Genomic DNA, 57,671 nt, shown 5'->3' on the forward strand with positions numbered 1-57,671 from the left:
GAGAAAGGCGGCGACGCCGAGAAAGACGTATTGCAGTGTGGCTGCACCGAGGCGCGGGGCGTTCATGAACGGTCCCTCGCGGCATAGAACTGCAGGAAGGAGAAGAGCGCCACCATGACGACGATGACGTAGGAGATCGTCGCCGCGTAGCCGAAGCTCGGCATGAAGCGGAAGGTGAGATTGTAGATGTAGAGCGAGAGCGTCAGCGTCGCGTTTGCGGGACTGCCGCGGCCTTCGGTCAGGTTGTAGACCTCGTCGAAGAGCTGGATCGTACCGATCGTCGAGATGATCGTCGTGAAGAGGATCACCGGTTTCAGCATCGGCACGGTGATGTAGACGAAGCGCGCCCAGGCCGGTACACCGTCGATCCGTGCGGCCTCGTAGATCGACCTGTCGATGTTCTGGAGGGCCGCGAGATAGAAGATCATGTTGTAGCCGGTCCAGCGCCAGGTGATGGCGAGGATCACGAGCACCTTTGCCCAGAAGGGCTCGGTGAGCCAGCCGATCGGTGCATCTGTCAGGTGAAGCGCCATCAGCGCCTGGTTCACCACCCCGTCGACGGAAAACATGCTCTTGAACAGCACGGAATAGGCAACCAGCGAGGCGACGCAGGGCAGGAAGATCGCGGTGCGGAAGAAGCCGATGAACTTCAGCCGGTCATTGTTGAGCACGGCGGCGAGCAGCAACGCCAGCACGATCATGATCGGCACCTGCACCGCGAAGAAGGTGATCGTGTTGGTGAGCGCCTGGAGGAAGACGGGGTCGTTCGAAAGGCGTACCACGTTTCCGAAGCCGGCAAACTTCATCATCATGCCCTTGCCGGAGAAGAAGGACAGGTAAAGCGAGCGCAGGATCGGATAGACGAGGAAAATCGAGATGAGCAGGATCGACGGTGCGATGAACAGCCAGCCGTTCAGATCGTGATAGCGCTTCAATCCGCCTGCTTTTCCGGCAGCCATGGGAAAACCTTCATCGCCAAAGACAAGGGCCGGAACATCCCTTCATGAGGAAAGGACGTTCCGGAAGGTGGGGCGGAGTCCGCCGCCCACCGGGGGAGGGACTACTGGATCTGGCCCTCGGCCTGGCTCTGGATGGCCTTCAGGACCTCGTCCACGTCAGCGCCCTTGGCAAGGTCGGGAAGGTGGGCGGTGACCGCCGTGTCCACTTCATTGGTGAAGATGCCATAGTTGACGGAGGGAACCTTCGCCAGCCAGTCGGAGAAGTTCTGCCAGACCTTCTCTCCGCCGAAGAAGGCATCGGCCTCGCCGTAAGCCGGGCCCGTGCGGGCGGCAAGCAGCGAACCGACGGCGCCGCGTTCGGTCAGGATCTTCTGGTAGAAGTCGACGTCCTTGGCGTAGATCTCGTTGAGGAAGTCGATCGCTTCGTCCTTCTCGGCCGAACTGTCGATGACATACCAGCTGGAACCGCCGAGGTTGGAGGCGTTCGATGCGCCCTCGACGGTGAGTTTCGGAATGGGGGCAACGCCCCACTTGCCGGCCTGATCGGCCTGCGCCTTGACCGTGCCGGTGATCCAGACGCCGGTGGTGACCGTCGCGGCATCGCCGGAGGTGAAGGTGGAAACCCATTCCGTCCAGCCGGCGGCAGGCTTGTAGATATTGGCCTGCAGAATCTTCTGCTCGGTTTCGAGCGCAGCCTTCAGCGCGGCATTGCCTTCGATTGAGAGATTTCCGTCCTTGTCGAAATACCAGCTACCGGCCGACTGCATCAGGATGCGCACGAACCCGGCGTCATTGACGTCGAGGCCGAGCATCTTCTTGCCGGTCTTTGCCTCCACCGCCTTGCCGATCTCGATGAAGCGGTCCCAGGTGAGGTCCTGCATGTCCTCCGGCTTGAAGCCGGCCTGTTCGAGATAATCCTTGCGATAGTAAAGCCCGGTGACGCCGGAATCGAAGGGGACCCCGTAGACCGCGCCGTCGAGCGTCATCAGCTCGACCTTGTAGGGGGCAAAGCCGGAGTGGTCGATCTTGCCGGAAAGGGCGGCGAAGGCGCCGGGGAAGGACTGCAGGTATTTCTGTGCGCCGTAATCCTCGATCAGGACGATATCCGGTAGCGCGTCGGTGGTGCCGGAGGAGAGCGCCGTCTGGAGCTTCTGCTCCACGTCCGCCTTGGCGAAGTCGACCACGTTGAAGGTGGTCTCCGGGTGCTTTGCGGTGTAACGCGCGCCGGCTTCCTTCATGATCGCGACGTTGAAGTTCGGGTCCCAGCACCAGATGGTGATTTCGCCGGCGAAGGCTGCGGTGGATGCGAGAAGGCTCGCACCGGCGAGCGCGCCGGCCGCAAAGCGAGACAGAATCGTCCTGTTGTCCATTGTTTCCTCCCAAGAAACGCTAGCGGCAGGTTCCCTCTCTGCCGTCAGCGCAAGATTTACCGAAATCGGAGGACTGCGCAAGGAAAATTTAGTAAATATTTATCGCGATCGCGAATGACGCAAATCGCCCGGATTTACCGGGGCTTGCGGCAGCTGTCGCGCCAGATCAGTTCCGTCGCGATGCGCACCTGCTTCCCGTAACTGCGTCCGGAAAGGCGTTCGAGCAGCAGGTCGACGGCCGTCTCGCCGATATGCTCGCTGTGGATGCGAACGGTGGTGAGCGGCGGGGTGAGGAACTGGGCGACGGGAATGTCGTTGAACGAGACGACGGCGATGTCTTTCGGAATGGAAAGACCGGCTTCCTGGAATGCCCGGTAGGCGCCGATCGCCATGTTGTCGTTCGAGGTCACGATGACGTCCGGCCGCTGCGCCAGCGCCAGCAATTCGTGGGCAAGACGATAGCCCGTTTCGAGCCGCAGGCTCTGTCCTGTGGAACAGTCGGCGAGGGCGAGCAGGTCCGGCTCGAAAGTGCCGTTCTTTCTCTGCCAGTCGATATAGGCCGCACAACGCTTTTCGGCGAAGCGCTGTACGCTGTCGTTCAGTCTCTCATGACTGCCGATGAAGCCGATTCGGCTATAGCCGCCGGCCTTTAGGGCGTCGAGGATCTTCATCGTCGCGAGTTCCACGTCGGAGAAGACGCTGTCGAGTGCGTCGTCGTTCGGATCGAAATCGGCAAAGACGAGGTGTCGCGCGTGCTGCTTCAGCCAGGCAATCTCATGATCGGAATGCTTGCCGATGACGATGACGCCGGAAGCGCCCGCGAGCAATCCGGCCTCGGGAAGGGCGTCGGAGTGGAAGACCTTGACGATCTCGGTCCGGAGATCACGGCAGCGCGTCTCGATGCCGAGGCGCACGCCGATGTAGTAGGGGTCGGCAATTTCGTCGGACGGCTCAAGGAAGTGCACGATGACGAGCTTGGTGAGCAGGCTCGGTGCGGTCTGGCCGCTCGCCCTGTTGCGGTTGCGCGGCGTCTCGTAGTTCAGCGCCTCCGCCGTTTCGATGATCGCCTGCCGCTTGGCGGGGGAGATCGACAGGGCAGGGTCGTAATTCAGCACCCGCGACACGGTCGCGGAGGATACGCCCACGGCCTTGGCGATTTCCTTGATCGTTACCATTCCGTCATTCCGTCTTTTCAGGTGTCTTGATCAACCGTCGTCATGAGGAAGACTTCAAGATTGTTTAGTAAATATTTATCTCCCCGAAAGCAACGATGCGTTCGTCTGGCAGCGATGATGATGGGATTACAGCGTGTTACCCCAGCAGCCAAGAGATAAATTTCTCACAAGGTGGGGCTGGAAGGCGCTCGGGTCTTTGCCCGCGGCAGCCAGCGAACGGTATAGGGCCCGAAGACAGGGCGGTCGCGTCCCGGTGCCCGCACCGGAGACAGGAGGTTTGTGAAGCCGTCAGATAGCGTCCTGGAGGCGTAGCCCCGCTTCGCTGAAGAGATGGATCGGGGCGCTTGCGAAAGAGAGGTCGATCGTTGCCCCCGGTGCGAGGTCGTGCTGGCCGGGGGCGACGATGAGGATCTTTTGGCCCGCGAGGTTGGCATGGAACACCGTCTCGGCGCCGAGTGCCTCGACGAGCGTGAGCTTTGCAGAGAGGCTGCTCTCGCTGCGACCGAGCGTGATGTGTTGCGGTCGCACGCCGACTGTCACACCAGCCCCTGGCGTCCCCACGGGGCCGGCCGAGGGCAGTTCCAGCCGCTGACCACCGGCGAGGGAAATGACGGTCCGTCCGGGACCGGCTGCTTCGACGGTTCCGTCGAGGAAGTTCATGTGCGGTGAGCCGATGAAGCCGGCGACGAAGCGGTTTGCGGGGCGATTGTAGAGCTCGAGCGGCGTGCCGACCTGCTCGATGCGGCCGGCACGCAGCACGACGATACGGTCCGCGAGCGTCATCGCTTCGACCTGATCGTGCGTCACGTAGATCATCGTCGCCGAAAGCCGTGCGTGGAGCGCGGCAAGCTCGGCGCGAGTGGAACCGCGCAGCTCGGCGTCGAGGTTCGACAGCGGTTCGTCGAGCAGGAAGGCGACGGGGCGCCGGACGATGGCGCGGCCGATAGCGACACGCTGGCGCTGGCCGCCGGAAAGCTGGCCCGGGCGGCGATCGAGGTAGGCCTCGATTTCCAGCATGCGCGCGGCTTCGGTGATGCGCTCGGCGATCTCGGCTTTCGGCATGCGGGTATTTTCCAGCCCGAAGGCAAGGTTTTGCCGCACGCTCATGTGCGGATAGAGCGCATAGGACTGGAAGACCATGGCAAGGCCCCGATCGGCGGCGGACACGCTGTTGACGACCTTGCCGTCGATTGCGAGTTCTCCGCTCGACGGCCGGTCGAGACCGGCGATCATCCGCAGGAGGGTCGACTTGCCGCAGCCCGACGGGCCGACGAAGACGACGAACTCGCCGTCCGCGATCTCCAGGTTGATGTCGTGGATCACGTCGACGGCGCCGAACGACTTCTTCACGTTGGTGAGCCTGATATGTCCCATGATGCTCCCCTATTTCAGTCCGGTGCCGGCGATGCCGGTTGTGATGAAGCGCTGCAGAAAGATGAAGACCAGTACGACCGGGATCATGGTCACGACGGTCATGGCGAGGATGAAGTGCCATTGCACGTTCAGCTCGCCCGAATAGATGCTGAGGCCCACTTGAAGGGTGTAGAGTTCCTTGCGCGAGAGCACGATCAGCGGCCACAGGAAGTCGTTCCAGCGCCAGACGACGGAGAAGATCGCAAGCACCGCGAGTGCCGGCGCCGTCAGCGGCAGGATGATGCGCCAGTAGATCTGCCATTCCGACGCCTTGTCCATCCGCGCCGCGTCGACCAGTTCGTCCGGAATGGTCAGCATGTACTGGCGCAGGATGAAGACGCCTGTCGGGGTGGCGACCGTCGGCAGGATCACGCCCCAGAGACTGTTGAAGAGGCCGAGCGCAGAAACGATCGAATAGAGCGGCACCATGATGACCGAGAGCGGAACCATCAGCGTCGCCAGGATCAGCAGCATCGCAAGCGCCCGCCCGCGAAACTCGTATTTGCTGAGCGCGAAGGCGGCCATGGAATTAACGACGAGCGTGATGAGCGTCGCCGTGACCGTCACGAAGACGGAGTTCCAGAGATAGTGCACGAAGTCGAAATGGGTGAAGGGCTCGGTGTAGTTCGTCGTGGCGAACGACATTTCCCGCACCGGCCGCCGCTTGGCGATGTTGACCTTGATGATCTCGCCGGGCTTTGCCGGGTCGACCATCTGGCTGACGACGCCGATGCGGCGCACTTCCGCGAGTACCGCCGTGCTGCCATCTTCGAGTGTCGCCTCGTAGAGATCGAGGGGCTTGTCATAGCCCTCGACCGTCACCTTCTGGGTGACGTAGGGCAGGATGGTCGGCGGGAATTCGGCGAGTGCCGCCGGTGACTTGAAGGACGAGCCGACCAGCCAGACGGCCGGGCCGAACATGATGAAGAGCCCGCCGATCAGCCAGACCCAGGTGACCACGTCGGTCCAGTGCCAGCCCTTGCCGCCTCTCCGGCGCGTGAGGAAACGGATGATCCCGCTCATTTGCGGCCTCCCTTCTTCTCTCCGGAGCGGCCGAGGCCGAGCTGGACGAGCGTGAGGACCACGAGCACGGCGCCCATCAGGATCGAGGCGGCGGCGGCAAGGCCGGGATTGCGCAGCTGGGCGGCAAAGCCGGTCTCGTAGATGTATTGGGTGAGATAAAGCGTGCTCGTCCCGGGCCCTCCGCCGGTCAAGACATAGATCTCATCGAAGATCTGCACCGCGCGGATCAGCACGAGCACCACGACGACGAGAAGGTTCGGCATGAGGAGCGGCAGCGTGATGCGCCAGAAGGCACGCGCCGGTCGGGTGCCGTCCATTTCGGCGGCTTCGTAGAGGTCTTTCGGGATTGCCTGCAGGCCTGCGAGCAGGATCAGGGTGTAGAAGCCCATATGCGCCCAGATCGACACGCCGATGGTGGCGGCGAAGGCCCAGTTGCGGTCGTTGAGCCAGACATAGGGATCGAAACCGAGGCCGTAGAGACCGAAATTGAGAAGGCCCTGTCGCTGGAGGATCCACTTCCAGATGAGGCCTACGACGACCGGCGACAAGAGGACGGGGAAGAAGAAGACTGCCCGCCAGAAGCTGCGCGCGGCAAGGTCGCGATTGAGGATCAGCGCCGTGACGAGCGAGACCAAGATCATCAGCGTGACCTGAAGCACGACGAACGTGGCTGTGTTCCAGACCGCTGTCCAGAAGGTGTCCTCGACGCAACTGCCCGGATCGAGATAGCTCCCGCAGTCGAAGAGGCGCGAATACTGGTCTGTGCCGACGAAGGTGCGGTCGGGCAGGAAGAGCGCCGTGCCGCCGGTCATCGAATAGGCGAAGTTGATGAAGAAGGGCAGCAGCACGAAGATGCCGAAGATCAGCATGTTCGGCATCAGGAAGAAGGCCGCCATCCCGCCAGTTCCGGCAACACGTTGCAGCCAGCGCAGCGGCGTGTCGAGAATGCCCATGACGACGTGGACCGGCGCCGTGACGATCGCGCCCAGGCCGGCTCTACCGGTATCGTGCGTTCTCATGCCTCTCCTCCCAAGCCGGCCGTAGATACCCGTCCGGCGCGGACGAATGTCCCCTGCGGCGCGCAGCGGGGCAAGCCCCCGCCGCGACCGGCATCGTTTGGCCGTGGCAAGTTTGCCGACGGCGCTACGGTCTTACAGGCCGGAATCCTTCACCTTGGCTGCGATATCCGCATCAATGCGGGTGAAGGCCTCGTCGACGGACATCTCACCGGCGGCTGCCTGGCTGACGCGCGTGACGAGCGCACCGTAGAAGGTGTCGGACCAGAACCAGCCCGGCAGCTTCTGGGCAAGCTCGGAGAGCGAACCCGTCGCCGAGACGAAGGTATTGAGGGCTTCCTTCGCCTGTGCGTCGTCGGTCTTGAAGTCCAGGCCCTTGGCGAGCAGTCCCTTATGGGCTGGCAGGAACAGCGTGCGTTCGGAGAACTCCTTCACGATGTCCTCGCGGGCGAGATAGTCCATGACCTTCGCCACTTCCTTCGGGTTCTTCGTGTACTTGATCGCCACGAGGCCGGCACCACCGGGCATGCCTGTGCAATTGGCCGGGCCGCAGGGACTGCCGGTCGCGACCCAGTCGAAGTTCGAACCGATCTTGGTGGAGAAATTCGGCACCTGCCAGGAGCCGGAATAGTAATAGACGAGTTGCCCGTTGATGAAGTCGTCGGCGGCCGCACGGTAGGTGGAGCCGGCTGCCGAGACCCAGACGTCCTTGCCCATCGTGCCGTCCTCGACCCAGCCGACGAACTTCGTCAAGAAGTCCTTGGCGCCCTGGTCGAGGGCAGCCGGCTTGCCGTCAGCGCCGACATAATTGCCGCCATAGGAGAGGATGGGACCGGTCAGGCGATGGCCGGAACGGTCGAGCGCCATGGCGAAGGGCACCTGCTGGCTTTCGGCCACCTGCTTGGCGGCCTTCGCCCAGTCGTCCCAGGTCGCGTCCTTGCCGGGGATGGCGACGCCCGCCTGATCGAACAGCGTCTTGTTGGCAAAGCCACCGGTGAGCGTGATCTGCGTCATGAAGCCGGAGATCTGGTTGGAACCGTCCGGCCGCATCCAGTCGGCCTGCGCGCCGAAATTCTCGTCCCAGTAGGCTGGATCAGCAACGAGCGGGCGGAGATCGAGCCAGTGCTGGCTCTGTGCCTTCAGGTTCGTCACGCGGGCGATGTCCGGACCCGAGCCCGCTTCGAGCTGGACGGGAAGCTGTTCGCGCACGACACTGTAGGCGACATTGTCGAGGACGACGTTGATCCCCGGGTTCTCCTTCATGAAGCGGTCGAGCAGATCCTTCAGAACCTCGCCTTCGACGCCGTCCGAATACCACATGATGCGCACGTCGCCGGCGAGCGCCGACGTGGATGTCAGAAGCCCGACGGCGAGTGCCGCCAGAACGGTTCTTGTCTTCTTCATGGTCGTTCCTCCTCTCCACTCAGCGGGTCTCCCGCCCGCCATGTTCGAAACCCGCCAGCCTCATGCGGGCGGGGCATTCCGGCTAGCAAGCCGGGAGCATCGTCGCCGCACCGGCGACGGTGAATGTCTCGGGCACGATGGTGCGGCCCTCCGCTTCCGCGGAGCCGTCGGACCGGAAGCGCACGACGCCATATTCCGGGTCGTCGATGGTGAACGTGCCGTCCGCCTCTTCCCGGACCGCGAGGCCGGCGAAGCGCGCCTCGACGCTGGCGAGATCGGAGGCTTCGCTGACGCGGACGATCCATCGCGTATTGCGGCCGCGCTGACGCAGTTCCGCATCGGCTGACGGTCCCTCGACGACGCGCTCGAACGGCACACTACCGCGCAGGAGCACGGCGCCCTTGCCACTGCGGGCGACTGCGAGATTTCCCTCAACACGGCTCTCGTCGAACTCTGCGACGGGGAACCACGCATGCGTGAAGTCCACCTGTTCATCGACCGTTTGGAAATCGAGGACCGCAAGCCCGCGATACTGGTGGGTGCGCGGGACCGCGCCGCAGCCGCCCCAGTAGGACGGACGACCGTAGCCGAACTGGATTGTCTCGCCGGGATGATTGATCCAGATCGCCGCCTCCGGCCGCTCGCCGAGTCTCAGATGCAGCACGGTTTCCTGATAGCCCCAGTCGTGCCAGCGATAATGGGCAACCGAGCCCATGGCAAAGGCGCGGCTCTTGTAGTGATAGAGCGCGGCGAAGCGGTTCTCGCCCTGGGCGAAGCACCATTCCTGGTGCTCCTTGGAGTGATGGTTCGCAATGTCGGCGAGAGCCTCCGGCACGACGAGACCGTGGTCGCGCAGACAGACGGCGAGTTGCGGCAGGGCATGGACGCGCCGACCGTACCAGCCACGGCCCCAGAGCAGGCGCGCGACGCCGGAGAGTTCGAGCGACCGGCCGGCGCAAAGCGTATGCTCGTAGGATCGGCCCTGCGCGGCGGTCAGCATGCCGTGATGGGCCGAACGCGCGACGATCTCGCAGAGGCGGACGATGCCTTTCCGGGCGCGCGTCGCAATGTCCGCGTCGGGTGCGAGGGCGGCGAGTGCCGTCAGGCCCTTGAGGTCGATCGGGAAATAGGGGGCGGAGTTGAATTCCGCCATCTCCCAGGCCTCGAAATGATCGAGCCAGGCGCGCACCCGGGCAGCACCTACGGCGCGCTGGTCCACTCCCTTGCGTCCGGACCGGACGAAGACATTCTCAGGAAAGAGAGTGCCGGCGAGATAGGCCGAGGTGTGGAAGAGAAGCGCATGGTTCTCGGAAAAGTACCACTGCACGTCATTGCCCGGTTCGTCCATCCAGTAGCGGAAACCGAGGATGGCGCGGTCGATGCGCGCGCGGGTCGCTGTGCCGATATCCCCACCCCAGACGGTGCGCGACCAGATGAGCGGCACAAGAGAGAAATCGGCGCAGTCGTGGCAGTCCTCGATCGAGGGCAAAATCTCCTCGATCATCGCATCCGTGTCGGCACCGCCGCGGCCGCTTGCGAGCCGCGCGAAGGCGCGCACGGTGTCGCGCTCGGAATATTCGGAGATCTCGTCGAGTGTTTCCTCTATGCGGGCGGAGAGCGTTTCCGGCGCTTTGCCGTGCCGGGCGGCATGGCAAATCTCGACGCCGATCGACCGGGCGGCCACGAAACCGCTTGCGTTGAGCGTCACGCGGAAATGGCGGAAGTCGGCGGGCATTGCGCTCGACGGGCCGACGACGAGGCGGGTCTCGCCGGCCCTGAGCCGGAAATCGTAGTCGAAACGTTCGGTCGACATGAAGTCGCCTTCGACCGCGACTGCGACCTCGACGTCCATCGGCAAGGGTGAGCCGAAAATCAGCGTCATGTCGCCTTCGAAATAGGCCGGGCGATCGAAGTGCATTCCGTCGAGGGCGGTTTCCACCGCATCGGCCGCGGACGGCGCGCAGGGGACGGGCAGTGCGACCGCGGCCTTCGGACCCGACAAATAATCGAGCTGGATGAAATAGCGGGCATCGCGTTCGGCAAGGTCGTCGAAGAACAGGATGATCTCGTTGAGGCCTTCCTGAAGCGGAAGATCGAATTCCGCCTTGGCTTCGAGATTGCGGCTATAGGGCGCCATCCAGCCTGCTTCATCGCCGTTCAGCCAGAGCACGGCGCCGCCGCACGTGCCGAGACGAACCCTCGCCGTTCCCGCCGCTTCTGCCTCGATAAAGGTGCGTGCCCAGGTGGCAAGACGCGTCGGTCGGAACCAGAAGCCCGAAAGATCGAGCCGCGGCGAACCGAAGGGCAGCCACCAGCGGGTGGCCTCGAAGGCGCCGCGCACATCGGGACGGCTGCCGCGATAACGCTCGGCGAAGAGAGTGCGGCAGGGATACTCGTGCGGAATGAAGTTCTTGTGCTTGGTCAGGAAGAAGAAGGGGTCCATCTCGCCCTTCATCGGCTGGTCCGGTACGTCGAAACGCTCTTCGGCGACGGCACCGAGCTGCCAGTAGCGAATGGCCGCTCCGGCCGGCAGGTCTTTCTTCATATGGAAGGTCGTTTTCGTCATTTGAGATCAGCCACGGCTACGGGAGCGACGTCGTTGTATTCCTGGTTTTCGCCGGTCATGCCCCAGACGAAGGCGTAAGGTCCCGTACCGGCGCCCATGTGGATCGACCAGGCGGGGGAGAGGACCGCCTCGCCGTTCGCGACGATCAGGTGGCGGGTTTCCTCCGGCCGTCCCATCACGTGGATGACCCGGTCCTCCGGCGAGAGGTCGAAGTAGCAGTAGGCCTCCATCCGCCGTTCGTGCAGGTGCGGCGGCATGGTGTTCCAGGCGCTGCCCTCGGCAAGGTCGGTGATGCCCATGAGCAGCAGGCAGGACGGGGCGACCTCCGGATGGATGTACATCGCGAGCCGGCGCCTGTTCGAGCGGCGCACATCGCCGAGGTCGAGGGGCTTTGCTTCTCTGCGGGTGATCAGCCGGTGCGGGAAGTCGGCACCGGCGGGCACCGAATTCATGTAGAAACGGGCGGGTCTTTCGGCCGACAGGCTGGAGGCGGTCATCTGCCGGGCGCCGCGGCCGACATAAAGCACGTCGCGGTTTTCGAGCACGAAGCGTTGACCATCCACCTCGATTACGCCGGTACCGCCGAGATTGGCGATCCCCATTTCCCGGGCGGAGAGCAGATAGGGCGTGCCGATCTCCGCGCCGGAGCCGAAGCCAAGGCTCGTCGTCACCGGCACGGCACCGCCGAGGATGAGGCGATCGACATGGGTATATGTGAAATTGACCTGATCGTCCGCGAAAAGGTCGCTCAGCAGGAAGGCGTCACGCAGGCGCTGCGTGTCATACCCTTTCACGTCCTGCGGCCCGGCGCCGTAGAGTACCTTCATCATCATGCCGCCTGTCCCTCTGCTCCGACATGGTTGAGCGCCTCCGAAAGGCACAGGATCGCCAGCGCCTGGCCGTAGCCAGTCGGCTGGATCGGGATGTCCTTGTAGAACTGCAGGTCGTGACCCATGCGGGTACCGTAGGAAACGTTGAGGACGGTGCCGCTTTCGTCGATGTTGTGCATCACCGCCTCGAGCGCCCGAAGCCCGGCGCTTCGCCAGGCCGGTGTGCCGAGGCCGAGCCGATAGCCCTTCAGGAGTCCGTAGCCGATGCCGGCGGTCGCGGAAATCTCCTCGTAGGAGGTCGGGTCGTCGAGCAGTGTGCGCCAGGCGCCGGACGGCGCCTGAAGTCTGAGCAAGGTGTCGACTTGCGCTACCAGAACGCCTTCGAGGAAGCGTCGCACCGGCCGGCCGAGTTCGGCGAGGTCGAAAAGGTCGAGAATGCCGGCGGTGATCCAGGCATTGCCACGCGCCCAGCGGGCACGCGCGAAATTGTGCCGTCCCTCGAAGGTCCAGCCGTGGAACCAGAGGCCGGTCTGGGGATCGGCGAGGTAGCGTGTATGGACGAGAAACTGGAGCGACGCCTCGTCGACGAGTTCGCGCCGGCCGCTTGCCTGACCGTAGGAGGCGAGGAAGAGCGCCACCATGTAGAGCGTGTCGTCCCAGAGCTCGTTGTCGTTGATCCTGTCGGAGACGTGGTGCTCGAAGCCGCCTTCCGGTGTGCGGCCCATTTCGGAGAGCACGCGGTTCGCCCAAGTGTCGAGCACGGGCTGCCACCGCGGGTCGCGGGTTTTCGCCCAGAGAACCGAAAGGCCGAGCATCGGCGCGGTGGTGTTGACGTTGAGGCCCGGCAGGCCGCCGGCAATCTGGGAGGCGTACCAGTCCTCGACAAGTTTACGCAGATCGTCGCGGCCGGTCAGCAGCCACAGGCGCACGAGACCATAGAGGCCGACACCCTGCGGCCATTCCCAGCTGTCGAAGCTGATGTAGTCGCCGGCGGTACCGTCGAGGTTCGGCTCGTGAAAACGACCGCTGTGCTTGAGGCCGGTCATGCCGGCGACAAGGCGATCGAGTCCAGTGCGAATGTCATGGCCGGTCAGGCCCATGGTGCTCCTCCCTGCGGTCACCGATGGACGGATTTGACTCGATAATGCATGGTGATTTTTCTTGCGCAATCTGAAAATTTTTCTCATGTTGGCGCGGAGAGAGGTGAAACGTGACCGCAAAACCGCTCCCCGGCAAGCGGGGGAAGAAGAGCAGGAAGGTGCGACTGGAGGACATCGCCGAGCGCTGCGGTGTCTCGCTCAGCACGGTTTCGCGTGCGCTTGCAGGCGAGAAAGGCGTTCGGCCGGAGATCCGTCAGCAGATACTGGAGGCGGCGAAAACGGCGAACTACGTCGTGCCAACCGCCGTCGCGGGGCGGAAGGTCATTCTTGCGGCATCCAGCGCGGCGATGATCGACTATGTGCGCAACCAGTTCACGCTCTACGTGCTGGACGGATTGAAGGAGCGGGCGCAGGCGCTCGGGCTCGAGATCATCACGCGCCCCATCGCCGACAAGGCGGAGGAACTGACGCTTCTCGAAGAAGCGAGGGACGATCCGGAGATCCTCGGCCTCCTGTTCCTGACCGTTGACGACGAGGCGTTGCTTGCCGCCACGCGCGGCTTTCAGAAGCCGGTGATACTGTTGAACGGCGATGATCCGTTCATGCGCCTTTCGAGCGTCACGCCCTGCAACCGGTCGAGCGCGCGACTGGCCGCCGATCACTTGATCGGGCTTGGCCACCGCCGCATCCTCTTCCTCATGCGGCCGGGGCGCCGCACTATCGAGCGGCGTTACGAAGGCTGGCGCGACGCGCTGCTCCACCACGGTCTTGCCGCTGACCCGGACCTCGTCGTGCCGGTCGACGATTGGCTGCCGGAACTGGCCACCCAGGCGATCGTCTCACGCATCCGGGAGCGCGGGCTGGATTTCACCGCCGTTCTGGCGGCCGGCGACAGCCTCGCCGTCGGCGCAATGCTGGGTGTGCAGCAGATGGGCTATGCTGTGCCGCGCGATGTGTCGGTGATGGGGATGGACGACCTGCCGCAGGCAGCCTTCCTCAACCCGCCGCTGACGACCATGCACATTCCGATGCGGGAAATCGGTTCGGCCGCGCTCGACCTCTTGCGTGACAGCCTGTCCGGCATGCCGTTCCCGCCGCGCCGTCTGGAACTCGCCTGCCATCTTGTGGAACGGTCGTCGACGGCCAAGAGGGCGGCCGACTGAAGGGTCGTGAAGCAATCTCTACCTGGGTGCCCCCTCATGCCAGCAGCAGTTCGGCACCTGCCGCGGAAAGCGCTTCGGCGATGTCCGGCGGCGGCGCCTTGTCGGTCGCAAGCTCCGTGATCGCATCGAAGCCGCTCACCCTCACCAGCCCATCTCGCCCGAACTTGCTGTGGTCGGTCACCACCAGGGCGCGCTTGCCGCGCGTCAGAACCATGCGGGCGAACTCGGCTTCTTCCAGGTCGAAATCCATCATGCCGTCGGCGTTCACCGCCCCGGTTGAGATCACCGCGTGGGTGACGGCGAAGCGGCTGACGAATTCGATCGCGGTCGTGCCGAAGGCGGCGCCGTTGTCGCTACGCAGTTCTCCGCCCGCCATATAGACCTTGTTGTCGTTGACGGTCGCGAGCGTGCGGGCGATGTCCGAAGAGTTCGTGACGACCGTCAGGCGGCGATGGCCGAGCAGTTCACGTGCGAGAAAACTCGTCGTCGTGCCGGTATCCATCATGATGGAGTCACCGTCGCGAATGGTTGCGGCGACAGCCGCGGCGATCGCGCGTTTCGCGCCGCTGTTTTCGCGCATGCGCTTCTCGAACGGAGCCTCGCCGACGACCGAGGGAAGGCTGACCGCGCCGTGCAGCTTGATCACACTCCCGTTGCCGGCGAGCGGTTTGATGTCCCGGCGGATCGTCTCCAGCGAAACGTTGAGCTTTCGTGCAAGCTCGGCGACAGCGACCGTGCCGTCGCGTTCGAGCAGCCGAAGAATGTCCCTGTGCCTTTTCGAAGGAGCCATGATCCCAACCAGTCGTGCCGTACCGTCGTCATAGCGCAGCCGAGCCAACGCGGCAATCATCGGCCACAGAAACGGGCATAAAAACACAAAAAGCCACAAATTGGCGTTGACAAGCGATCTTGTCTGACATGAGATTGCTGCCATGCACTCCCGTCTCAAGATACGAAAAGTACGGGGAACGACGGTCGGGTGCCTTGCCAGTTCATCACTCTTTCAACGGGCTCTACCGGGAGAACTCGAATGCTTGATCTTGCGCGCCTGCCGCGGTTGTCCGCGGCCGTTCTTCTCTTGTCGGGCGTGGTCTTGGCCACGCCATCGATGGCACAGGAATCCACAGATCCGATCAAGTTGACCCTGCACGACTGGACCGGTCAGCTGATCACCACCAACATCATGGGCGAAGTGCTGAAGAAGGCCGGATATTCCGTGGAATATGTCCAGGCCGACTATCTCGCGCAGTTCGCCGGGCTGGAGACGGGAGACCTTCACGTCGCCATGGAAATCTGGGCGACCACCGGACAGGAGGCGCTCGATAACGCCGTTGCGACCGGCAAGGTCGAAAATCTCGGTGAGACCGGGATGCAGGCGAAGGAGGAGTGGTGGTTCCCGGAATACATGAAGGAAAAATGCCCCGGTCTGCCCAATTGGGAAGCTTTGAAGGAACCGGCCTGCGCAGAAGCCTTTTCCACGGCTGAGACTGCGCCGAAGGGCCGCTATCTCGGCGGCCCTGTTACCTGGGGTGGCTTCGACGACGAACGCGTCGAGGCTCTCGACCTGCCCTTCGAAGTCGTCCATGCCGGCACGGACGCCGCCCTCTTCGCGGAGCTCGAGAGCGCCTATCAGCGCCAGGCGCCGATCATGCTGTGGATCTACGCGCCGCATTGGGCGCCTGCCAAGTACAAGGGCGAGTGGGTCGAGTTCCCGGCCTACACGCCCGAATGTTACAACGACGCGAGCTGGGGTTCCAATCCCGACATGGCCTACGACTGCGGCAAGCCCTTCGGTCCGATCTGGAAGGCCGGCTGGGTGGGCGTGAAGGACAAGTGGCCAGGCGCGTACAAGGCGATCAAGGCCTTCAACGTCAACAACGACGAAATGGGTGCGATGATCACCGACGTCGATGTCAACGGCAAGAAGCTCGAAGACGTTGTGGCGGCCTGGATGGCCGCCAACGAGGCGCGTTGGTCCGAGTGGGTCAAGAAATAGGTCTCTCCGTTTCCGGCCACCCATGACCACCTTTGAACCTGGGTGGCCGGATCTTCGTCGCGACCGTCGAACGGCGCCAGTCGTCCATGCGAGCCAGCGGAACCCTCATGTCCCCTGAAGCCAAACTCGTCTGCCGTAATGTCTGGAAGATCTTCGGTGCAGGTGCGCGGGATGCCCTGCGCGCCGCTGGCGGAAAGCCGAGCATCGAAGACCTTGCAGAGGCAGGACTTGTCGGAGCCGTCCGCGACGTCAATCTCGAGGTGAAGAGCGGCGAGATTTTCGTCATCATGGGGCTCTCCGGCTCGGGAAAATCGACGCTTGTGCGGTGTCTGTCGCGACTGATCGAGCCGACCTCCGGCGAAATCCTGTTCAACGGCGAGAACCTGCTTGCGGCGAGCGATACCCGCATGATCGAGATCCGACGCCACCAGATGGGCATGGTCTTTCAGCACTTCGCGCTGCTGCCGCACCTGAGCGTTCTCGCCAATGTGGCCTTTCCTCTCGAAGTCCAGGGCGTCGAACGGTCGAAGCGCGAGGAGCGTGCCCGCAGGATGATCGAGCTTGTCGGGCTCGCCGGCAAGGAAAACGTCTTCCCCCGCCAGCTCTCCGGTGGCCAACAACAGCGGGTGGGAATTGCCCGTTCGCTCGCCGTCGAGCCGGAGCTCTGGTTCCTCGACGAGCCGTTTTCCGCGCTCGATCCGCTCATCCGCCGCGAGATGCAGGACGAGTTCATGCGCCTGCAGTCGGTCCTGAAGAAGACGATTGTCTTCATCACACATGATTTCGACGAGGCGATCAGGCTCGCCGACCGCATCGCCATCATGAAAGACGGTGAAGTGGTGCAATCCGGCACGCCGGAGGAACTGGTGCTCAATCCGGCGACCCCATACGTGGCCGAGTTCACCCGCAACGTCGCGCGCGCCAAGGTCGTCAAGGTTGGTTCGGTCATGCGACCCGAGTCAGATGCATCTGCCTCGGCAACCGTCGACGCGCGCACGACCATTGCCGAGGTGGCGCCCATGTTTGCCGGTGCCGGCAATTCGATCAGCGTCACGGGCCTGGACGGCGGGGTGATTGGCACCATCCACCGCGCCGACGTCGTCGAACTGATGATGCAGGGTTGACCCGATGTCCGCGCCGCTCTCATCGACAGAACCCCTGGCGCCCGGCCACGACCGGGCGGGTAGCCGAACGGGGGGTCGCCTTCCCGATCTGCTCCTCGCGCTCACCGCGATCGCCTCATTGATCGCCTGGTGGCTTGGGCCGGCTGTCGCCAAGTGGGCGTTCGACTATCCGAGGGCGTGGCAGATCCCCGCAGCGCGCTATATCGGGCGATGGACCAAGTGGCTGGTGGACGAGGCGAGCTTCGGGCTTTTTTCATTTACCGATCTCACCCGTTTCGTCGCGACGGTCATCGACATTCCCTACACGCTGGCGCTCAGCCTGCTGTCGACCGGATTTCTGTCCGGCCGGGGGTCGGCCGCGGTTCAGCTCGTGCCGCCGGTTTCCTTTCTCGGGGTCATCGTGCTCGTCGGCCTGATGGGCTATTACGCCGGTGGCCGAAAGCTCGCTGCGCTGGTCGTCTTCTGTTTCGCGTTTCTTGCCGTCTTCGGGCAGTGGAGCAGCGCCATGGTGACGCTTGCCTCGATCGTCGTGGCGGTGCCGATCGGCGTCGTGCTCGGCCTGCTGCTCGGCCTTGCCGGCTATCGCTGGCCACTGTTCGAGCGGGCTCTGACGCCGCTGCTCGACCTGATGCAGACGATCCCGATTTTCGCCTATCTCGTGCCGATCCTCTATTTCTTCGGCTTCGGCCCGACGGCGGCGATCGTCGGCACCCTGATCTATGCGATGCCGCCAATGGTGCGGATCACCATTCACGGGCTGAGGGCCGTGCCGTCGGAAATTCGCGATCTCGGGCACATGGTCGGCTGCTCCCGGCGACAGATGACATGGAAAGTCATGGTGCCTTCCGCCTCCGACGCGCTCATGGTCGGCGTCAACCAGGTCATCATGCTCTCGCTCAATATGGTGATCATTGCCTCGATGATCGGCGCCGGCGGTCTCGGCTTCGACGTCCTTGCGGCACTCCGCCGGCTCGACATCGGCGCGGGTCTGGAGGCGGGCTTTGCCATTGTCGCACTTGCCGTCGCACTCGACCGGTTGAGCCAGGCCTATGCGACAAAGGCAGGGGCGCCGTCGCCGGCCGTCACGGGCGGAAATGTCGTCGAGCGTCATCCTTATGTGGCGGCTGCGGTCGGCATTCTCGCGACAAGTCTCGTCGCCAGCGTCGTGGCGCCGGCTCTCGAGGCCTATCCCGAAGGCCTGGTGCTCTCGACTGGCGGCTTCTGGAACGACGTCGTGAAATGGATCAACCTCAACTTCTTCGATGCACTGGAGGCTCTCCGCACGACGTTGCTCCTCGGCCTTCTCGTTCCGGTGAAGCGCTTCCTCGGTGAATTGCCCTGGGTCGGCGTCGTGGCCCTGCTTGCGCTTGCCGGTTACCGGCTGGGCGGCCTTCGTCTGGCGTTGACGGCCGGCGTGCTCTCTTTCCTGATTGCCGCCACCGGCCAGTGGGAGAAGGCGATGGTCACCGTCTATCTCTGCGGCATCTCGGTCGTCATCGCGAGTCTGATCGGCATTCCCGTCGGCATTCTTGCGGCCGAGCGCGACCGGCTCTGGCGCTGGTTGCAGGTGGTGATCGACACGCTGCAGACGCTGCCCTCTTTCGTCTACCTGATGCCGGCCGTCATGCTGTTCCGCGTCGGCGACTTTACGGCGCTGATCGCCATCGTCGCCTACGCCGTCGCGCCGGCGATCCGCTACACGGTCCTCGGCCTCCAGCGCGTCGATCCGCGAGTGATCGAGGCGGGCAGGGCGATGGGCTGCACCCCCTCGCAGATCCTCGCCAAGATCAAGCTGAAGCTCGCGCTCCCCGAAATCATGCTCGGCCTCAACCAGACGATCATGTTTGCCCTCTCGATGCTCGTCATCACCGCGCTCGTGGGCACCCGTGATCTCGGTCAGGAGGTCTATATCGCCCTCACCAAGGCGGATACGGGGCGCGGCCTCGTCGCGGGGCTTGCGGTCGCCTTCATCGCCATCATCGCCGATCGCCTGATTTCGGCCGGCGCGGCACGGGTGAGGGAGCGGATCGCATGAGTGTACCGACGATGCCGCGTATGTCTGAGGACCGGATTGCCGATCTGCCATGCTGGAAAGGGGCGATCGAGATCGAGCCGCTGAAGGGTGGCCTGAGCAATGAGAGCTTCGTGGTGAAGGACGCCTCGGGCAGCCATGTCGTCCGCTTCGGTACCGACTATCCCTTCCACCATGTCTATCGTGACCGGGAACTGATGACGACGAGAGCGGCCCATGCGGCAGGGTTCGCGCCGCAGATTGAATATGCCGAGCCCGGTGTCACGGTGTCAGCGTTCCTCGACGCGAAGACCTTCTCCGCCGCTGATGTCGCCGCCGAACGGGAGCGCGTCGCGCGGCTGCTGCGCCGGTTCCACGAGGAGATGCCGCGCCACGTGTCGGGCGCCGGCTTCATGTTCTGGCCCTTTCACGTCATCCGCGATTATGCCCGCACGCTCGAGGCGGGCGGCAGCCGGATGATCCCGGAACTGGCACGCTATCTCTCGCTTGCCGAAGAACTGGAGGCCGTGCAGGCGCCACTGCCGATCGTCTTCGGCCACAACGACCTCCTGCCGTCGAACATCCTCGACGACGGCGAAAAGCTGTGGCTGATCGACTACGAATATGCCGGCTTCTCGACTGCCATGTTCGATCTCGCCGGCGCGACCTCGAACGCCGGGTTGACTGCGGAACAGTCGGGCGAGTTCCTCCGGACCTATTTCGGTGGCGAGCCTTCGCCGGACATCCGCCGTTCGCTCGCGGCCATGCAATGCGCCTCGCTGCTGCGCGAAGCGATGTGGAGCATGGTTTCCGAACTCTACCTCGAAGCGCCGGGCGCCGACTACGTCGGTTACACGGCCGAAAACCTCACGCGCCTTCAAGAAGCGCTCGATCATTATCAATCAGTCTACGGGAAACACTCGTCATGACCCTGCCATCCCATGCACAGATCGTCGTCATCGGCGGCGGCATCATCGGCTGCTCGACCGCCTACCACCTGGCCAAGGATCACAAGGCCGACGTGCTGTTGCTGGAGCAGGGGACGCTCACCTCCGGTTCGACCTGGCACGCCGCGGGCCTCGTCGGGCAGCTTCGATCCTCGGCCTCGATCACACGCGTGTTGAAATACTCGGTGGAGCTCTACAAGGGGCTGGAAGCGGAAACCGGACTTGCGACCGGCTGGAAGATGACGGGTTGCCTGCGCCTTGCCACCAACCAGGACCGCTGGACGGAGTTCAAGCGCCTCGCCACCACCGCCGGCAGCTTCGGCATGGACATGCATCTCATCTCACCGGAAGAGGTGAAGCGGATGTGGCCGCTGATGAATGTCGACGATCTCGTCGGCGCAAGCTGGCTGCCGACGGACGGGCAGGCGAGCCCCTCCGACATCACGCAGTCGCTTGCCAAGGGTGCGCGTATGCACGGCGCGAAAATCGCCGAAAACGTGCGTGTGACTGGCTTCGAGATGAAGGATGGCCGCATCGTCGCGGTGAAGACGACCGAGGGAGACGTCGCCTGCGAGAAAGTCGTCAACTGCGCCGGCCAGTGGGCGCGGCAGGTGGGCGACATGGCCGGCATCAACGTGCCTCTGCAGGCGGTGAAGCACCAGTACATCATCACCGAGAAGATCGAAGGCCTGTCGACCGATGCGCCGACGATCCGTGACCCGGATCGCCGCACCTATTTCAAGGAGGAAGTCGGCGGCCTCGTCATGGGCGGATATGAGCCCAATCCCCAGCCGTGGCTCACCGGCGACCTGCCGAACGACTGGGCCTTCCGTCTGTTCGACGACGACTTCGACCATTTCGAGCAGCACATGATGCAGGCCATGGAACGCGTTCCGGCGCTGGAGAATGTCGGCGTCAAGCAGATGATCAACGGTCCGGAGAGCTTTACCCCCGACGGCAACTTCGTCCTCGGCGTCGCACCCGAGTGCAAGAACATGTTCGTCGGCGCGGGCTTCAACGCCTTCGGCATCGCGTCGGGCGGCGGCGCCGGCTGGGTTCTGGCGCAATGGGTGATCGACGGCGAGGCGCCGCTCGATCTCTGGGTGGTCGACATCCGCCGCTTCGCCGGCATGCACCGCGATCGCCAGTGGGTGTGCGACCGAACGCTGGAAGCCTATGGAAAGCACTACACGATCGCTTATCCCCACGAAGAATACGAAAGCGGCCGCCCGCTTCTCGTCTCGCCGCTCTATGAGCGCCTGAAGAAACACGGCGCCGTGTTCGGCTCCAAGCTCGGCTGGGAGCGTCCCAACTGGTTCGCCCCGGCCGGTACGGAGCCGAATGACGTCTATTCGATGGGTCGCCAGAACTGGTTCGAACCGGTCGGCGACGAACACCGGCATGTGCGCGAGGCGGTCGGCGTGTTCGACCAGTCCTCCTTCTCGAAATACGAGCTTTCCGGTCCCGATGCCCTCAAGGCTCTCGACTGGATCTGCGCCAACGATGTCGCAAAACCGGTCGGCCGCCTGACCTATACGCAGCTTCTCAACACCCGCGGCGGCATCGAGGCGGACCTGACCGTTGCCCGCATCGCCGACGAGAAATTCTACATCGTCACCGGCACCGGCTTCCGCACCCATGACTTCGGCTGGATTGCGGACCATATTCCGGCCGGCCTCGACTGCGCGCTTGCCGATATCACCGAGGAATGGGGCACGCTCTCGCTGATGGGGCCGAAGGCGCGCGACGTACTCGCCGCCGTCACGTCTGCCGATGTCTCGAACGCGGCCTTCCCCTTCGGCCATGTCCGAGAGATTCCGATCGCCGGCGCGACCGTTCGGGCGCTGCGCGTCACCTATGTCGGCGAACTGGGGTGGGAGCTGCACATCCCGATCAGTGTGCTCGGCGAGGTCTACGACGCTCTGATGGTGGCAGGCAGCGACCACGGAATCCGCCCGATCGGCTACCGGGCATTGGAATCGCTGCGGCTCGAAAAGGGCTACCGCGCATGGAGCTCCGACATCACGCCGAACGACACGCCCTTCGAGGCCGGCCTCGGCTGGGCGGTGAAGCTGCGCAAGAACACCGATTTCCTCGGCCGACGCGCGCTCGAAGGTCTTGCCGGCAAACCGCCGAAGAAGCGGCTGATGGGCTTTACCGTCGATGATCAGAGCGTCGTTCTGGCCGGTCGCGAGACGATCTTGAGAAACGGCGAGCCGGTCGGTTACCTCACCAGCGGCGGCTACGGCTACACGATCGGGAAGAACATCGGCTACGGCTATGTCCGCAACGCCGACGGCGTCAGCGACGAGTACCTCAAGAGCGGCACTTACGAGCTCGTCGTCGCGGCCGAAAGAACGCCCGCGACCCTTCACTTCGGGCCGCTTTACGACCCGTCCATGGACAAGATCAAGGCTTGAGGTTTCCGAAATGTCATTCCGTGCGGATCGTCACGTCCACATTCTCATCATCGGCGGGGGTGCGATCGGCACCTCCGTCGCCTACCACCTTGCTCGCGATGGGGCGAAGGACGTCCTGCTGGTCGAAAAGGCCATGCTCACCCATGGCTGCACCTGGCATGCCGCCGGGTTGGTCGGCCAGCTGCGGGGAAAACGCAACCTCACGCGGCTGATGCAGAACTCGGTGGCCGTCTTCGACCGTCTCGAAGAGGAGACGGGCCAGCACATCGCCTGGAAAAAGGTCGGCTCATTGCGGCTCGCCGGCAGCCCCGAACGCTGGAGCGAAATCCGACGTTCGATGACCCAGGCCAAGAGCTTCGGCGTCGAATGCTATTCGCTCTCGCCCGACGAAGCGGCAGGCCGCTTCCCCTATATCGTCAAGGACGGCATCGAGGGCGCGGCCTTCATTCCGGGCGACGGCTACATAGACCCGTATTCATTGACCATGGCCTATGCCAGGGGCGCGCGCATGAACGGGGCGAAGATCGAGGAAGGCGTCACCGTCGAGGAGATCGTCATCGAGAACCGCCGTGCGGTCGGCGTCGTCACCAATGGCGGGACGATTTCCTGCGATATCCTCGTCAACTGCGCCGGGCTCTGGGCCAAGCGCGTCGGCGAGATGGCCGGCGTGCCGCTCGCGGCCGGCGTGGTCGAGCACCAGTATTTTCTCACCGAGAAGAAGCTGACGCTGCCGCCCGACCTGACGACGCTGCGGGACCCCGACAACAATTTCTACCTGAAGCCGGACACGGGTTCCTTCGCCATCGGAGGCTGGGAAGACGGCACCAAGGGCTGCTGGCGCGGCAAGCCGCCCATTGATTTCGGCCGCGAACTCTTCGAGCCCAACTGGGAGCGGCTGGAACTCTTCGCTCTTCCGACTGCAACCCGCATTCCAACCTTGAACGAGATCGGCATCCAGACGGTTATCAACGGCCCGATTCCGGTTTCTTTCGACGGCGAGCCGATCATGGGCCTCGCCCCTGAACTCGACAATTTCTATGTCGCCTGCGGCTTCACCGCCGGGATCGCGGCTTCGGGCGGCGCCGGCTTGGCGCTCTCGAACCTCATTCTCCATGGCGATGCCGGCATGGACCTCTGGCCCTTCGACGTGCGCCGCTTCGGCGCCGTCCACGCCCAGGGGCGCTATCTCGAGGAGAGGGCGATCGAGGCCTACGGCGCCTATTACAAGGTTCACTGGCCGGGCGAGGAGGCCCAGGCGGTCCGCGGGCTGCGGCGCTCGCCGCTGCACGAAACGCTTGCGAAGAACGGTGCCGTCTTCGGTTCCAAGTTCGGCTGGGAGCGTCCCAACTGGTTCGCACCGAAAGGCTCGGAGGGCGAGGACGTTCCCTCCTTCGAAGGAAAGCCGAACTGGTTCGATGCCGTCGGCGAGGAGGTGAAGGCGATCCGCGAGCGGGCCGCGCTGATCGACCAGTCCTCCTTCTCCAAGTTCGAAATCAGTGGTGCCGGCGCATTGGAGGCCATGCAGAGGATCGCCGCCAATGATCTCTCCGGTCCTCCTGGCAAGGCCGTCTACACCCAGCTTTGCAACGAGCGGGGCGGGATCGAGGCGGATGTCACCATCGTCCATGTGTCCGACGACCTGCTCTACCTGATCACCGGCTCAGGTTTCGGCGTGCGCGACGGCAACTGGGTCTCGCGACATCTTCCGGATGGTATCAGTCTGCGCGATGTCACAAACAGGTTTGCGACCCTCAACATCTGCGGCCCCCATGCCCGCGACATCCTGCAGAGCGTGTCTGACGACGACCTCTCAAACGCGGCCTTGCCCTTCCTCTCGGCGAAACGGATTGAGGTGGGTGCCGCAGCTGCGCTTGCCGTGCGCATCGGCTATGTCGGCGAACTCGGCTATGAGCTCTACATCGACCAGGAATACGCCGCGCATGTCTACGACACGCTGAAGACAGCCGGCGGACCGTTCGGCATCGCCGATGCCGGCTACCGCGCAATCGACGCGGCCCGGATGGAGAAGGGCTATCTCTACTGGTCGGGCGACATCACGCCCGATTACGACCCTTACGAGGCGGGGCTCGGGTTCTGCGTAGCCCTGAACAAGGGTGATTTCATCGGTCACGAGGCACTGGCGGCGATCAAGGCCGAGGGGGTGAAGCGCAAGCTCGTCTCCTACACCGTCGAAGGCTTCGCGCCCTTCCACGGCGGCGAGGCGGTCCTGCTCGACGGCAAGGTCGTCGGCTCCACCGCCAGCACCGGCTACGGTTACACGCTCGGCAAGACCATCGCCTTCGGTTACCTTCCGGCGGAGATCTCCACAAAGGAAGACTTCGAGATCGAGGCGTTCGGCAAGACCTATCAGGCGCGCCGGGGCGCTCGGACCCTCTATGATCCCAAGATGGAGAGGCTGAAGGCATGAGCGAAGACGCCGACATCGCGCTTGCCCGCGAGACGCTGAAGACGATCCCGCTCCTCAAGGCCTATGAAGGCCCGATCGAGCGGTTGGGCGGGCTCACCAATCTCGTCTTTCGGATCGGTGACTATTGCCTGCGCATTCCCGGCAGGGGTACCGAAGAATACATCGACCGCGTAAACGAGATGATGGCGACCGAAGCGGTCGCCCGCGCCGGCGTCGGCCCGGAAATCCTGTTCGCCGACGCGTCGAGCGGGGTCTTCGTTTCCCGCTTCGTCGGAGGCGCGGTTACCATGACACCCGAAGGGTTTCGCTCCATACCGGGCGCGCCCGCCCGCGCTGGAAAGGCCTTCCGCAGCCTGCATGACAGCGGCGCAGTCTTTCCGGCCCGTTTCGAGCTGTTTTCGATGATCGACAGCTACCTCGGCGTGCTGTCGACGAAAGACGTCGCGTTGCCGGAAGGTTACCACGACGTGCTGGAGGAAGCAGAAAGCGTTCGTGCCGCCCTTTCCGCCCATCCGCTCCCTAACGTTGCCTGCCATTGCGACCCGCTCTGCGAGAACTTCCTCGATACCGGCGAGCGCATGTGGATCGTCGACTGGGAATATTCGGGCATGAACGATCCGATGTGGGATCTCGGCGATCTCTGTATCGAGGGCGGGTTTGGACCCGAGAAGGAAGAGGAGATGATCCGCGCCTATTTCGGCGGTGAACCCACGCCCGCCGAGCGCGGCCGCATCGTCATCTACAAGGCGATGTGCGACCTCCTCTGGACGCTCTGGGGTCTCATCCAGCTCGCCAACGGCAATCCTGCGGACGACTTCCGCGCCTATGCGGACGGTCGTTTCGCCCGATGTCGCGCACTGATGCAGACGGACGCATTCGCAGACGCGGTTAAAGCCGTCGCAAAGGGGTGATGACACGCAGTCGCTGTCACCGTTACGGTCTGCGTCTCACCGCCGCAGATCAACGAGGCAGATGTGCCCGGAAAGATTTGAGGGTATGATCGCACGCAGTTCGTAAGCAGCGGCAGGGATACTCGAGGGGCGCTGAATGGATCTGACATCGCTGCTCGACCAGTTCGACGAGTCGCAGCTGGCTGCCCTTTTCGGCCTCGTCACAGGCGGCATTTTCGGCTTTTCGGCGCAGAAATCCGCCTTCTGTCTCAGGGCCGCAACGGTCGAATTCTCGCGCGGTCACCTCGGCCGCAGACTTGCCGTCTGGCTGCTCACCTTTTCCACTGCGTTGATCTGGGTCTGGCTGGCCGAGCAATCCGGCCTGTTTCGCCCGGCCGATGCACGGGTGATGGCGATTACCGGCTCCTGGTCGGGCGCCGTCATCGGTGGTCTGATGTTCGGGGCAGGCATGGTGATGGCGCGGGGCTGTTCCGGGCGCCTCCTGGTGCTCGCAGCGACCGGGAACCTGCGCTCGGTCGTCGCCGGGCTCGTCTTCGCCGTCAGTGCGCAGATGTCGCTTCGCGGCTGGCTGGCTCCACTTCGACAATGGCTGGCGGGGCTCTGGGCGACTCCGGCAGGCCAGAACGTCAATCTGCTTGTGCTTCTTCATCTGCCGGCCTGGTTCGGTCCCCTGTTGGGCTTCGCGACCGCGGCGCTGGCGCTCTATCTTTCGATCAGGGAAAGGATCGGCTGGAAGATCCTCTTCTTTGCCTCCGGCGTGGGATTTTCGGTCGCCGTCGGCTGGGTGCTGACCTGGTCCTTGTCGACTGCGGCCTTCGATCCAGTCAATGTGAGTTCCATTACGTTCTCCGGTCCCTCCGCCTCGACCCTGATGTTCTTCCTGACCAGCGATCCGGTGCTCGATTTCGACATCGGTCTGGTTCCGGGCGCGTTCGGGGGCGCTTTCCTCGCCGCGGCGATTTCGCGCGAGTTGAAGTTCCAGGGCTTCGATGGGGAGAGCCAGATGCGTCGTTCGCTGAGCGGTGCGATGCTGATGGGTTTCGGCGCGATGCTCGCCGGCGGTTGTGCGATCGGCGCCGGTGTCACCGGCACATCGATCTTCGCCGCGACCGCCTGGCTTGCCCTGTTTTCCATGTGGGCCGGTGCCGTCGCGACCGACTGGCTGGTCGACCGGCCGCGTCCGGCGGTCTCGCCGACCTGAGACCGCGTGCCTTACATCGACACGAAGCGGTAGGCGTTGCCTTTCCGCTCGACATGACCGATCCCGCTGCCGGGCAGGTGGTAGCCGATCAGGGGAATGGCGGAAGAGGCAATCTCGTCCATCAGTCTGGTGCGGGTACGCGCTGCGAGTTCCGGATCCTGATCGGAACCCGTGGCCCAATCCGGCTTCTCGAACGCCACATGGTGGTTGCCGATCGCGTCGCCGACCACTAGGACGCTTGTCGAGCCGGAGCGGATTTCGAAGGAAAGGTGTCCCGGCGTATGGCCGGGAGTGAGCCGTGCGGCAACGCCTGGGAGAACCTCTTCGCCGTCGTTTACGCGCCGCACCGTCTCGGCGATGACGCCGAGCCGACGGGCGGCGCCGGCCGCGAAGGTCTTGCGGGCATCGCCGATCGCGTCGACGGTGCCCGGATCCATCCAGTAGTCGAACTCGGACGCACCGATCATGTGCTCGGCGTTGGCGAAGACCGGCTCGTCGAATTCGTCGAGCAGCCCCCAGAGATGATCGGGATGACCATGGGTGAAGACCACATGTGTCACGTCGTCGGGGCTCACGCCGAGCGCTTCCATGGCCGCGGACAGCTTGCCTGCCGTCGGCTGGAAGTCGGGACCGGCGCCGAGATCGAAAAGGACGGTGTTGGTGCCGTCGCGCAGAAGCGTGACGTTGCAGGGCGGCGTCATCTGATTGCCCGTGACGCCGTAGGACGCGAGAATCGTGCTCGTCTCCGGTTGCGGCATGCCGGCCGTGATGAAGTCGGCGGGCAGCACGAGATTTCCGTCGGACAGCGTGTCGATCTGGAGGTCGCCGAGCGTCAACGTCGTGGCGGCGAAGAGCGGTCGCGGAAAGAACATGGTGCTCGCGGCCAGAGCGGCGGTCGAGGCAATGAAACGGCGGCGGGTTTGCATGTTGAAGGTCCTTCCCCGATTGGCTCGGATCAGCCGAAGATCTGAGCCGTGATGGTGTGATACCAGTCCAGGCTTTCCTGATAGGTTGCTGCGCGTGTGGCCGCGTCCTCGTCGGCCTGCGAGACGTATTTCTCGATGCTGGCGATCTTTCCGTCGGCAGGCTTGTAGGTGCCGCCGTCCTTCACCGAATCCCCCGGCGCAAGCGCCGACCAGCAGGCGTTGGAATAGACCGGTTCCGGTATTTCCCGGCCGGTCAGGTCGCCGATAACCGTAGCTGCGGCGACCTCGGCCTGTGAGCGGGCGGAGGTTGCCGATTTCGGCATGTCGCCCTGCTGCGCGCTGTCTCCGAGGACGAAGATGCGGTCGTCGAGGCGCGAGCGCATCGAGAACGGGTCGACGGGAGCCCAGCCGCTCTGGTTCGTCAGATGCGCGAGGTCGGCGATCTTGCCGGCCCTCTGCGCCGGGATGACATTGCAGCAATCGACCTTCATCACCTCCCCATCGACGGAAATCTCCATCGCGTCGGGCGAAACTGAAAGGTTGCGACTGCCGAAGTCAGGCCCGATCCATTCGATCATGCCGTCGTAGTATTTGAGCCACGCGTCCTCGAAGAGCTTCTGCAGCGTGAACTCTTCCTTCGGATCGATGATGATGATCTTGGCGGTGGGGTTCTTCCCCTTCAGGTAATGGGCAATCATGCTGACCCGCTCATAGGGGCCGGGAGGACAGCGGTAGGGCTCGGGCGGCGCGACCATGGCGAACACGCCTCCCTGCGGCAAAGACTCGATCATCTTTGCCAAGAGAAGCGTCTGCGGCCCGGCCTTGTAGGCGTGCGGCATGCGATCGGCCGCCTCCAGACTCCAGCCCGGGACGGAGCCGTCGACGAAATCGATGCCCGGCGCCACCACCAGGCGATCATAGGGGAGGTGTCCGCCGCCCGCGAGCACGACACGGCGCTTCTCCCGGTCGATGGCGGCGGCGAAATCCGGGACCACATCGACGCCGGCACGCGTCAGTCCGTCATAGCCATGCTGGAGGCTCTCGAAACTGCGCAAGCCGCCGAGATAGAGGTTCGAGAAGTAGCAGGTCGTGTGTCGCGCATTCGGTTCGACGAGCGTGACGTCGATCTGACCGGCAGCGTCGATCGCGATCTTGCGAGCGACGCTGGCACCGCCGGCGCCGCCACCGACAACGACGACCTTTGCCCGCGCCCGGCCGTGAACAGCCGGTGCCGCAAGCGCAGCGCCTGCGCAGGCGACGGAAATCATGAAGTGGCGGCGGGCAAGTCCCATGGCTCTTCCGAATTCAGATCGTCATCGATCTTCGCCGCCGCATTGCCACGCGGCGGTGATGCGAAGCACCGGGAGGGACGGCGCTTCGCTGGCCGGTCATTTGCCGGCGCTCTTCAAGTAGGCGATCAATGCCGACCGTTCGTCTTCCTTCTTGAGCCCGGCAAAGGTCATTTTCGTCCCGGCGGCGAAGGTCTTCGGATTTTCAAGGAAAGCGGCGAGGCGCGCATCATCCCAGACCTCGCCCGTGGCCTGCATCTTGGAAAACGCCTTGGAATACTTGTAGCCCTCGACGGTGCCGGGCACGCGCCCGACAACTCCGTTGAGATGCGGCCCGGTGGCATTTTTGGCGCCGTCGCCGATCTTGTGGCAGGCCTGGCATTTCTTGAAGACGGTCTTCCCCTCCTCGACGAGTTCGTGATCCATGCCCTCGGCGGATGCGGTCTCGACCGGTGCCGTGGCTTCGGACGGAGCCTCGGCAGGCGTTTTGGCGGATGCCGTGTCGGTCTCTGCCGCCGGTTCGGCAGCTTCGGATTTCTGCTGCACCGGCGCCTGACCCGTGATGTCTGGTAAGGTTCCGGCCGGCTTCCCGTCAGGATCCGTCGGCGTCACCTTCAGTTCCACGGCCCGCTTGGTGACCTTGACCGGTCCCCGGCAGTCCTTCATGCAGGGTTCCTTGCTGAACAACGGGTATTCCGCCTCCGAGCGGTCATCCGCGTAGAAGCCCTGGTTGTTCGGTAGCTGAACCTCGCCGAAATTCTCCTTCGAAAGTACGAAGTCCTCGTCGACCAGTCCGTTCGAATAGAGAAGGAAGGCGGTGATCGCGTAGGTCTCGTCGACGGAAACGGTCTGCGCACTTCCGAACGGCATGGAACGATGCACGTAATCCCAGACCGTCGAGAGATGCGGCCAGTAGCTGCCGATCGTCTTGACCGGGCGTCGATCCTTCAATGAACCCTGTCCGCCGGCGAGAACCGGCCAGGCGTCCAGTCCCTCGGCGAACTCGCCGTGGCAGGCCGCGCATTTCTCGCCGAAGACGGCTTCGCCCGTGGTGACATCGCCGGATCCCGGACGAAGTCCCTTGCCGTCCGGAAGCACCGTGACGTCCCAGGCGTCGACTTCTTCCGGCAGCGCAGGGCGACCGAGGCCCAGTTTTTCCGCAAGGACTGGAGTTGCACCGAGGGATACGGCGAAAAGGGCGGAAAGGACAAGTTTACGCGATTTCGACATTTTCGACCTCTCCGTCCGCTCTCAGCCACCAGGTCTGGATGGAATTGTTGTGATAGACGTTGTTGAGCCCGCGGATCGCGCGCAACTCGTCCTTCGTCGGCTGGACATAGCCGGTCTCGTCCGTTGCGCGGGACTGCAGGAACATCTCCGAGCCGTCCCAGTCGATGTCGAGGTGGAAGCGGGTGAGTGCCTTCGACCTGACATCGCCGGTGAGCCGCGCCTCCTGCCAGTTCCGGCCGCCGTCGAGCGAAACGTCGACACGGGTGACCTTGCCGTGGCCGGACCAGGCGAGCCCGGTGATGACGAGCGGACCCTTGCCGTGCCGGACCGGAGCCTGGGGCGAAGGTGACGTAATGACCGACTTCGCATCCATGACCCAGGTCCATTTGCGGGCGCGTCCGTCCGGCATCAGGTCGGTGTATTTCGAAGTTTCCTCACGGCTCTCGACGGCCTGATCGTAGACGCCGATGCGCCGGACCCACTTGATCCACATGTTGCCTTCCCAGCCGGGAACGACGAGACGGACGGGATAGCCGTGCTCCTTGCGCAGCGCCTCGCCGTTCGCGATGAAGGCGACCAGCACGTCGTCCATGGCCTTGTCGAGCGGCATCGAACGCCCGTTGGACGAGGCGTCATGGCCTTCCGCATAGATCCACTTGCCTTCGGGTTTCACACCCGCCTCTTCGAGAAGGAGCCGCAGCGGCACGCCGACATATTCCATGTTGTGGATCATGCCCTGGGTGAACTGGCAGCCTTCGAGCTGGGCGCCGCCCCATTCCATCCCGCCGTTCGCGGCACATTCCAGGAAGGCCGTTGCGGTTGCGCGTGGAAAACGGGTCAGGTCCTCGAAGGTGAAGACGAGCGGTGTGTCGACGAGGCCGTCGATCATCAGACGGTAATCGGTCTTCGACATTTCGATCGCCCCGGAATGGTGACGTTCGAACGCGCAGCCCTGCGGCGTGATTGTGCCCTCGAGAGCGTGGATCGGCGTGAAGTTGATCGAGGAGACGGGGCTTTCCGTCAGCCACGAGACGTTGCGGCGTACCACATGGCTCTCGAACTGGATCGGCATCCCATAGGGTGTCGCGTCCACCGGGTCGCCGAAGGCGGAGGCCCAGGGCTGGACCTCGGTGATCAACGGGTCCGGCTCGGCTGCGCGGGCGGTTCCCACCCCTGTGACCAGCCCGGCGGCGGTCAGGGCGGTATTTCGCAGGAAGCCGCGTCGTGATGTACCGTTTGCGGGTTCGTCGGACATGGCAAACGCTCCTTATTCTCTTAGATTCCAGCAATTTTGACGGAGGAGTCGGGTGTGACCTTCACGGTCCCGAGTTTTCGGACATGGCTCTCGATCACGTCCCAGATCTGCGGACCTTCGGTGCCCTGGTTGACAGACGCCCAGCCGGCAACGGTGTAGCTCTTGCCTGCCTCGACGGCCTTTCCGCTGTCGGAGAGCACCATGTCGGAGATGCGGTTGCCGATCGGCTGGCCGATGTCGATGGTGAAGCCGATGCCGCCGACGCGAACCATGTCGCCGCCCTGCTGGTAATAGGGGTCGGTGTTGAACAGGTTGTCGGCGACGTCTTCCAGAATGGTCTTCAGCGTCTCGCCGGTCATTTCCGTGCGGTAGCAGGCGCCGTAGGTCATCGAGGTGACGTTGTGGATGTCCTCACGTGTGATCGCGTCGCCCGGCATCAGGGTCGTTCCCCAGCGAACGCCCGGCGACATCGCGATCTCCGCGTCCCGCTCGGACCGGATCGCATCGCAGATCAGATTGTCCCAGGTTCCGTTGAAATTGCCACGGCGGTAGAGCAGGCTCTCGGTTGTTCCGATCTTCTCCTCGAGCTTTTCCTTGTGTGGCGCGCGTTCGTTGTCGACCAGCGCCGCCATCTCCGGATCGGGCGCGATCACGTCGGAGAAGATCGGAATGAGCTTGTGGCGATAGCCCATCATGCGTCCGTCGCGCACGTCGAGATCGACGCGGCTGACGAATTTTCCGTTCGAGCCGGAAGCGATGAGGATCGTTTCGCCGATGACCACCGGCTCGGGCACAGCGTCATGCGTGTGGCCCGTGAGGATCACGTCGATCCCCTTGACGCGGCTCGCCATCTTGCGGTCGACGTCGAAGCCGTTGTGCGAGAGGCAGACGACCAGATCGGCGCCCTTGGATTTGACCTCGTCCACCATTTCCTGCATCCGCTCTTCGCGGATGCCGAAGGAGTATTCCGGGAACATCCAGCCCGGATTTGCAATCGGCATGTAGGGGAACGCCTGGCCGATGACCGCGATCTTGGCGCCGCCGCGCTCGAAGAACGTGTAGGGTTCGAAGGCCGGCTCGTTCCACTCGGCGTCGTAGATATTGGCACCGAGGAAAGGGAAAGGCAGGGCGTCGACAATCTCCTTCACCCGTTCGGTGCCGTAGGTCCATTCCCAGTGGCTGGTCATGGCGTCGACCTTCAGGGCGTTCATGATGTTCACCATGTCCTGGCCCTTGGTCAGCAGCGAGGTCATCGAGCCGTGCCAGGTATCACCACCGTCGAGCAGGATGGCTTCCGGACGCGCGGCGCGGATCGCCTTGACGACCGTCGCCACGCGGTCCATGCCGCCCATCTTGCCGTAGGTCTTGCCGAGCGCCTCGAAATCCTCGCAGGTCAGCGCGTAGGCTTCCGCGGACGCCGGCTTGATCTTGAAGGTTTCCAGGAAATCCCTGCCGGTCAGGTGCGGCGGGCGGCCTTTCGCCTCGCCGACACCGAGGTTGATTTCGGGTTCGCGGAACCAGATCGGCTTGGTCTGCGCATGAATGTCGGTGATATGGATCAGCGTGACGTTACCGAAATCCTCGAAGGCGAGCAGGTCGTCCTGGGTCATCACCTGCTGAGCTGCGAGCTTCGACCAGTTTCCGAAGCCTGAAAGGCCATATATGGCGGAGACCGCCACTGATGCCTGCAGAAATTCGCGCCGGTTGATCATGTCCGTTCCTTGAAAAATGCGCAGCAAAACCCGCCCGGAAACCAACGCACCGGAGCCTTGCCGTGTTGAATACGAATGTTTGTGCGGGACCGCCGCCCTCAGGCGCGGCGGTCCACGCCGTCAGGGCCTGACGCCGACGCCTTCGATTGAGAGACCGTTGCCACGGGAGGCAACATAGAGTTCGAGCGCCTTGAACTCTTCGGAGCCCGCCTTGAAGGTTTCTGCTCGCGTGTCGCGGACGCAACCGACGAAACGTTGTTGCGCCGTAACGAGCCCGGCATCCTTCAGACGATAGACCGGAAAGCCGGAAATCTGCCCCTGGCTCAGATGGTCAGCCCGGATGAACTTTCCGTAATTGGCTTCGTGGCAGCTCGCACACGACATCTCGAGCTGACCATAGCGCGTGTAGTACATCTCCTTGCCCTTGTGCCAGTAAGAGGCAGCCGGACCGTCGATCGCCACATTCTGGATGATGCCGCGCGACTGCAACGAAATCAGTGCCAGCATGTCCTTCATCTTGCTCGACGTCGGTCCCCACTTCTCGAGGCCCATGCGTTCCGTCACGCACTGGTCGACGTAGTCTTCCATGATCATCAACTTGCCGGACTTTTCGTCGACGCGCGGAAGAACGGCGCGCAGACCCTTCATGCTCTCCGGCCCGTTGTGACAGCTGGCGCAGGACTCGCCTTTCGTCCCCATCGACTGGTTCCACAAGTCCCGTCCGCGGTCGACGAAGACCATGCCGGGGTTGTCGAAGTCGTCCTTCTCCATCGCGCGGGTATCGTCCTCGCGGAAGTGCCAGCCCGACCAGATCGTATCTAAGGCGCCTTCGAGATGGGCGGGCGCCGGCGCGCTGGTCACCAGGGTGATCGGGCCGTCGTCCGTCTGGATCTCCAGCGTGTCTTCGACCGGGTCCGCACCGGCCGGGCCGGCAAGACAAAGACCGAGGACGGTGGCGAGTATCGCTTTGCTGAAACGTGGCATGTCTGTCTCCTCCCTAGATCAACATGCGGCTCAGGCAATCCCGATCGGCTTCTTGTCTTCGTAAACGGAACCGTCGTCGTCGTACCAGGTGAACTTGAATTCGCCTGCAGCATCGACCTTGGCGGCAAACTCGAAGTACGGGTTGGTCGAAACCGCGGGATCGATGGCGACGTCGACGACATTGTTGCCGTTGAAGTCGCAGGTGAAGCGATTGATGATCGAACGGGGAATGATCTTGCCGTCGGCGTCCTTGCGCTGACCGGATTCCATCTTGTGGCTGATCAGCGCCTTGATGGTCACGATTTCGCCAGCCTTGGCCGATTTCGGCACTTTCACACGCGGTTTTGCATCCGATGCCATGTTGTCTCTCCTCCTTTATCGATCAGCCGCCGCAGCCGCCGATGGTGACCTTCACGGTCGATTGCGCCTTCTTGATCGAGCCGTCCGCCATCTTGGCATAGGCAATGACGTTCTGCGTCTTGGCGAGGCGGATGCGGGTTGCGACCGACTGGCTGCCGGCTGCCGGGCCGAACTTGAACGTCGCAACGGCCGGTTCCGGGTTGCCTTCGGCGAGCAGCAGGATCGCCACCGCGCCGGGCGCGTCGACCGATACGGGTACGGTGTTCCCGTTTTCGGCGATCTCCGGAGCCGTCAGGGTGATGCCGTCGCTGCCGGCTGTGGCGCCGCCGGTGAACTCGTTCGTCAGTGCCTCGATGGCGGCCGCTGCGACCGGCAGTGGCAGGGCCAGTGCCGTAATCCCGCCGATCCCGGCCAAAAGAACGTTTCGTCTGGTAAAGTTCATGTCACACTCCTCTCGAACGTATCCCTGCATCACTCTTTGAGCGTGAGCAGGTACGCCACCACGTCTTCAATCTGTTGCGCATTCAGGATTGGCGGCAGGGGCCCATCGGGTGCCTTGCCCGTATAGCCGTTGCCGGGGCGGACATAGCCGTCGGCCTTGTAGAAGGCCGGCATGAAACTGCCCTGGAAGGTCATCTTCGCGTTGGCCACGATCCCTCGCAGCTGTGCCTCCGAGTAACGGTCGGCGACCCCGTCGAGCGGCGGCGCTATGTTGCCCTGGAAGGACACCTCCGGAAGCTTGCTGATCTGATGGCAGGCCACGCAATTGCCGAGGGCATTGGTGGTCATCACCTTCACGCCGGCTGCCGGATCTCCCGGCTTTCCGGACAGCGACATCTCGATGGCACCTTCGTGAAAAACGGCCGCGGACGGCGCGGTCTCACTAAGCGCCGGCGTGGCAGCGGATACCAAAACCGCTGATGCCAGGCAGAACTGCCATTTCATCCTCTCCTCCCTCTTTTCTCCTCGAACAGGTTAGCTTGACCGGAAATCCATAACAATAGCCCTATATATATATTTTTGAATAACCTTATAGCGCATTGATATTTATCAGGTTTTTTTGACGCTACGGATTCACTTGCCGGGCGAGAAATTTCTGAAAGTGCTCTCCGGAAGCGTAGCCGTGATCCCGGACCCAGGTGAGCAGGGCGCTTGTGGTTCCTTTTCCGAAGGCGCCCGGCATCGTGGCGACCGAGGCCTCCGCCGCGGTCTGATTCGGCTTCACGTCTTCCGGCAGGAAGATGAGCGTGGGTGTGAACATGACGCCCCAGCGCACGGCCATCTCCTTCTCCGGCAGGACCGTTCCGTCGAAGTCCGTCACCTCGACGTCGCCGAAGAGATTGAGCTGCACGACGAAGTAGCTGTCGCGGATCAGCTGATCGATCTTCGGGTCCGGAAACACCTCCTCGTGCATCCTGGTGCAGTAGATGCAGCCGCGCTGTTCGACGATGAGGAGGAGCCGCTTGCCCTCGCGGTTGGCCTCGGCGAGGTCTTCTCGCATGTCCTTGAAGGTTTCGCGCAACCACGTCGGCTTGTGCAGCCCGTCGTCCCCCAACTCCACGGCCGCGGCCGATGTGGAGAGCAGGCCGCCGATGGCCAGCAATGCCCAGGCGAAAAGCAGTCGTACCGGGTGCATGTGTGTATCTCCTCTCTGTTACTTCAGCGTCGCCGACCAGTCGAAGTTCCGGATCAGGGCGTCTGCAATCAGGTTGACGGAATTGGTCGCGATCAGAATGCCGAAGATGATCAGCATCAGGCCCATGAGCTTCTCGACATGTCCCATGAGCGCACGGTGGCGGCCGACGAAAGCCAGAAAAGGACGCGCAAACAGGGCGGCCACGACGAACGGTAATGTCATCCCGATGCCGTAGGTGAAGAGCAGCAGGCCACCGCGCCAAAGGTCTCCCATGCCGCTCGCAACCATCAGGATCGCCGCCAGCGCCGGACCGACGCAGGGCGTCCAGCCGAAGCCGAAAGCGAGCCCCATGAGATAGGCGCCGGCGAGCGTCGTCGGGTTGGCCGTCGATTGCACCCGTGCTTCGCGGTAGAGAAAACCGATGCGGAAGATGCCGAGGAAGTGCAGTCCGAAGACGATCAGCACGGCCGCGGCGACCCAGGAAAGTGTCTCCTTCCATTGCAGGAAGAGATGGCCGAGTGCCGTGGCACCAAGCCCGAGCAGCACGAAGATCGTGGTGACGCCGAGCGCGAATGCGACGGCCTGAATGAGAAGCCTGCGCTGCGCGCCGGCCGCAATCCGCTCCCCCTCCCGCAATTCCTGCATCGAGAGCCCCGCCATATAGGACAGGTAGAAGGGCACCATGGGCAGGATGCACGGCGACAGGAAGGACAAGAGCCCCGCCGCGACGGCTCCGCCGTAACTGATCTCCAGCATGGCTTCCTCCCCAGCGCCGCCCAGACCTATCGAGACTCCGCGATCGCAAGCTTGCTTTCGCATGAGTTTGAAATTAGAATATCTCTATATTTATATATGGTCTGTCAATATGCTCCAGCGGCGCCTCGCCTTCGTGATTGCTCTTTTCATGTTGCCGGCTCTGCCGGCTGACGCCGCGATGGAGTTGCTGATGTTCGAGCAGGCTGGCTGCATCTATTGCGCCCGCTGGAACGAGGAGGTGTCGCCGGAATATGCGAAGACTTCCGAGGGCCGCCTTGCGCCGCTGCGCCGCCTCGATCTCCACGGCGAGTTGCCGTCGGAACTGACGATCGCCAGATCTCCGGCCTTTACGCCGACCTTCGTTCTGGTCGTCGACGGTGTGGAGACGGGACGAATTGAAGGTTATCCCGGAGAGGATTTCTTCTGGGTCTTGCTGGACGACCTGATCGGTAAGGCCGGCGGAACGGTGGCAAAGTGAAAAATGCCCTGTCCGGATCGGGCGCGAGGCAGTATACGAGGCTGAGGCACAGTATCCACGCGCCCGAAGACAGCCCGTCGCGGCAATCTGATGCGTCCGTTCGGGCAACGCGGAAGCGGGGAACGGCATTCGGGGCCTGGAGAACCGCATCGGTTTGATGCGCGTTCGCCCGAAGGGATGTGAAGGACGTGAACAAGGTGGCCATGCCAGCGCCAGGGGAGGGCGCCTTGGAGAAGCTGATCGATCGCGCCGAGAGGGTGTCGAAGTTCCTGAAGGCGCTGGGGCACGATGGTCGTCTGACCATCCTGTGCCACCTGGTCGACGGTCCAAAAAGCGTAACGGAACTCGAGAACCTGCTTTCCGCTCGTCAGGCGGTCGTCAGTCAACAGCTGGCGCGTCTCAGGCTGGAAGGGCTCGTCGCGGCCCGCCGCGACGGCAACGCGATCTTCTATTCGATCCGTGATACCAAGGCCCGGGAAGCCATCATCTTCCTGGCGAATCTTTTCAGGGACGCGGCAGACATCTGAACTCTTCGGGGAGGAAGAGCAATGGAGACACTACCGGTCGGTTTTCTGGCGGCACTCGTCGGCCTCGGCGGCGGCCTCGTCCTGGGGCTGGGCTGGCGCCTTGGCGGTCTGTGCACGCTCGCGGCGCTGGAAACCGCCGTTTACGGCGGCGACCAGAAGCGTTTGCGCTTGTGGGGGATCGTCATCGGCGTCGCAATCCTCGGCACGCAGTTCGGGGCCTGGGCGGGGCTGATCAACCTCGAGGGAACGCTCTACCACGCCTTCGTATGGAATCCTTTTGCCTCGATCATCGGGGGGCTGCTCTTCGGCTATGGCATGGCTCTTGCGGGCAATTGCGGTTTCGGTGCACTGGCCCGCTTCGGCGGCGGGGATGTGCGTTCGCTCGTTCTCGTCGTCGTGATGGGGATCGTCGGCTTCGTCGCCTTGTCGGGCCCGCTCGCGCCGCTGCGAACGCTGCTGTTTCCGCAGCCCGAGGCGACCGGTCCGCAGGGCATTGTCCACGATCTCCAGGCGCACCTCGGCATACCGGCGTTGGTGACCATCGTGGCAGCCGCGCTGGCGTGTCTGGTCTGGGCACTTTCCTACGATCGCCTCCGGAAGGACTGGCGCATGCTCGCTTGGGGCGTTGCGGCCGGGATCGCCGTGACCTGGTGCTTTGCTGGCACCTCTTATCTCGAAGAAATCAGCCTCGGGGCGATTGCGCCGGAAGGGCCGTCCTTCACGGCGCCGATCGGCAGGACGCTCATCTACCTGATGACTTCGACCGCCGGCGGGATCACCTTCTCTGTCGGTTCCGTGGCCGGCGTCATTCTCGGCGCCTTCATCGGATCCAGCATCAAGGGCACCTTCGTCTGGGAGGCCTGCGAAGATCCGCGGGAACTGGGCCGTCAGGTCGGGGGTGCGGCACTCATGGGCGTCGGCGGCGTCATCGCCATGGGGTGCTCGATCGGTCAGGGCGTCTCGGGCGTGGCCGCGCTCGCGTGGTCGGGTCCCGTCACCCTTGCCTGCATCGTTCTCGGCGCCTTGTTCGGATTGCGCCAGTTGATCGGCGGGTTCCAGAGGATCTGACGCCGGATCGTGGCGAGGTCTGGCACGTGCTTCCAGATCAGGGGGAGGCTGCGAGCTCGGCATGGCGTAGTGCCAGCATGACGGCACCGACCATGCCCGCGCGAGGTCCGAAGCAGCTCGGCTCCAACGGACAAGGGAAAGGAAGAAGCGGCTGGAGATGCCGCTTCAGGCTCTCGAAGAACAGTGGATGACTGCCGATGCCGCCACCGATCACGGCGACGGCCGGATCGAAGAGGCTGAAAACCGCGGCGACGCCGACCGAGGCGTCACGGGCGATCGTGTCGACGGCAGCGAGGGCTTCCCTTTCGCCGGACATCGCTTTCTCGAACAGTTCGGCGACAGTCATCTCCCCGAGCTGGAAGCGCTTGCGGATGCCCGGTGTTCCCACCTCGTCCTCGAACAGCCCGTTTTCGGCCATTGGCGCGCGTGCGTGCACGTCGGCGCCGAAGGGCAGCAAGGCGATCTCGCCGGCGCGTCCGTGCTCTCCGCGGACAATCTCGCCGCCGACGACAAGTCCCATGCCGACACCGGTTCCGAAGGAAATGAAGGCGAGCGATCCTTTGTCCTTGCCTGCACCCCGGCTCGCCTCCGCGAATGCGGCGAGGTTGACGTCGTTCTCGACGGTCACCGGTAAAGGGAGGCTGGAGGAGATCAGCGACGCCGGCGGCTGGTCTTCCGGAAGCGCCAGATTCGGGGAAAGCGAGGCGATGCCGGTCGTCGGCGAGACGGCGCTGGGCACGCCGACCTGGACATGGGCGATGCGGTCGAGCGGAATGCCGACGTCCACGGCGAGCCGGTGAACGATGTCGGCCAGCTGCGCCAGCACGGGCGCTCCGGGGCCGTGGCGGGTCGGCTCGTTAATGGCGGCGAGTATCGTTCCTTGATGATCGGCGATGCCGGCGAGAATTTTCGTCCCGCCGAGGTCTATGCCCACGACGTGGGTCGGCCGGTCTTCGCGTCCATGCAACCTTCCGTCGAATTTTGCGGCTTCCCGCCCGGCGCTCGCCTGTCTCTTCACCATGCTCGGACCCTCAAGCCGTCGATCTGAGTATGCTCCTCCATCGCAGGCCAACAAAAATATTTCAACTGTAATTTGGCAACAGCGCTCCCGGAAAAGCGTCCTTCCGTCTCCGTCGCCTCTTGATGATCTGCAGGAAACAGAGATAGGTTGTGCCGCTCCCGCGAGCGAAGATGGAGCGGTGAGGAGGGGCTATCTGTGGCAGAGTATAAAAAAATATTCATGCCAATGTCTGGCGACTGCACGACCGCGCTGCAAGATGCGATCGACGCCGTCGCCGCCGCGGGCGTGCCGCTGGAACTCGGGGCCGGCGAACATCGCTCCGGCGCCTTGCGCCTGCCGTCAGGGCTTGACCTGCGGCTCGGCGAGGGCGCGGTGTTGCGTTTCATGCCCGAATACGAAACCTACCATGCCAATCAGGTCGAGGTGACGGCGGAGGATTCGAACACCGCCATGATGCTCGCGACCAATGCGGGCGGCATTCGTATCCACGGTTCGGGGCGTATCGAGGCGCCCGGTCCCAGTTTCATCACCGGCCGTCTCGACGACATGGGCACGCATATCCCGGCGAAGCAGAGGCCGCGCGTCCTGGTGATGCAGAGCTGCACGGACGTCGTGCTGGAAGGCTTCTCCATCCATGCCGCGCCGATGTGGACCATCCATCTCGTCGACTGCCGGCGCGTGCGGGTCGAGAGCGTTTCGGTCGACAACGATCGCGAGATGCCGAATACCGACGGCATCGTCATCGATACCTGCGAGGACGTGCTGGTGCGCGGCTGTAAGATCGCCACGGCCGATGACGGCGTCGTGCTCAAGACCAGTCAGCGGGCCGATGGCCGCGCGCTTGGGCGCTGCCGCAACATCATTGTCGAGAAATCCAGCATCGAAAGCCGCAGTTGCGCCCTGAAGATCGGGACGGAAACCCACGGCGATATCGAAAATATCCGCTTCGTCGATTGCGAGGTGGAGCGTTCCAACCGGGCGATCGGCATCTTCTCGCGCGATGGCGGGCACATCCGCAACGTGGTTTTCAGGCGAATACGCTTGGAGGCTCGTGAAACCCCTGACGGCTTCTGGGGTTCGGGTGAGGCGATTACGGTAAACGTCGTCGACCGTCGGCGCGCCGAACGGCCCGCCGGGCGCGTCGAGGCGATCGTGTTCGAGGACATAGAGGGCTCCATGGAAGGGGCCGTCAATCTCGTGGCGGATGGACGGGCGGGCATTGGGAACGTGCGCCTGACGCGTGTCTGGATCCATCAGGTCGACGGACCGCTGCGCGGCCACCGCTATGACATGCGCCCGACCCACTTCGATCTCACCCCTTCTGCAGATGCGGCCGGGCGCGCGAATGCCTGGGTGAAGGACGCAGAAGGGAAGGTGATCGGCCTGGTCGCGTATCCGGGCGGAATGCCGTCGCTCTTCTCCTCCAATGTCGAGAACCTCGTGCTGGAAGACGTGCGCTTCGACCGGCCGTCGCCGCTTCCCGCCGGATGGAATGCCGACGCCATCGTCATTCGCGAGAGCGAGCCGAGTGTCTGGTCCTGATGCGATGCTCGTGATGGTCCGGAAGGAGGGACCGCGTTCATGAAGGCAATCCGAAAGCTCGACAACCTGCTCGCCCATCTCGCGGAGCGGATTTTCCTGCCGCTCGGCGTCGAGGTGCCGCTCGCCTTTGCCCCGGCGAGCGCGGCGGACCGCGCGGCGATGATCGCCTCCGACAGAAAGGACTGGGTGGCTGTCGACCGCAATCTCGTCTGGGGCGAACCGGACGGCTATTACTGGTTCGGCGGAACAGCCGTGCTGCCGGCCGTTGCCGAGGGCAGGCGCGTCGTCTGCCGGGTGGAGGCAGCCTTCGGCAACGTCATGGGGCGCAGCGACCCGCAATGCCTCGTCCGTGTCGACGGACGCATCCGACAGGGCGTCGACGGCAACCACCGCGAATTCCTTCTGACGGAAAGCGGGCGCGCCGGAGAACAGTTCGACATCCTGATCGAGGCCGGCACGATCGAGGACCGCCGCCAGCTCGGTTTCGCCTGCGCGCTCTTTGCGCACGACCGTGTGGTCGAGGATCTCTATTACGACCTCAAGGTGCCCCTCGACGTGGCGCGCTTGCTCGCCGAGGACGATCCGCGGCGGCATTTCATTCTGAACGCCATCGGCGCGGCCATCGACTTGGTCGACCTCAGGCCGGGGAACCCCGCCCGCTTCAGGGCCTCCATTGCTGCTGCCAAGGCGGCCGCGGCGCAGATCTACGCGGCCGGCGACTTCGAGGCGAAACCGACGATCGTGGCGACGGGGCACACCCATATCGACGTCGCCTGGCTCTGGCGCGTGCGCGAGACGCGCCAGAAGATGGCCCGCTCGATGGCCACCGCGCTGGCGCTCATGGAAGAGTTTCCCGACTACCGTTTCATGTACAACCAGTGCGTCCTGCTCGACTATCTCCATCAGGACTATCCGGAACTCTTCGATCGTATTGACGGCGAGGTTCGCTCCGGCCGCTTCGAGATCGAGGGAGCATTGTGGCTGGAACCCGATGTCAACATCGCCGGAGGAGAGGCGCTGGTCCGGCAGATTCTCCACGGCGTCCGCTATCACGAGAAGACGTTCGGCGTGCGGCCGCGCATGATCTGGTTGCCGGACACGTTCGGCTACTCCGCCTCGTTACCGCAACTCATGGCGAAGTCCGGTCTCGACACCTTCGTCACTCACAAGCTCTCCTGGAACGACACCAACCGCATGCCGGAGGAGACGCTGTTCTGGCAGGGCATCGACGGCTCCGCGGTCACGGCCTACTTCCTGACGACGCAGCCTTACGACTCGAAGAGCATCGGCACGACCTACTGCCCGAACCTGAAGCCGACGCATGTGATGGGCACCTGGCGCCGGCACGGCCAACAGGACCTCAGCAAGGAACTCTTCCTGGTCTACGGCCATGGGGACGGCGGCGGCGGCCCGACCCGCGAGATGCTTCACAACATCCGCCGCATGGAGCGCGGCATACCCGGCTGCCCGAAGGTCGTCCACGCGCCGATGCGGCCCTTCTTCGAACGTCTGCTCACGCGGATGAAGGCGGAGCCGGAGCGCTATCCGACCTGGGTGGGTGAACTTTACGCCGAATTCCATCGCGGCACGCTGACCTCGGTTGCCAAGAACAAGCGCAACAACCGGCTCGCCGAAACGGCACTCCGTGAGATCGAGACCCTGGCCGTACTTGCCGCGCATAACTGCGGAGAAGTCTATCCTGCCGAAGAACTCCGGGCGCTCTGGGATATCGTGCTGCTCAACCAGTTCCACGACATCCTGCCGGGCTCGTCCATCGGCGCCGTCTATGAGGACAGCGACGCCGGTTACGCCGAGTTTTTCGCCCGGGCGAATGCACTGTCGGCGCGGCTTGCGGGCAGGCTCGCGCCTGCGGGCAGCAAGGCGCTTTTCAACGTGGCAGGACGTCCCCGCGGCGGTCTGGTCGTCTCTCCGGAGTCATTCGGTCGTCCGCAAGAGCAGAAGCTTGTTCTCGCCGATGGTGGAGAGGTCTACGGCCTGTTGGTGCCGGCCGTTCCGGCACTTGCCGTGGTCGATCTCGCCGGACATGGCGTGCATGCGCCGGCTGGTGCCCTTTCCGTCTCGGAGCGGCATATCGAGAACGAACATCTGTCCGTGCGCTTCGACGATGCCGGCCGGATTGCGTCAATCCTCGACAGGAAGGCCGGACGCGAGGTCTTGAAGCCCGGCCGCGTCGGCAACCGGCTGCAGGCTTTCCGCGACATGCCCGCCCAGTTCGACGCCTGGGACATCGATTCCGACTTCGAGGACCAGGTCTTCGAGATCGATGTGCTCGTTGGTGCCGAGGTGGTGGAGCGCGGGCCGTTGCGGGCGGCCGTTCGCTTCGAATGGCGCTACGAATCCTCGCGGATCGTGCAGGTCGTCTCGCTTGCGGCTGGAGCGCGGCAGGTGGAGATTGACTGTTTCATCGACTGGCGCGAGCACAACACGCTGGTGAAAACGGCCTTCCCGCTTGATCTCAATACGGCCGCCGTGGATGCGGAGATCCAGTTCGGCCATGTACGACGCGCGAGCCACCGGAATACCTCCTGGGACCGCGCCCGGTTCGAATGCTCGATGCAGCGCTGGATCGATATCGGCGAACCGGACTTCGGAGTTGCCCTGCTCAACGACTGCAAATACGGCTACGACGCGAAGGGCACGGATATCCGCCTGACGCTGCTCCGTTCTCCGACCTATCCCTGGCCGGAGGCGGACCAGGGTGAACACCGGTTCCGTTACGCCGTCATGGTCCATGATGGTGACAAGCTGGCGGTGCACGAGGCGGCGGAAGACTTCAATCTGCCGCTGCGCCTGGTCGTAGGTGGAGAGGGCGGCGAGCCGCCGCCGCCGCTTCTCTCGGTCGAGACGCCCGGCATTGCGGTCGAGGCCGTGAAGCTGGCAGAGGAGGGCGACGGCATCGTCGTCAGGCTTTGGGAGACGACAGGTGTTCGCCGCACTGCCCGGATCATGGTCGATCAGGCAATCAGCATGGCGGAACTGGTCGACCTCCTGGAACGGGATGGGCGGCCCCTCGCACTCGAAGACGGCGCGCTGACGCTTGCCTTCGCTCCCTTCGAAATCATCACGCTGATCTTGAGAGGCTGATCGATGTCCACACAGAACCGCGTGATCACCGCCACCATCGACCACTTCCCGGACGGTGAGAAATCCTTCGTCGAGATTCCGTTCGAGGTCGGATCGGACATCGAGCGGATCGAGGTGAGCTATCACTTTCCATTCGGCGGTGGCGGCAGCGTCATCGACCTCGGTGTTGCCCGCAACGGCCTCATGCGCGGCTGGACGGGCGCCGAACGCGGCCACATCACGCTGGAGGAGGATCGGGCGACGCCGGGATACGAACCGGGCCCGCTTGCGGGTGCGTGGCACATCGTGCTGGGGATCGTGAAGATCGGACCGAACTGCAAGGTCGACGTCGAGATCCGCCTGATTGGCCGCCAGCGGCGCTGGCTCGCCGGCGAGTTGCACAGCCACTCGGAGCATTCCGACGGCGGCGTCACCGTGCTCGACGCGATCCACCGTGCGCGCGCCTCGGCCCTCGATTTCCTGGCGATCACCGACCACAACACCGTCACGCAGAATGATGTCCGGCCGGACGACCCCGGCATTCTCGTCATTCCGGCCATGGAACTCACCTCCTACTGGGGCCACACGAACTTTCTCGGCCTGCCGCGTCCGGTCGCGGACTGGCGCTGCCGTTCGCCCCGTGATGTTGCCGAGAAGATGGCCGAGGCGCGAGCCAATGGAGCGACCATCGTCATCAACCACCCTTTCCAGAATTCGGCCGGTGGGCGCTGGCAATCGGGTTTCGACGTTGCCTTCGACGCGCTCGAAATCTGGAACGGCAACTGGTCGGTGATGAACGAACAGGGCCTCGCCTTCTGGCAGGAAATGCTGACCTCCGGCCGGCGCGTTCCGGCGACCGGCGGCAGCGACTTTCATCTGAAGAACCGCAGGCGGCACGGGCGGCCGGCCAACCGGCTCTGCGTGGAGGGGATGTCCGTGTCCGACATCCTCGCCGCCGTGCGGGCGGGCCGCAACGTGGTCGCCTTTGCGCCCGATGAGACGATGGCAAGGCCCTCCTCCGAGGAGATGCCGGACTTCGGCTCGCAGGTTGCCGCCGGGCGGGAGATTTCCGTGACCTTCACCGGCCTCTCGGTGGGTGACGAAATCCGTCGAGTCACTGAGGCCGGTGTTGTGGAGGTGGTGCCGGCCGGTGACGGTCCGACGCTCCGCCTCGACCAGCGGTTTGCCGGACGCTTCGTGCGCTACGAGGTCTGGCATGATAAGGAACCGAGACTTTTCACCAATCCGTTCTATGGAGAATAGCGGGTGCCCCTCGAAAGACGACCGGAACGCAAGATCGGTATCAAGGATGTGTCGCGGGAGGCCGGCGTCGCACTCAGCACGGTTTCCCATGTCCTGAACGGTACCGCACCGATTTCGCAGGAGGTGCGCGTGCGGGTGCTGGAAGCGGCGCGCAAGCTCGGCTATCTCGCGAAGCGCCAGCGCAAGGGTGCCATCGCCTCGCTCAGTACGCTCTATCTCGCGGTCCCGCCGGGCAACCTGCCGCAAAACGACATCAATCTCGTGTCATGGACGCTGCTGACGGCGCTTTCGCGGGAATGCGAGCGGCGCGGCATCCGTGTCGTCGCCCATAACGGCGCGCCACAGCTCAACGCCGCCGAGATTCTTGCGGGCGCGCGCGCCGCGGAAGCGGAAGCGATTGCCGTCGTTTTCGACGACAATTCGAAACTGCTGAAGGGGCTTGCCGGCAGCGACATCGCCGTCGTTCTCCTGAACGGCGAGGACCCGACGATGAGCATCGACACGGTCGCTCCGGCCAACCGCTACGGTGCCCGGCTCGCGACGGAATGGCTGCTTTCAAAAGGCCACCGACGGATACTGCACCTGACCTGGCGCGGTCGCAGCACGATCATGCGCCGGCTCGACGGCTTTCATGACGCCTATCTCCAACATGAATTGCCGATCGATCTCGGGGAGGTGCTCTATGCGAAGGGCTATGAACCTGAGCATGCACGCGAGGCCTTGCGCACCTTCGTGGCCGAGCGGGGTGGTCTCGACGGATTTACCGCCGTCTTCTGTGCCGCCGACAATCTCGCGATCGGTGCGCTCACCGAACTTCAGGCGCTCGGCTTCCGCATCCCGGCCGACATCGCTGTCGTCGGTTTCGACGGTGTGGCGCCGGGCGATCTCACACAGCCATCGCTGACGACGGTCAGGGTGCCGCTCGACGCATTGGCGGTCGCAACCGTCCAGACGCTGGAGCAAAGGCTGTCGGGTGCCGGCCGTGACCAGCCGGCAACCAGAATCGAACTCGGCTGTCGCTTGATCGAGCGCGAGAGCGGCGGTTCGGCTTTGCCGAGCTTGTGAAAATATTTTTAAGCTTGATTTTTGAATGTCGATACACGATCGTCCGAAATACGGCGATATCGCGAGAAAATAGAGGGATCGCGGCTCCGTTTGCTGAACTGGGAGGTTGGCATGTTTTTCAATGAAAATATTTTCGCATCTTCTCTTGGTATATTGATGGCGACGTGCCTCGCGGGGTCGGCTTTCGCGTTCCAGGAATCGCCGATGCTTGCGGAACAGGTGAAGGCGGGCAAGCTGCCACCGGTCGAGCAGCGTCTCCCGGAAAAGCCGACGGTTCTGCAGGCTGCAGAGGTCGGCAAGTACGGTGGCAACTGGCAGCGCGGCTACAAGGGGCCGGGTGACCGCTGGGGGCCGACGAAGCTGATGGAGGAGCGCGTCGTCAAGTGGTCGCAGAAGCCGGGCGGGCCGCTGGAGCTCGTTCCGGGTTACATCTCGTCCTACTCCGTGAGCGCGGATTCCCGCGAATTCACCTTCACGCTGCTGAAGGGTCTCAAGTGGTCCGACGGTGAACCCGTCACCACCGAGGACGTCCGCTTCTGGTATGAAGACGTCTTCATGAACAAGGACCTTCTGGCCTCGATCGACCAGACCTTGGCGCCGGGCGGCAAGCCGATGAAACTGGAGATCGTCGACGAGCAGACCTTCAAGGTGAGTTTCGACGAGCCGTATGTCTATTTCCTCGAGATTCTGGCGAAGGACTCCACCGGCGATCCGAGCCTCGACCGTCCGAGCTTCCTTTTCCCCAAGCATTATCTGAAGCAATTCAACAACAAGTATGCCTCCGAGGACGAGCTGAAGGCGGCGGCCGCGAAGTTCGGCGTCGAGAAGTGGACGGATCTCTGGGGCTCGAAGGGTGCCGCGACCGCCTGGTGGCAGAACCCGGACCTGCCGGTGATCACCGCATGGAAGATCGAGAAGCCCGCTCCGGGCGATGTCGTGACCATGGTGCGGAACCCGTACTATTACGCTGTCGACCAGGCCGGCAACCAGCTGCCCTATATCGATCGTATCTCGCACAAGCTGTTCAGTGATCAGGAGGCGTTCAACCTGATGATCGTCCAGGGGCAGATCGACATGCAGATGCGCTATGTCGAGCCGCAGGACTTCACCTTCTACAAGGAGAACGAGGCCAAGGGTGGCTACAAGGTCCATCGCTGGACGCAGGCGCAGACCTGGTCGCTCGTGCCGAACCTGAACGTGAAGGACGAGGTGTTGCGCGGCCTGTTCGAAACCTCCGATTTCCGCGAGGCGCTGAGCGTAGCGATCGACCGCGAGACGGTGAACGAGCTGATCTTCTCGGGGCTCGCGGAAGCGCGCCAGGCCTCCCCTGTGTCCGGTTCGCCGAACTTCGATCCGGAGCTGGAAAAGCACTGGGCCGAATACGATCCGGACAAGGCGAATACGCTGCTTGACGGTATCGGTCTCGACAAGCGCGACAGCGAGGGTTTCCGCCTGCGGCCCGACGGCAAGCGCCTGTCGATCGTGGTGGAGATGGAGCATTCGAATGGCCCGAAGACCATGGAAGTCGTCGCCGCCAACTACAAGGATATCGGCGTCGAACTGCTGCCGCGGATCATCGATCGCACCCAGTGGGACGCCGACCGCGACAACAACGAGTTCCAGATGCAATGGTATCCATTCGACCGCCTGTCGGTCGTCGCGGCCGACCCGCGCATCATGATGGGCAACGATTCCTACGCCCATCAGTACTACATCTGGTACACGACCAAGGGGGCCTCCGGCATCGAGCCGCCGGCCGACCATCCGATCCGCACGCTCTTTGCCGACTGGGACAAAGCCGGCAAGGCTGCCGACCGCAAGGAAGCGGACGCGGCGCTCAACGACCTGATCAAGACCTTTGTCACGCAAGGCTGGGTCATCGGGGTCGTGGGTGAGTTGCCGGCCATTTCGGTCGTGAAGAACAACTTCATGAACTTCCCCGACGACCTCATCGAGGACGACATCACACGTGGCATCGGTCTCGGCGCCACGCAGCGGATGTGGATGGCGCAATAGGCGGAAGGTTCGCGGGAGATCACGGCAGGCCGCCGGCTCGAAAGTGTCGGCGGTCCCCGTCTCGGACCTCGGGGAGAATCCCGGTCCCCATCCGGCGGAAGGATGTCGGCGACCGGGCGACGTGTTGGGAACAGGAGGTGCGTCGTGCTGAAGTATGTTGTCACGCGCTCCATGTGGGCTATCCCCACATTGATCTTCGTCTCGTTCATTTCGTTCGTCATCATCCAGCTGCCGCCGGGTGATTTCGTGACGGCCTATGCCGCCCAGCTTCGAAACAGCGGCGACTTCATCAGCGAAACCGAGGAAGCGCTGATGCGGGCCCGGTACGGGCTGAACGACCCGCTGCTGGTGCAATACTGGCGATGGATCTCCAACATTGTCTTCCACGGCGATTTCGGGCGGTCGCTCGAGTGGAACGCCGCCGTCGGCGATCTCATCTGGGAACGCCTCGGCCTCACCCTGTTGATCTCGACGCTCAGCATGGTCTTCACCTGGCTGATCGCCATACCTGTCGGCGTCTATTCCGCGACGCGGCAGTATTCGGTGTTCGACTACGTGTTCACCGTCTTCGGCTTTCTCGGCAAGGGCATTCCGGATTTCCTGCTGGCCCTGGTGCTGATGTGGATGACCTATATCTGGCTGAACCTCGACGTCGGCGGGCTCGTATCCCCGCAGTTCGAGGGACAACCGTGGGACCTTCCGAAGATCGTCAACATGCTCTTGCACATCTGGATCCCGCTGGTCGTCCTGGCGACGGGCGGGGCGGCGGGGCTGATCCGCGTCATGCGGGCGAACATGCTGGACGAACTGCGCAAGCCCTATGTGGAAACCGCCTACGCACAGGGTTTCGGCGAGCGCACAGTGGTGTGGCGTTATCCGGTCCGCATCGCCCTCAATCCGTTCATCTCCACCGTCGGTTGGGCACTGCCGGCCCTCTTTTCCGGCGACGTGATCACGGCCGTGGTGCTCAACCTGCCGACCACCGGTCCACTTCTCCTGCAGGCGCTCAAGATGCAGGACATGTATCTGGCCGGCAGTTTCATCCTGATCCTGAGCGTCTTTACCGTCATCGGCACGCTGCTCTCCGACATTCTGCTGGCGCTGTCCGACCCGCGCATCCGGTTCTCATGAGGCGCAAATGACCGATACCGGCACCTATCCCACGACAGACATGCTCATCGAGTCTCCGCCCCTTGCGGTTCTCGACGAGGCCAAGGCCGACGCAAGCTACACCGCCAAGCCCTGGAGGCTCGTCTGGTGGCGTTTCCGCCAGCACAAGCTGGCGGTGGTCTCGCTTGTCTTCATGGCCTGCCTCGGCTTTCTCGCGATCTTTGCCGACTTCATGTCGCCGTACACGCCGAACACGATCAACCGCATCAATACCTTCACGCCGCCGAGTGTGGTTCGCGTCCTGCACGAGGGGCATCTGCAACGCCCCTTCGTCTATGCGGTGAAGCGCTCCCGCGACCCGGAGACGGCCCGGGTGATCTACGCGGAGGATCGAAGCAAGGTGCTGCCGATCCGCTTCTTCGTCGAAGGGGAGACCTACAGGTTTCTCGGTCTCGTCGAAACGAAACTGCATTTCTTCGGGGTCGACGACCGCCGCCAGAAGATCAGCCTCATGGGGACGGATTCCCTCGGACGCGACCTCTTCAGCCGCCTTCTCTATGGCGCCCGCGTGACACTTTCCGCCGGCCTGATCGGGGTCGCCTTCTCCTTTGTCCTCGGCCTCGCGCTCGGTGCCGTCTCCGGCTATTACGGCGGGTGGATCGATGCAGCGATCCAGCGGCTGATGGAGTTCATCCGGTCGATCCCGACAATTCCGCTGTGGATGGGGCTCGCCGCCGCACTGCCGATCAGCTGGGATCCGCTGTTCGTCTACGTGCTGATCACCATCATCCTGTCGCTGATCGGCTGGACACATCTCGCGCGGGTCGTTCGCGGCCGTTTCCTGTCGCTGAAATCGGAAGACTACGTCATGGCGGCCCGGCTCGCGGGCGCCTCGGAGTATCGCATCGTCACCCGGCACATGCTCCCGGCCATGACCAGCTACATCATCGCGGCCGTCACGCTCGCCATCCCGGAGATGATCCTCGGCGAGACGGCGCTCAGCTTTCTCGGCCTCGGACTTCGCCCGCCGGTCGTGAGCTGGGGTGTGCTGCTGCAGGACGCCCAGAACTTGCGCACCATTTCGCTCGCGCCGTGGCTTCTCGCGCCAGGTGCGGCGGTCGTTCTCGTGGTGCTCGCCTTCAATTTCATCGGTGATGGCCTTCGCGACGCGGCCGACCCCTACGGCCATTGACGGATGACCACCATGTCACAGCCTTCGAATACTTCTCAGAACGCCATGCCGCCGGGCCGTCTCCTCGAGCTCCATGACGTAGCGGTGCATTTCCCGACCCGGGACGGTGTCGTCAGGGCGGTCAACGGGGTCTCCTACCACGTCGACAAGGGCGAGGTGCTCGGTATCGTCGGGGAGAGCGGCTCCGGCAAATCGGTGACCGCCCGCTCGATCATGCGGTTGACCGCCGCCAATGCGGTCGACGCCGGCGGCAGTGTCCGGTTCCGCCGCAAGGACGGCAGCGAGGTGCTGATTTCCGCCGAGCATCGCCAGAGTAGGACGATGCGCGCCCTGCGCGGCGGTGAGATCGGCATGGTCTTCCAGGAGCCGATGACGGCGCTGTCGCCTGTGCACACGATCGGAACGCAGATCATGCGCACCGTCATGCTGCATCGCAAAGTGTCGAAGGCGGAAGCCAGGGCGCGGGCGATCGAGCTGCTCACAAAGGTGCAGATGCCGCGCCCGCACGACATCGTCGATCGTTATCCGCACCATCTGTCGGGCGGCATGCGCCAGCGGGCGATGATTGCGCTGGCGCTTGCCTGCGATCCGACCCTGCTGATCGCCGACGAGCCCACCACGGCGCTCGACGTCACCACCGAGGCCCAGATCCTGCACCTCCTGAAATCCCTGCAGCAGGAGCTCGGCATGGCGATCGTCTTCATCACCCACAATTTCGGCGTGGTGGCGGATATCGCCGACCGTGTCGCGGTGATGTATCTCGGCCGGGTGATCGAGACGGGCACCGTCGACGAGATCTTCTACGAGCCGAAGCATCCCTATACCCAGGCTCTGCTGCGTTCGATCCCGCGGCTCGGCGGGGAGAAGACGCGGCGCCTGCGCACGATCCGGGGCTCGGTTCCGGACCCCTACAGCGTGCCGCAGGGCTGCTCCTTCCATCCGCGTTGCGACCATGCGGTCGCGGGCCGCTGTGACGTCGTTGTGCCGGCTGAGGCGAGGTTTCCGAGCGGACAGGTGGCGCGTTGCCATCTTGCCGGTGAGGTTCTTCCGGAGGCCGCCGAATGACGTTCCAACCCACCAAGGCACTCTCGATGGATGACGAGGTTCTGATCTCCGTCCGCGGTGCGAAGAAGCACTTCCCGGTCTTCGGCGGCTGGCGGCATCGCGAGATCGCGACCGTCAAGGCGGTCGACGACATCTCCTTCGACATCCGCAAGGGCGAGACCTTCGGCCTCGTCGGCGAGAGCGGCTCCGGCAAGTCGTCGATCGCTCGGCTGATCCTCAGGGCCTACGATCTCACCGGCGGCGAGATCCTCTTCCGGCGCGAGAACGGAGAGGTGGTCGACATCACCAGTCTCTCCGACCGCGACCTGAGGCAGATCCGGCGCGAAATGCAGATGATCTTCCAGGATCCCTATTCCTCGCTTGATCCGCGCATGACGCTGCTCGATCTCGTCGGGGAACCGCTGGTGATCCATGGCGTCGGCACGCGGGCGGAAATCGCCGACCGTGTCGCGGAATTGCTTCAGCTCGTCGGCCTTCGCCCCGAATACGCCTCGCGCTACCCGCACGCCTTTTCCGGTGGCCAGCGCCAGAGGATCGGGATTGCCCGGGCGCTCGCGCTTCAGCCGCGTTTCATCGCCGCGGACGAGGCCGTCTCTGCGCTCGACGTGTCGGTCGCGGCGCAGAACATCAACCTGATGCAGGACCTGCAGGAGCAGTTCGGCCTCACCTACCTCTTCATCACCCACGATCTCGGCATGGTCGAGCATATCTCCGACCGGGTGGGCGTCATGTATCTCGGCCGCCTGATGGAAGTCGGCGAGACCGACGCCCTGTTCGCAAGGCCGCTGCATCCCTATACCGAGGCCCTGCTTGCGGCCGTCCCGCAACCCGACCCGCGTGGCAACCGCACGCGCAAGCGCGTACCCCTCAAGGGCGAGATCGCGGACGCGATGAATGTTCCCTCCGGTTGTCCGTTCCATCCGCGCTGTGCCTATGCCGACGAGCGCTGCCGCAAGGAGATTCCGGAGCTCCGGACCGTGCTGCCGGGCCGGCAGGCGCGCTGCCACCACGCGGAAAACCTCGAACTCACCGGGGTGCCCGCGGCATGAATGTTCTCTCCACCATGCCTGTCGCGCTCACGGGATCGGCCGAGGACCCCGATCTCGCACTCGCCGGGCGACATCGCCCGCTCTTGAGGCTCGACGACCGGGAACCGTTCCGTCCGCTCGCGGCCGGCTACACGGTTTATCGGAGAGAGGCGCAGTCCGTCTCCTCCAAATTCATGATCCGGCCAGTCGCGGACTGTGTGATCGAGTATGTCATCTGGTACGACTGGGACATCCAGCACCTTTACGATCTGGAGCATGTCTGGGTGCATGTCGATGCGGCCGGGCGGGTGGTGAAGGTGGAGGCCTCGCGCCACGGCGCGCGGCGCACGATGACACGGCCGGACGGTTCGTTGCCCGTCGAGGGGCCGCGGCCGGTCCTCTATCTCGAACCGGGAAAGCACGCGCATTGGGCGGACCCCGGCGAGATGCGGGCGAAAGCCGGTCTGCTGATCGAGGGCATGTGCGGCGCCTTTGCCGGCGCGCAGGGCGTCCATCTGTCGAACCGGTTTTCCGACCGCGGACTGATCGGTGCGAGCGCGCTCGAAAACCGGCTCGCCACGCTGAAGCTGAAGCGCATGCGGTTCACGCCCGCCTGGCACTTCGGCCGCGACAGCGATGCCGGCGAGGGATTGACGCTGGTGCCCTGGCCGCAGCTCGAGGCGTGGATTCCCGGAAAGGTATCGTCCCTTGTGGCGGCGCTGCCGGCGACTGTCCCCCATCTTGCCGCCGTTTTCCTCGATTGCGGCGACACCCTGGTCGACGAAGCGACGGAGGAAAAGATCCCGGGAACCGAGATCGTGGTGAAGGCTGCGCTCATGCCGGGCGCGGGCGAGGTGGTGGAGCAGCTTTCGCGCAGCGGTTACCGGCTCGCTCTGGTCGCCGACGGGCCGCGCGCAACCTTCGAGAACGTCCTCGGTGCATACGGCCTGTGGGAGCGCTTCGAAGCCCACGTCATTTCCGGCGACGTTGGCGAATTGAAGCCCTCGGGGAAAATGTTCTCCGCGGCAATGGAGGCACTCGGCCTGACCGACGTGGACCGGGTTCGCAGTATCATGGTCGGCAACAATCTCGAGCGAGATGTTCTCGGCGCCAACCGCTTCGGCATGATGAGCGTGTTTCTCTCCTGGTCGACACGGCGCAGTCACACGCCGCGTCTGCGCCGCGAGCGCCCGCTCTTCACCATCTCGCACATCTGGAAGCTGCCGGAGCTCCTCGAACGGATCGAGCTCAGCTTGCCGGAGCTGGCGTTGTGCCCGGAGGTGTCGTCATGACCGCACCGCGCTTCGCCGAAACCACATCCGCTACTGACTTTACCGTTGCGCCGGGCGAGACGGTGACCGCCTGGGCCATGTCGCCGGTCGAGGCCCGTCTCTATCCGGGCGAGCCAGCGCTTGCCGAGGATCGGGTCAACTACCGTTTCGTCAACGGCTTCGTCGATGTCGGCGACCTGCCGTGCCGGGTGGCGCTGTGGCGGGAGCTAGAGACCCGCCGCGTAGCCTTCCGGCACCATTTCGAGATCGACGGGCTCTACCTACCTGGTTTCAACCGGCGGGTGGAATTCTCCGGGTTCTGGCATCGCCCGACGCGGCTCGCACGCTGGTTGAAGACAAAACTCGTCCCGGCGCGCTCCGGTGACCACACCTTTCGGCTTGCCACTTGCGGCGGCGTGCGGATCTGGGTGGATGGCGTCGAGTGCGCGGTGTTCGAACCCTTCCGCCGCAACAGGGAATCCGAAACCGAAATCCGGTTGCCGCTGAAGGCCGGTGGTTCCGAAGTGGTGGTGCTCACCGAAGAACTCGCCGAGCGCGACGCGCTCTGGTATTTCGAGCTGACGTTGCTTGGTCCCGATACACTCATGGCGCGGCTGCCGGTGGAGATTTCGGGCGCGACCGTCGGGCTGTTGAAGGACCTCGCGGCGGAGGTGCGGCCGGATCCCTTGCACGTACGTGACGGACGGCTGCGGCTCAGGGTGGAACGGCCGACAAGCGTTGACGTCACCGTGCGCGGCCGCATCCTCCCGAGCGTGCACATGAGCGACAAGCCCCCGCTTCTCGATGCTGTGGGAATTCTCGAATCTGGCGAGACCCTGGTCGAGTTGCCCGGTGCGGATGCGCTTGCCGATGGCTATCACCCGCTGGAACTCACGTTCGCCGTCGGAGACAACCAGGTCACCCGACACATCGCCTTTGCCACGTTCGCCGCCCCGTTCCGCGATTTTTCGGATAGGACACTGGCAGAGCGCAAGGCGCTGGCTCTTGACTACGCCGCCGCCAACGGCGAGGCGCGGATAGGCCGGGCGATTGCCATCATGGCAACGGGCCGGTCGGCGGATGCCATGGTTCACGCGATCGTCGCCGACACGCTGGCCGCCGTCGACGAGCGCCGTGACTGTTCCGACTTCGTGATGGTGCCGCTGCTCTGGCTCTACTCGGATTATCGTGACGGTCTGCCCGAGGCGACCCGTCGCGAGATCCGGCGGGCGGTTCTCGACTACCGCTACTGGGTCGACGAGCCAGGCAACGACGTCATGTGGTTCTGGAGCGAGAACCATGTGCTGTGCTTCCATGTCTCCCAATATCTGGCCGGCCGCCTGCTGCCGGAGGAAACCTTCACCTGTTCCGGGCGCAGAGGCAGCGAACAGGCCCGCCTCGGCGAGGAACGGCTTTCGAAATGGTTCGATTCCGTCGAACGTCACGGGCTCGCGGAATGGAACTCCGCCGCCTATTACCCCATCGATTTCATCGGCCTGCTGGCGCTGGAACATCTGGGTGACGGTGCCATCAGGGCGCGCGCGCGGGCGTTGCTCGACCGGCTGATGGTGATGATCGGGCTGCACACGCTGGCCGGTGTCCCCGCCGGCACCATGGGGCGTGCCTACGACAAGGAGCTGCGCGCCGGGCCGCTGACGGAGCTTGCGCCTTTTGCGACCGTCGCCTTCGGCAAGGGCTGGCTCAACGACGGCGTGGCGGCGCTACCGATGTTCTGCGCCGGCGGCTACGAGCCGCCCGAAACGGCCTGTGCCATCGTGGAGCCCGAGCCCGGCAAGGCGTTGACGGCGCATTACGTGCAGGGACACGACGAGGCGGCGCGGCTGGCGCTGTACAAGACGTCTGCGGTCCAACTGTCGTCGATGGTCGACGGCAAGCCCGGCGGCCGCGGACATCAGCAGCATGTCGTCGACCTGCGCTTCGCCGCCGATCCCTTTGCCCGTGCCTGGATCAACCATCCCGGCGAGGACGATCCCTGGGGCAATCAGCGCCCTTCCTACTGGGCCGGCAACGGTTCGCTGCCGCGCGTGGCACAGTACGAAAACGTCGCGATGCTGCTCTTCGACCTCGGCAAGAATGCCCGCCAGTCCTTCACACATGCCTACGTCGAGTCTGATGCCTTCGATGCGGTCGAGCGCCTTGGTAACTGGATCGTGCTCAGGGCAGGGCGGGGCTTCGCCGGACTTTTGGCGACGAGCCGGATCGAAGCGATCACCGCAGGCCCGGGCGCCGGCATCGAGTTCCGCGCCGAAGGTCGTCGTTGCGGCTGGGTGGCGGTGGTCGGGGAAGGCTCCAGTCCCGCGGACTTCGCGGCCTTCCGGGACCACCTCACCGGTGTCTCCGTGTCGTTCGACGCGGCCGCTCAGCTCGTTCTCGATCGACCGGGCCGGACTGCGCTCGCCCTCGATTGGGATGAGGGACTGACGGTCGACGGCAAGCCTTACGTCTTCCCCAACCGAAGCCTCGACCCCGCCATCCGGCATTTCGACGCCTATTCCTTCTGACCATCTTCTCTTGTGACAGGATCGCCGATGTTGATCGAGCCCGAGCTACTTTCCGAGACTCTCTCCCGCGTTGCGCTGGGCCTTGCCCGCCTGAAGGGAATCAACGAGACGGTCGCCGCGCCCGATGGCGCCTACCAGTTGCAGTTCGATGAATGGGACTGGGAGGTCGGCGTCGGCATCTACGGATTGATCCGCCACGCCGAGGCGGTCGGCG

Annotated in this window: 48 protein-coding genes (2 of these 48 only partly in view); 24 read left to right on the forward strand and 24 right to left on the reverse strand. The window is 63.8% G+C overall.

Annotation, left to right across the window (positions count from 1 at the left end; all coding sequences use genetic code 11):
* The 11 genes from NHF53_RS16310 to NHF53_RS16360 form a co-directional block, all read right to left on the reverse strand.
* Positions 1-66: the start of a carbohydrate ABC transporter permease gene (locus NHF53_RS16310; protein ID WP_252835186.1), read on the reverse strand. Its footprint begins 750 nt before the window's first position; only the first 66 of its 816 coding nucleotides appear in the window; its start codon is at positions 64-66; the stop codon falls past the left edge of the window.
* On the reverse strand, positions 63-959 hold the full coding sequence (locus NHF53_RS16315; RefSeq protein ID WP_252835187.1) for a carbohydrate ABC transporter permease: 897 nt from the start codon (positions 957-959) through the stop codon (positions 63-65). The genes NHF53_RS16310 and NHF53_RS16315 overlap by 4 nt, the downstream gene beginning before the upstream one ends.
* Before the next feature lie 101 nt (positions 960-1,060).
* Positions 1,061-2,329, reverse strand: a complete 1,269-nt coding sequence (locus NHF53_RS16320) for an extracellular solute-binding protein (RefSeq protein WP_252835188.1) — start codon at positions 2,327-2,329, stop codon at positions 1,061-1,063.
* A gap of 134 nt (positions 2,330-2,463) precedes the next feature.
* The gene (locus NHF53_RS16325) at positions 2,464-3,504 is read right to left on the reverse strand and encodes a LacI family DNA-binding transcriptional regulator (RefSeq protein WP_252835189.1); all 1,041 of its coding nucleotides are present in this window, start codon (positions 3,502-3,504) and stop codon (positions 2,464-2,466) included.
* A gap of 288 nt (positions 3,505-3,792) precedes the next feature.
* Positions 3,793-4,878: an ABC transporter ATP-binding protein gene (locus NHF53_RS16330; RefSeq protein ID WP_252835190.1), complete on the reverse strand. Its 1,086-nt coding sequence runs from the start codon at positions 4,876-4,878 to the stop codon at positions 3,793-3,795.
* A gap of 9 nt (positions 4,879-4,887) precedes the next feature.
* On the reverse strand, positions 4,888-5,940 hold the full coding sequence (locus NHF53_RS16335; protein WP_252835191.1) for a carbohydrate ABC transporter permease: 1,053 nt from the start codon (positions 5,938-5,940) through the stop codon (positions 4,888-4,890).
* Positions 5,937-6,959, reverse strand: a complete 1,023-nt coding sequence (locus NHF53_RS16340; protein WP_252835192.1) for a carbohydrate ABC transporter permease — start codon at positions 6,957-6,959, stop codon at positions 5,937-5,939. The genes NHF53_RS16335 and NHF53_RS16340 overlap by 4 nt, the downstream gene beginning before the upstream one ends.
* A 132-nt stretch (positions 6,960-7,091) precedes the next feature.
* Positions 7,092-8,360 carry an ABC transporter substrate-binding protein gene (locus NHF53_RS16345; protein ID WP_252835193.1) on the reverse strand — a complete coding sequence of 423 codons (1,269 nt, stop codon included), beginning with the start codon at positions 8,358-8,360 and terminating at the stop codon, positions 7,092-7,094.
* An 82-nt stretch (positions 8,361-8,442) separates the two neighbouring features.
* Positions 8,443-10,926 (reverse strand): hypothetical protein, encoded by a 2,484-nt coding sequence (locus NHF53_RS16350; protein ID WP_252835194.1) that lies wholly within the window; start codon positions 10,924-10,926, stop codon positions 8,443-8,445.
* Entirely contained in the window at positions 10,923-11,759 is an 837-nt protein-coding gene (gene kduI / locus NHF53_RS16355) for a 5-dehydro-4-deoxy-D-glucuronate isomerase (protein ID WP_252835195.1), read from the reverse strand. The genes NHF53_RS16350 and kduI overlap by 4 nt, the downstream gene beginning before the upstream one ends.
* Positions 11,756-12,856, reverse strand: a complete 1,101-nt coding sequence (locus NHF53_RS16360) for a glycoside hydrolase family 105 protein (RefSeq protein ID WP_252835196.1) — start codon at positions 12,854-12,856, stop codon at positions 11,756-11,758. Before NHF53_RS16360 ends, kduI begins: the two co-directional genes overlap by 4 nt.
* Positions 12,857-12,966: 110 nt before the next feature.
* Between NHF53_RS16360 and NHF53_RS16365 the strand changes: the two genes are divergently transcribed.
* On the forward strand, positions 12,967-14,019 hold the full coding sequence (locus NHF53_RS16365; protein ID WP_252835197.1) for a LacI family DNA-binding transcriptional regulator: 1,053 nt from the start codon (positions 12,967-12,969) through the stop codon (positions 14,017-14,019).
* 34 nt (positions 14,020-14,053) lie between these two features.
* Here NHF53_RS16365 and NHF53_RS16370 read toward each other — a convergent pair whose 3' ends face one another.
* A complete protein-coding gene (locus NHF53_RS16370; RefSeq protein WP_252835198.1) occupies positions 14,054-14,809 on the reverse strand; it encodes a DeoR/GlpR family DNA-binding transcription regulator in 756 nt (251 codons plus the stop codon).
* A gap of 240 nt (positions 14,810-15,049) precedes the next feature.
* Here NHF53_RS16370 and NHF53_RS16375 point away from each other — a divergent pair, with 240 nt between their 5' ends.
* The 8 genes from NHF53_RS16375 (at position 15,050) to NHF53_RS16410 (ending at position 27,057) form a co-directional block, all read left to right on the forward strand.
* Complete coding sequence (locus NHF53_RS16375) at positions 15,050-16,015, forward strand: ABC transporter substrate-binding protein (RefSeq protein WP_114363371.1); 966 nt, start codon at positions 15,050-15,052, stop codon at positions 16,013-16,015.
* Positions 16,016-16,122: 107 nt separating this feature from the next.
* Positions 16,123-17,139 (forward strand): glycine betaine/L-proline ABC transporter ATP-binding protein, encoded by a 1,017-nt coding sequence (locus NHF53_RS16380; protein ID WP_252835199.1) that lies wholly within the window; start codon positions 16,123-16,125, stop codon positions 17,137-17,139.
* A 4-nt stretch (positions 17,140-17,143) separates the two neighbouring features.
* Complete coding sequence (locus NHF53_RS16385) at positions 17,144-19,174, forward strand: proline/glycine betaine ABC transporter permease (RefSeq protein ID WP_252835200.1); 2,031 nt, start codon at positions 17,144-17,146, stop codon at positions 19,172-19,174.
* Positions 19,171-20,079 carry a choline/ethanolamine kinase family protein gene (locus NHF53_RS16390; RefSeq protein ID WP_252835201.1) on the forward strand — a complete coding sequence of 303 codons (909 nt, stop codon included), beginning with the start codon at positions 19,171-19,173 and terminating at the stop codon, positions 20,077-20,079. The genes NHF53_RS16385 and NHF53_RS16390 overlap by 4 nt, the downstream gene beginning before the upstream one ends.
* Entirely contained in the window at positions 20,076-22,517 is a 2,442-nt protein-coding gene (locus NHF53_RS16395) for an FAD-dependent oxidoreductase (RefSeq protein ID WP_252835202.1), read from the forward strand. The genes NHF53_RS16390 and NHF53_RS16395 overlap by 4 nt, the downstream gene beginning before the upstream one ends.
* A gap of 10 nt (positions 22,518-22,527) precedes the next feature.
* Positions 22,528-24,945, forward strand: coding sequence for an FAD-dependent oxidoreductase (locus NHF53_RS16400; protein WP_252835203.1), 2,418 nt, complete (start codon positions 22,528-22,530; stop codon positions 24,943-24,945).
* The gene (locus NHF53_RS16405; protein ID WP_252835204.1) at positions 24,942-25,856 is read left to right on the forward strand and encodes a choline kinase family protein; all 915 of its coding nucleotides are present in this window, start codon (positions 24,942-24,944) and stop codon (positions 25,854-25,856) included. Before NHF53_RS16400 ends, NHF53_RS16405 begins: the two co-directional genes overlap by 4 nt.
* Positions 25,857-25,992: 136 nt before the next feature.
* Positions 25,993-27,057 carry a YeeE/YedE family protein gene (locus NHF53_RS16410; RefSeq protein WP_252835205.1) on the forward strand — a complete coding sequence of 355 codons (1,065 nt, stop codon included), beginning with the start codon at positions 25,993-25,995 and terminating at the stop codon, positions 27,055-27,057.
* Positions 27,058-27,068: 11 nt separating this feature from the next.
* Here the strand turns inward: NHF53_RS16410 and NHF53_RS16415 are convergent, their stop codons facing one another.
* The 11 genes from NHF53_RS16415 to NHF53_RS16465 all read right to left on the reverse strand — a co-directional run bounded on the left by NHF53_RS16415 (position 27,069) and on the right by NHF53_RS16465 (position 37,205).
* A complete protein-coding gene (locus NHF53_RS16415; protein ID WP_252835206.1) occupies positions 27,069-27,983 on the reverse strand; it encodes an MBL fold metallo-hydrolase in 915 nt (304 codons plus the stop codon).
* 29 nt (positions 27,984-28,012) lie between these two features.
* Entirely contained in the window at positions 28,013-29,275 is a 1,263-nt protein-coding gene (locus tag NHF53_RS16420) for an NAD(P)/FAD-dependent oxidoreductase (RefSeq protein ID WP_252835207.1), read from the reverse strand.
* Positions 29,276-29,371: 96 nt separating this feature from the next.
* Positions 29,372-30,502 carry a c-type cytochrome gene (locus NHF53_RS16425; protein ID WP_252835208.1) on the reverse strand — a complete coding sequence of 377 codons (1,131 nt, stop codon included), beginning with the start codon at positions 30,500-30,502 and terminating at the stop codon, positions 29,372-29,374.
* Positions 30,486-31,757: a sulfite dehydrogenase gene (soxC, locus tag NHF53_RS16430; protein ID WP_252835209.1), complete on the reverse strand. Its 1,272-nt coding sequence runs from the start codon at positions 31,755-31,757 to the stop codon at positions 30,486-30,488. Before soxC ends, NHF53_RS16425 begins: the two co-directional genes overlap by 17 nt.
* Positions 31,758-31,777: 20 nt before the next feature.
* A complete protein-coding gene (gene soxB / locus NHF53_RS16435) occupies positions 31,778-33,469 on the reverse strand; it encodes a thiosulfohydrolase SoxB (protein WP_252835210.1) in 1,692 nt (563 codons plus the stop codon).
* Positions 33,470-33,589: 120 nt separating this feature from the next.
* The gene (soxA, locus tag NHF53_RS16440) at positions 33,590-34,453 is read right to left on the reverse strand and encodes a sulfur oxidation c-type cytochrome SoxA (protein WP_252835211.1); all 864 of its coding nucleotides are present in this window, start codon (positions 34,451-34,453) and stop codon (positions 33,590-33,592) included.
* Between the two features lie 30 nt (positions 34,454-34,483).
* Positions 34,484-34,813 carry a thiosulfate oxidation carrier complex protein SoxZ gene (soxZ, locus tag NHF53_RS16445; protein ID WP_252835212.1) on the reverse strand — a complete coding sequence of 110 codons (330 nt, stop codon included), beginning with the start codon at positions 34,811-34,813 and terminating at the stop codon, positions 34,484-34,486.
* A 22-nt stretch (positions 34,814-34,835) separates the two neighbouring features.
* Positions 34,836-35,255: a thiosulfate oxidation carrier protein SoxY gene (gene soxY / locus NHF53_RS16450; RefSeq protein ID WP_114363358.1), complete on the reverse strand. Its 420-nt coding sequence runs from the start codon at positions 35,253-35,255 to the stop codon at positions 34,836-34,838.
* Positions 35,256-35,284: 29 nt separating this feature from the next.
* Entirely contained in the window at positions 35,285-35,758 is a 474-nt protein-coding gene (gene soxX, locus NHF53_RS16455; protein WP_252835213.1) for a sulfur oxidation c-type cytochrome SoxX, read from the reverse strand.
* Between the two features lie 121 nt (positions 35,759-35,879).
* Entirely contained in the window at positions 35,880-36,449 is a 570-nt protein-coding gene (locus tag NHF53_RS16460; protein WP_252835215.1) for a thioredoxin family protein, read from the reverse strand.
* 18 nt (positions 36,450-36,467) lie between these two features.
* Positions 36,468-37,205 carry a cytochrome c biogenesis CcdA family protein gene (locus tag NHF53_RS16465; RefSeq protein ID WP_252835216.1) on the reverse strand — a complete coding sequence of 246 codons (738 nt, stop codon included), beginning with the start codon at positions 37,203-37,205 and terminating at the stop codon, positions 36,468-36,470.
* A 109-nt stretch (positions 37,206-37,314) separates the two neighbouring features.
* On the opposite strand from NHF53_RS16465, the gene NHF53_RS16470 reads away from it, so the two are divergent.
* From NHF53_RS16470 to NHF53_RS16480, 3 genes are all read left to right on the forward strand, one after another.
* Entirely contained in the window at positions 37,315-37,683 is a 369-nt protein-coding gene (locus NHF53_RS16470; protein ID WP_252835217.1) for a transcriptional regulator, read from the forward strand.
* A gap of 227 nt (positions 37,684-37,910) precedes the next feature.
* The gene (locus NHF53_RS16475) at positions 37,911-38,210 is read left to right on the forward strand and encodes a helix-turn-helix transcriptional regulator (RefSeq protein WP_252835218.1); all 300 of its coding nucleotides are present in this window, start codon (positions 37,911-37,913) and stop codon (positions 38,208-38,210) included.
* Between the two features lie 21 nt (positions 38,211-38,231).
* Positions 38,232-39,278, forward strand: a complete 1,047-nt coding sequence (locus tag NHF53_RS16480; RefSeq protein WP_114363353.1) for a YeeE/YedE family protein — start codon at positions 38,232-38,234, stop codon at positions 39,276-39,278.
* A 37-nt stretch (positions 39,279-39,315) separates the two neighbouring features.
* Here NHF53_RS16480 and NHF53_RS16485 read toward each other — a convergent pair whose 3' ends face one another.
* On the reverse strand, positions 39,316-40,299 hold the full coding sequence (locus tag NHF53_RS16485) for an ROK family protein (protein WP_252835219.1): 984 nt from the start codon (positions 40,297-40,299) through the stop codon (positions 39,316-39,318).
* 219 nt (positions 40,300-40,518) lie between these two features.
* On the opposite strand from NHF53_RS16485, the gene NHF53_RS16490 reads away from it, so the two are divergent.
* The 12 genes from NHF53_RS16490 to NHF53_RS16545 all read left to right on the forward strand — a co-directional run.
* On the forward strand, positions 40,519-41,841 hold the full coding sequence (locus NHF53_RS16490) for a glycoside hydrolase family 28 protein (protein WP_252835220.1): 1,323 nt from the start codon (positions 40,519-40,521) through the stop codon (positions 41,839-41,841).
* A gap of 39 nt (positions 41,842-41,880) precedes the next feature.
* Positions 41,881-44,946: a glycoside hydrolase family 38 C-terminal domain-containing protein gene (locus NHF53_RS16495; protein ID WP_252835221.1), complete on the forward strand. Its 3,066-nt coding sequence runs from the start codon at positions 41,881-41,883 to the stop codon at positions 44,944-44,946.
* A 3-nt stretch (positions 44,947-44,949) separates the two neighbouring features.
* Positions 44,950-46,188: a CehA/McbA family metallohydrolase gene (locus NHF53_RS16500; protein ID WP_252835222.1), complete on the forward strand. Its 1,239-nt coding sequence runs from the start codon at positions 44,950-44,952 to the stop codon at positions 46,186-46,188.
* Positions 46,189-46,191: 3 nt separating this feature from the next.
* Positions 46,192-47,253, forward strand: coding sequence for a LacI family DNA-binding transcriptional regulator (locus tag NHF53_RS16505; protein WP_252835223.1), 1,062 nt, complete (start codon positions 46,192-46,194; stop codon positions 47,251-47,253).
* 204 nt (positions 47,254-47,457) lie between these two features.
* On the forward strand, positions 47,458-49,269 hold the full coding sequence (locus tag NHF53_RS16510) for an ABC transporter substrate-binding protein (RefSeq protein WP_252835224.1): 1,812 nt from the start codon (positions 47,458-47,460) through the stop codon (positions 49,267-49,269).
* A gap of 144 nt (positions 49,270-49,413) precedes the next feature.
* Positions 49,414-50,400, forward strand: a complete 987-nt coding sequence (locus NHF53_RS16515; RefSeq protein WP_252835225.1) for an ABC transporter permease — start codon at positions 49,414-49,416, stop codon at positions 50,398-50,400.
* A 46-nt stretch (positions 50,401-50,446) separates the two neighbouring features.
* The gene (locus NHF53_RS16520; protein WP_374591252.1) at positions 50,447-51,571 is read left to right on the forward strand and encodes an ABC transporter permease; all 1,125 of its coding nucleotides are present in this window, start codon (positions 50,447-50,449) and stop codon (positions 51,569-51,571) included.
* 12 nt (positions 51,572-51,583) lie between these two features.
* Entirely contained in the window at positions 51,584-52,636 is a 1,053-nt protein-coding gene (locus NHF53_RS16525) for an ABC transporter ATP-binding protein (RefSeq protein ID WP_252835227.1), read from the forward strand.
* Positions 52,633-53,685, forward strand: coding sequence for an ABC transporter ATP-binding protein (locus tag NHF53_RS16530; protein WP_252835228.1), 1,053 nt, complete (start codon positions 52,633-52,635; stop codon positions 53,683-53,685). The genes NHF53_RS16525 and NHF53_RS16530 overlap by 4 nt, the downstream gene beginning before the upstream one ends.
* On the forward strand, positions 53,682-54,956 hold the full coding sequence (locus tag NHF53_RS16535) for an HAD family hydrolase (protein WP_252835229.1): 1,275 nt from the start codon (positions 53,682-53,684) through the stop codon (positions 54,954-54,956). Before NHF53_RS16530 ends, NHF53_RS16535 begins: the two co-directional genes overlap by 4 nt.
* Positions 54,953-57,457, forward strand: a complete 2,505-nt coding sequence (locus tag NHF53_RS16540) for a hypothetical protein (RefSeq protein WP_252835230.1) — start codon at positions 54,953-54,955, stop codon at positions 57,455-57,457. Before NHF53_RS16535 ends, NHF53_RS16540 begins: the two co-directional genes overlap by 4 nt.
* A 27-nt stretch (positions 57,458-57,484) precedes the next feature.
* A protein-coding gene (locus tag NHF53_RS16545) for a glycoside hydrolase family 105 protein (RefSeq protein WP_114363343.1) crosses the window boundary here: on the forward strand, positions 57,485-57,671 show its 5' end (the start). It continues 935 nt past the right edge of the window; 187 of the gene's 1,122 nt are visible here — the first part of the coding sequence; the start codon lies at positions 57,485-57,487; the stop codon falls past the right edge of the window.

The sequence above is a fragment of the Ciceribacter sp. RN22 genome (genome assembly GCF_024054295.1).
GTDB lineage: Bacteria > Pseudomonadota > Alphaproteobacteria > Rhizobiales > Rhizobiaceae > Allorhizobium > Allorhizobium lividum.

What these genes read in the sequence shown, in the direction of transcription:
- soxZ (WP_252835212.1), bottom strand. Translation starts at nt 34,813, where the DNA reads ATGGCATCGGATGCAAAACCGCGTGTGAAAGTGCCGAAATCGGCCAAG.
- NHF53_RS16510 (WP_252835224.1), top strand. Translation starts at nt 47,458, where the DNA reads ATGCTTGCGGAACAGGTGAAGGCGGGCAAGCTGCCACCGGTCGAGCAG.
- NHF53_RS16425 (WP_252835208.1), bottom strand. Translation starts at nt 30,502, where the DNA reads ATGTCGAAATCGCGTAAACTTGTCCTTTCCGCCCTTTTCGCCGTATCC.
- NHF53_RS16490 (WP_252835220.1), top strand. Translation starts at nt 40,519, where the DNA reads ATGCCAATGTCTGGCGACTGCACGACCGCGCTGCAAGATGCGATCGAC.
- soxY (WP_114363358.1), bottom strand. Translation starts at nt 35,255, where the DNA reads ATGAACTTTACCAGACGAAACGTTCTTTTGGCCGGGATCGGCGGGATT.
- soxB (WP_252835210.1), bottom strand. Translation starts at nt 33,469, where the DNA reads ATGATCAACCGGCGCGAATTTCTGCAGGCATCAGTGGCGGTCTCCGCC.
- NHF53_RS16315 (WP_252835187.1), bottom strand. Translation starts at nt 959, where the DNA reads ATGGCTGCCGGAAAAGCAGGCGGATTGAAGCGCTATCACGATCTGAAC.
- NHF53_RS16465 (WP_252835216.1), bottom strand. Translation starts at nt 37,205, where the DNA reads ATGCTGGAGATCAGTTACGGCGGAGCCGTCGCGGCGGGGCTCTTGTCC.
- NHF53_RS16540 (WP_252835230.1), top strand. Translation starts at nt 54,953, where the DNA reads ATGACCGCACCGCGCTTCGCCGAAACCACATCCGCTACTGACTTTACC.
- NHF53_RS16480 (WP_114363353.1), top strand. Translation starts at nt 38,232, where the DNA reads ATGGAGACACTACCGGTCGGTTTTCTGGCGGCACTCGTCGGCCTCGGC.
- NHF53_RS16525 (WP_252835227.1), top strand. Translation starts at nt 51,584, where the DNA reads ATGTCACAGCCTTCGAATACTTCTCAGAACGCCATGCCGCCGGGCCGT.
- NHF53_RS16330 (WP_252835190.1), bottom strand. Translation starts at nt 4,878, where the DNA reads ATGGGACATATCAGGCTCACCAACGTGAAGAAGTCGTTCGGCGCCGTC.
- NHF53_RS16335 (WP_252835191.1), bottom strand. Translation starts at nt 5,940, where the DNA reads ATGAGCGGGATCATCCGTTTCCTCACGCGCCGGAGAGGCGGCAAGGGC.
- NHF53_RS16420 (WP_252835207.1), bottom strand. Translation starts at nt 29,275, where the DNA reads ATGGGACTTGCCCGCCGCCACTTCATGATTTCCGTCGCCTGCGCAGGC.
- soxA (WP_252835211.1), bottom strand. Translation starts at nt 34,453, where the DNA reads ATGCCACGTTTCAGCAAAGCGATACTCGCCACCGTCCTCGGTCTTTGT.
- NHF53_RS16405 (WP_252835204.1), top strand. Translation starts at nt 24,942, where the DNA reads ATGAGCGAAGACGCCGACATCGCGCTTGCCCGCGAGACGCTGAAGACG.
- soxX (WP_252835213.1), bottom strand. Translation starts at nt 35,758, where the DNA reads ATGAAATGGCAGTTCTGCCTGGCATCAGCGGTTTTGGTATCCGCTGCC.
- NHF53_RS16390 (WP_252835201.1), top strand. Translation starts at nt 19,171, where the DNA reads ATGAGTGTACCGACGATGCCGCGTATGTCTGAGGACCGGATTGCCGAT.
- NHF53_RS16380 (WP_252835199.1), top strand. Translation starts at nt 16,123, where the DNA reads ATGTCCCCTGAAGCCAAACTCGTCTGCCGTAATGTCTGGAAGATCTTC.
- NHF53_RS16415 (WP_252835206.1), bottom strand. Translation starts at nt 27,983, where the DNA reads ATGCAAACCCGCCGCCGTTTCATTGCCTCGACCGCCGCTCTGGCCGCG.
- NHF53_RS16385 (WP_252835200.1), top strand. Translation starts at nt 17,144, where the DNA reads ATGTCCGCGCCGCTCTCATCGACAGAACCCCTGGCGCCCGGCCACGAC.
- NHF53_RS16340 (WP_252835192.1), bottom strand. Translation starts at nt 6,959, where the DNA reads ATGAGAACGCACGATACCGGTAGAGCCGGCCTGGGCGCGATCGTCACG.
- NHF53_RS16400 (WP_252835203.1), top strand. Translation starts at nt 22,528, where the DNA reads ATGTCATTCCGTGCGGATCGTCACGTCCACATTCTCATCATCGGCGGG.
- NHF53_RS16345 (WP_252835193.1), bottom strand. Translation starts at nt 8,360, where the DNA reads ATGAAGAAGACAAGAACCGTTCTGGCGGCACTCGCCGTCGGGCTTCTG.
- NHF53_RS16360 (WP_252835196.1), bottom strand. Translation starts at nt 12,856, where the DNA reads ATGGGCCTGACCGGCCATGACATTCGCACTGGACTCGATCGCCTTGTC.
- NHF53_RS16500 (WP_252835222.1), top strand. Translation starts at nt 44,950, where the DNA reads ATGTCCACACAGAACCGCGTGATCACCGCCACCATCGACCACTTCCCG.
- NHF53_RS16395 (WP_252835202.1), top strand. Translation starts at nt 20,076, where the DNA reads ATGACCCTGCCATCCCATGCACAGATCGTCGTCATCGGCGGCGGCATC.
- NHF53_RS16485 (WP_252835219.1), bottom strand. Translation starts at nt 40,299, where the DNA reads ATGGTGAAGAGACAGGCGAGCGCCGGGCGGGAAGCCGCAAAATTCGAC.
- NHF53_RS16535 (WP_252835229.1), top strand. Translation starts at nt 53,682, where the DNA reads ATGAATGTTCTCTCCACCATGCCTGTCGCGCTCACGGGATCGGCCGAG.
- NHF53_RS16530 (WP_252835228.1), top strand. Translation starts at nt 52,633, where the DNA reads ATGACGTTCCAACCCACCAAGGCACTCTCGATGGATGACGAGGTTCTG.
- NHF53_RS16495 (WP_252835221.1), top strand. Translation starts at nt 41,881, where the DNA reads ATGAAGGCAATCCGAAAGCTCGACAACCTGCTCGCCCATCTCGCGGAG.
- NHF53_RS16460 (WP_252835215.1), bottom strand. Translation starts at nt 36,449, where the DNA reads ATGCACCCGGTACGACTGCTTTTCGCCTGGGCATTGCTGGCCATCGGC.
- NHF53_RS16470 (WP_252835217.1), top strand. Translation starts at nt 37,315, where the DNA reads ATGCTCCAGCGGCGCCTCGCCTTCGTGATTGCTCTTTTCATGTTGCCG.
- NHF53_RS16375 (WP_114363371.1), top strand. Translation starts at nt 15,050, where the DNA reads ATGCTTGATCTTGCGCGCCTGCCGCGGTTGTCCGCGGCCGTTCTTCTC.
- NHF53_RS16410 (WP_252835205.1), top strand. Translation starts at nt 25,993, where the DNA reads ATGGATCTGACATCGCTGCTCGACCAGTTCGACGAGTCGCAGCTGGCT.
- NHF53_RS16320 (WP_252835188.1), bottom strand. Translation starts at nt 2,329, where the DNA reads ATGGACAACAGGACGATTCTGTCTCGCTTTGCGGCCGGCGCGCTCGCC.
- kduI (WP_252835195.1), bottom strand. Translation starts at nt 11,759, where the DNA reads ATGATGATGAAGGTACTCTACGGCGCCGGGCCGCAGGACGTGAAAGGG.
- NHF53_RS16370 (WP_252835198.1), bottom strand. Translation starts at nt 14,809, where the DNA reads ATGGCTCCTTCGAAAAGGCACAGGGACATTCTTCGGCTGCTCGAACGC.
- NHF53_RS16325 (WP_252835189.1), bottom strand. Translation starts at nt 3,504, where the DNA reads ATGGTAACGATCAAGGAAATCGCCAAGGCCGTGGGCGTATCCTCCGCG.
- NHF53_RS16350 (WP_252835194.1), bottom strand. Translation starts at nt 10,926, where the DNA reads ATGACGAAAACGACCTTCCATATGAAGAAAGACCTGCCGGCCGGAGCG.
- soxC (WP_252835209.1), bottom strand. Translation starts at nt 31,757, where the DNA reads ATGTCCGACGAACCCGCAAACGGTACATCACGACGCGGCTTCCTGCGA.